We start from the raw sequence: 57,671 nt of genomic DNA on the forward strand, positions 1-57,671 counted from the left end.
GGTGCGGCGCTGGTCGGGCTCGCCGGCGCGATCATGGCGATTTTCTTCTACGTTTATCCTGACGTCGGCGCTTCGTTTGCGCTGATCGCCTATGTCACGGTGGCGCTCGGTGGTTTCGGCAGCGTATTCGGCGCCTTCGCCGGCGGTCTGGTGGTCGGCCTTGTCGAGGCGACTACCGCCTTGATCCTGCCGCCGTCGCTGAAATCGGTCGGGATTTACGCTGTCTACCTGCTCGTGGTCTTTATCCGGCCGCGCGGCCTGTTCGGATCGATGTGATGGATACGGCCTTCGCCAAGCGCCGCCGCCGCGATCTCATCGTCGCCGCGATCTTTGCCGCGATCGCGGCAATCGTTCCCCTGTTCGTGAAGGACGTCTACGTCCAGAACATCATGGTGCTGACCTTGATGTATGCGGCGCTGTCGCAGAGCTGGAACATCCTCTCCGGCTATTGCGGGCAGATTTCGCTGGGGCACGCGCTCTATTTCGGGCTCGGCGCCTATACCACCGCACTTCTCTTCACCAAATTCGGCGTTCTGCCGTGGTTCGGCATGCTCGGTGGCGGCCTGATCTCGGCGGCCATCGCGATGGCGCTGGGCTATCCCTGCTTCCGTTTGCGCGGGCATTATTTCGTCATCGCCACCATCGTGATCGCCGAGACCGCGCTCCTGTTGTTTCAGAACTGGGATTGGGCCGGTGCCGCGCTTGGTATCGACATTCCCGTGCGCGGCGACAGTTGGCTCAAGTTCCAATTTGTCCGCAGCAAGCTGCCTTACTTCTATTTCGCGCTCGCGCTTGCTTGTGTCGCTTGGCTCGTAACCTGGTGGCTGGAAGACTCGAAGTGGGGCTACTGGTGGCGCGCGGTGAAGGATAATCCGGATGCCGCCGAAAGCCTGGGCGTGGTGGTGTTCAATTCCAAGATGGGCGCGGCCGCGGTCTCGGCCTTTCTCACTGCGATCGGCGGCAGCTTTTACGCGCAATTCGTCTCCTATATCGACCCCGAAAGCGTCATGGGGTTTCAGTTCTCGCTTTTGATGGCGTTGCCGGCGGTGCTGGGCGGCATCGGCACCTTGTGGGGCCCGGTGCTGGGCGCCGTCATCCTGATTCCGCTCACCGAATTGACACGCTCTTATATCGGCGGCTCCGGCCGCGGCGTCGATCTGATCGTCTACGGCACGCTGATCGTTTTGATCTCGCTGGCGCGACCCGAGGGGCTGGTCGGATTGTTTTCGCCCCGGCGCAAGGAAGCCGCCCGATGACGGCGCTGCTCGAAATCCCGCTCCTTGAAACCCGAGGCATCTGGCAGCGCTTCGGTGGCCTCGTTGCCAACAGCGACGTCTCGATCTCGGTCGGGCGCGGCGAGATTGTCGGGCTGATCGGCCCCAACGGCGCCGGCAAGTCGACCTTGTTCAATCTGATCGCCGGTGTGTACACGCCCACCCAAGGCTCGATCATTTTTGACGGCGAGGATGTCACCCGCCTGTCGGCCGCCGAACGCTGCGAACGCGGTGTCGGACGCACCTTTCAAGTGGTCAAAAGCTTCGAGACCATGACGGTGATCGACAATGTCATTGTCGGTGCGCTGATCCGCACCACCGTGATGCGTGAGGCCCGCCGTAAAGCCCATGAGGTGCTGGAATTCTGCGGGCTGGCGGCACGGGCCGATACGCTGGCGAGCCAGTTGATCCCGTCGGAAAAACGTCGCCTCGAAGTCGCACGTGCGCTCGCGACCGAGCCGAAGCTGCTATTGCTCGACGAAGTCCTCACCGGGCTGACGCCGATCGAGGCCCAGACCGGCGTTGAGCTGGTTCGAAAGGTTCGCGCCACCGGCGTCACGGTGCTGATGGTCGAGCATGTCATGGAAATCGTGATGCCGCTGGTCGATCGCGCGATCGTGCTCGATCTCGGCAAGGTTCTGGTCGAGGGCAAACCCACCGACGTCGTTCGCGATCCGAAAGTGATCAGCGCCTACCTTGGGGATCGTCATGCTGTCGGTGCGTGAAATCACCACCGCCTATCAGGGGCTGGTCGCGATCTCACAGGTCTCGATCGAGGTCGAGAAGGGTGAAGTCGTCTGCGTGGCGGGCGCCAATGGCGCCGGCAAATCGACGTTGTTAAAGACCATTGCGGGCGCCGAGCGACCGCGTTCCGGCAGCGTCACCTTCGACGGCGACCGGATCGACGGCATGGCGCAGCACATGATCACCGCGCGCGGCATCGCCTATGTTCCGGAAAATCGCCGGCTGTTTCCGCGGCTTTCGGTGCGCGACAATTTGCGACTCGGCAGCTATCTCTACCGCGGCAAATCGGATCGCGAACAACCGCTTGAGCTGGTGTTCAAGCTGTTTCCACGGCTTTCCGAACGGCTCGATCAGCGCGCCGAGACTCTTTCCGGCGGCGAGCAGCAGATGCTCGCGATCGGACGGGCGCTAATGACCCGGCCGCGGCTTTTGATGCTGGACGAGCCCTCGCAAGGCATCATGCCGAAACTGGTCGATGAGATCTTTCAGGCCGTCAAACGCATCCGCGATATCGGCGTGACCGTGCTGATCGTCGAGCAGCGCATTGCCGAATGCCTTGAAATCGCCGACCGCGCCTACATCCTGCAAACCGGCCGCTTGCAGATGCAGGGGACCTCAAGCGAGATCAAAAGCAATCCGGATGTACGCAAGGCGTATCTGGGATTGTGATCCTCATCCCGAGGAGCCGCGAAGCGGCGTCTCGAGGGATGGTACTATGAAGGCGATCATCCTTCGAGACGCCATGCTGCGCACGGCTTCTCAGGATGAGGACGGTGTATGTGTCGAATGTTCGGGCAACGCCAATCCAAACACCTTCACCAAATCTTCCACCTGCGCCGGCGTGAGGTAACGCGGGTTCAGTCCGCGCAGCAGCAGATAGAGCTTTGCGGTTTCTTCCAGTTCCTCGACCGCAAACACCGCGGCCTCCAGTGTGTCGCCCGAAACCACCGGGCCGTGATTGGCGAGCAGCACGGAAGAGTATTTTCCGGCAAGCCCCTTGATGGCGTCCGCAACCGCCGGATCGCCCGGGCGGTAATAGGGCACAAGCGCGGTCGCGCCGCATTTCATCAGGTAATAGGCCGTCATCGGCGGCAGCGCCGCGCGCGGATCGATCTCGGGCAACATAGACAGCGCGACCGAATGGGTGGAATGCAGATGCACGATCGCGCGCGCCGGCGTGCGGGTCTCGTATAGTGCGCTGTGTAGTGGCACTTCCTTGGTCGGAGCGTCGCCGGAGAGAAGACGGCCGGCCGCATCGAGCCGGGACAGCCGCGCCGGGTCGAGGAAACCGAGCGAGGCGTTGGTCGGTGTCACCAGCCAGCCACCGTCGTCGAGCTTGGCTGAAATATTGCCCGAGGAACCCGGCGTCAGGCTGCGTTCGAACAGCGAGCGGCCGAGGCGGCAGATCTCCTCGCGGATTTTTGTTTCGCTCATGGTCCTGTCCTTGGGCGGTATCTTGTCTCACGCTTTGGCAGCGCGGCCAAGCCGTGATAGGCAGGGATAAATTTCAAGAAGCGCCATAAGGAAACGTCGCATGTCTTCATCCGCCAAACCTCGCATTGCCGTGATCGGGCTGGGCTCGATGGGCTACGGCATGGCCAGCGCGCTCAAGCGCGCCGGATTTGAGGTCACCGGCTGCGACGTGGCGCCGGAGACGGTTCAAAGATTCGCGTCCGAAGGCGGAAAGGGCGCCAGGACCCCGGCGGAGGCGGCCAGAGAGGCAGACATCGTCGTCAGCGTGGTCGTCAACGCTGCCCAGACCGAAACTATTCTGTTCGGCAAGGACGGCGTCGCTGAGACGCTCGCCAGGGACGCCGTATTTGTTTCCTCCGCGACCATGGATCCCGACGTCGCAAGACGGCTCGCCAAACAACTGGAAGCAACCGGACGGCACTATCTCGACGCGCCGATTTCCGGCGGCGCGCAGCGCGCAGCGCAGGGCGAGCTCACGATTCTCGCCTCGGGGAGCGCGGCTGCCTTTGCCAAGGCGCGGCCGGCGCTCGATGCGATGGCGGCCAAACTCTATGAACTTGGCGATGCCGCCGGCCAAGGCGCCGCGTTCAAGATGATCAACCAGTTGCTCGCCGGCGTTCATATCGCGGCGGCCTCGGAAGCGATTGCCTTTGCCGCCAAGCAGGGCCTCGATATCCGCAAGGTCTATGAGGTGATCACGGCCTCCGCCGGCAATTCCTGGATGTTTGAAAACCGCATTCCTCACGTGCTCGACGGTGATTATACGCCACGCAGCGCGGTCGAGATTTTCGTCAAGGATTTGGGGATCATCCAGGACATGGCGCGATCGGCGAAATTCCCGGTGCCGGTGTCGGCTGCCGCCCTGCAAATGTTCCTGATGACGGCGGCTTCCGGCATGGGCCGCGACGACGATGCGTCGGTGGCGCGAATGTATGCGCGCGTGACCGGCACGCATTTGCCCGGCGAGCCGAAGTAACCAGTCAATAACAAGAGGACGTCGGATGCCCCGTTTTGCCGCCAATCTCACCTTGATGTTCAACGAGGTGCCGTTCCTCGATCGTTTCGAAGCGGCGGCGAAGGCTGGCTTCACGGCGGTCGAGTTCCTGTTTCCTTATGCACACCCGGTCGAAGAGATCGGCAAGCGGCTGCATGGTAATGGCCTGACGCAGGCGCTCTTCAATTTGCCGCCCGGCAATTGGGACGCGGGCGAAAAGGGTTTTGCGGCGCTGCCTGAGCGGTTTTCCGATTTACAGGAAAGCCTGCGCACCGCGTTGCCTTATGCGCAAGCGACCGGCGTCAAGCGCCTGCATCTGATGGCGGGGCTGGCCGATCGCAAGGATCCAAAGGCGATAGCGGCGTTCCAGAAGTCGTTGAGATGGGCGACGGAATTCTTCGCGCCCCACGGCATCGACATCGTGCTCGAGCCGCTCAATGCGCGCAACACGCCGAATTATTTTCTCAACGACTTCGGGTTTGCGCGTGACCAGATCAACGAATTGAACATTCCGAACCTGAAGCTGCAATTCGATATCTATCACTGCCAGATCCTGCATGGGGACGTCACCATGCGGCTGCGTGAAATGATGCCTATCATCGGTCACATCCAGATCGCGAGCGTTCCTTCGCGCCACGAGCCGGACGACGAAGAGCTGAATTATCCGTTCCTGTTCACTGAACTCGATCGTCTCGGCTACAAGGGTTTTGTCGGCTGCGAATATAACCCGCGCGGCAAGACCACCGATGGGCTCGCCTGGTTCAAGCCGTACGCGGGGAAAAAATCGTGAAACTTGCACTCGGCTGCATCGCGGATGACTACACCGGCGCGTCCGATCTCGCCAACACGCTGACGCGCGCCGGCCTGCGCACGGTGCAGACGATCGGTGTTCCCTCCGAGGAACTCGATCTGCCTGACGTCGACGCCGTCGTCGTATCGCTGAAGAGCCGTTCGATCGAGGCTGGTCTCGCGGTGTCGCGTTCGCGGGCGGCCGACAAATGGCTGCGCGGCCGCGGCGCAGACCATGTCCTGTTCAAGATTTGCTCGACCTTCGATTCCACCGATGCCGGCAATATCGGTCCGGTAATGGATGCGTTGCGCGCCGATTCAGGCGACACCATCGTTCTGGTGACGCCCGCTTTTCCCGAGACTGGGCGTACCGTCTATCAAGGCAATCTGTTCGTCGGTTCCGTGCCGCTGAACGAAAGTCCGCTCAAGGATCATCCGCTCAACCCGATGCACGATTCAAACCTGGTGCGGGTGCTGGCGCGCCAGAGCAAGACCGAGGTCGGGCTTGTCGGCCTTGCCACGGTCGTTCGCGGACCGGAGGCGGTGCGGGCGCGCTTGGCCGATCTGTCGGACAAGGGCGTTGGCGCGGCCATCGTCGATGCGGTGTTCGACCGCGATCTGGAGACGATTGGTGAGGTTGCACTCGACCAACGCTTGTCGGTTGGCGCCTCCGGCATCGGGCTTGGCCTGGCGCGTGCTTTGGTAGCGGCGGGTAAAGCCAAAGCGGGCGCCTCGAGCGCCTTGTCCGAGTCGCCGGTGGGCGGACCGGCGGCCTGCCTTGCCGGCAGCTGCTCGCAGGCCACGCTGCAACAAATTGCCAATGCCGAAACCGACATGGCGGTCCTTCACCTCGATCCCGAGCAGATTGTTGCAGGCAAGGGCGAAGTCCGGCGCGCGCTCGGTTGGGCCGCGCAGAGAATCACGGAGGGGCCGATCCTCATCGCCTCCAGTTCGACGCCGGACCAAGTCGCAGCCCTGCAATCCCGTCATGGCCGCGATGCAGCCGGACATGCCATCGAGCAGGCCATGGCCGATGTCGCCGAAGGTCTGGTGCAATCGGGCGTGAGGCGTCTTGTGATTGCTGGTGGTGAAACTTCAGGCGCCGTAGTCGATCGTTTAGGCATTCCGGGTTTTCTTGTCGGCGCGGAAATTGCGGCCGGCGTGCCTGTGCTGCGGGCGGTCGGCGCGAAGGAAGGCGAAATGGTTCTTGCCCTCAAATCGGGCAATTTCGGCGGCCCCCGTTTTTTTTCCGACGCACTTGATCTGATGCGTTAACGGAAAACTTGCACTCTGACGCCGGCAGGTTTTGCAGGAAATCTTAACGTTCTCGCGGAAGTGAAGGGATTTGAGGGGGCTGACGTTAGCCATTTGGCGGTATTTCAGGTAAATGCCGCACTGCATCATGCTCATCGTATATTGCTCGACCCAGGAATGCCTGTGCCATGACTGAACTGGTCCGTATTGCCCTCAACCGGCCGTACACATTCGTCGTGCTTGCGCTGCTCCTGCTGATCATCGGGCCGTTGTCCGCGATGCGCACGCCGGTCGATATCTTTCCGGATATCCGCATTCCGGTGATCGGGGTCATCTGGCAGTATACCGGGCTACCGCCGGATCAGATGTCCGGGCGCATCGTAACCCCTTACGAGCGATCGCTGACGACAACCGTCAACGATATCGAGCACATCACAGCGAACTCCTATAACGGCGTCGGCATCGTCAAGATCTTCTTCCAGCCGAACGCGGACATCCGCACCGCCAACGCGCAGGTCACCGCGGTCTCGCAGACCATCATCAAGCAGATGCCGCCGGGCGCAACGCCGCCGCTCATCCTCAACTACAGCGCTTCGACGGTTCCGATCATCCAGCTTGCGCTGTCCGGCGAAGGCCTTACCGAGCAAAACCTCGCCGACATCGCCATCAATCAGCTGCGCACGCCCCTGGTCACGGTGCCCGGCGCGGCGATTCCTTATCCTTACGGAGGCAAGCAGCGACAGATCCAGATCGACGTCAATGCGACGGCGCTGCAGTCGCTTGGTCTATCCGGCCAGGACGTCGCCAATGCGCTCGCAGCGCAGAACCTGATTCAGCCGGCCGGCACATCGAAGATCGGCGGCTTTGAATACGTCATTCAGCTCAACAACTCTCCGCTGAAAATCGAGGAGCTCGGCGATCTGCCGATCAAGGCCGTCAATGGCGCCATGGTTTACGTGCGGGATGTCGCCACCGTGCGCGACGGCAACCCGCCGCAGACCAACATCGTGCATGTCAACGGCAACCGCTCCGTGCTGATGATGGTTTTGAAGTCGGGTTACATTTCGACGCTCGAAATCATTGATGGCATCAAGAACAAGGTCGTCGCATTCAAGGACTCGCTTCCGGATACGCTCAAGGTCGGCTTCGTCGGCGACCAGGGAGTGTTCGTCGCCGGCGCTATCGCAGGTGTGGTGCGCGAAGGCGTCATCGCGGCATTGCTCACCAGCATCATGATTCTGCTGTTTCTGGGAAGCTGGCGTTCAACCATCATCATTGCGACGTCGATTCCGCTCGCCGTGTTCGGCTCGATCGTGATGCTGTCGGCGATCGGCGAAACCCTCAACATCATGACGCTCGGCGGTCTTGCGCTCGCGGTCGGTATCCTGGTCGACGAAGCCACGGTGACGATCGAGAACATCAATTGGCATCTGGAGCATGGCAAGGACGTCCGCACCGCGATCATGGACGGCGCTCATCAGATCGTGGTGCCGGCCTTCGTCTCGCTGCTCTGCATCTGCATCGTGTTCGTGCCGATGTTCTTCCTGCAGGGCATTCCGCGCTTCCTGTTCGTCCCGATGGCGGAAGCCGTGATCTTCGCGATGATCTGGTCGTTCATCCTGTCGCGGACGCTCGTTCCAACTATGGCGATGTATCTGTTGCAGCCGCATCGACATCATGCCGATGGTGAAGAGCCCGTGCGCTCGCGCAATCCCCTGGTGCGCTTGCAGCGCGGTTTCGAGGCCGGCTTCGAGCGATTTCGCGCCGGCTATCGCGAGTTGCTGACCGTGGCGCTGAAGCACCGGCCGACCTTCGTGATCGGCTTCCTTGGGCTTGTCGGCGCCTCCTTCCTGCTCGTTCCCTATCTCGGGCAGAATTTCTTTCCCTCCGTCGATGCCGGCCAGATCCTGATGCATGTGCGCACGCAGGTGGGCACGCGGCTGGAGGAGAGCGCCAATCAATTCGCCGACGTGCAGAAGGCGATCCGCAAGATCATCCCGCCGGATCAGATCGAGACCATGGCCGACAACATCGGCATGCCCATTAGCGGCATCAACATGACCTACAACAATACCGGTGTGATCGGCCCGCAGGACGGCGATATCCAGATCAAGCTGAAGGAGGATCATCCTCCGACTGAAATCTTCGTGAAAGCTCTGCGCGAGCAGCTTCCGCGCCAGTTTCCCGGAATGACGTTTGCTTTCCTGCCAGCCGATATTGTCAACCAGATTCTCAATTTCGGCGCGCCGGCGCCGATCGACCTGCAGGTCCGGGGCGGCAATCTGAACGCCAATTTCGCCTACGCCAACAAGCTGATGGCCCGTATCCGCCGGATTCCCGGCATTGCGGATGCGCGCATCCAGCAGTCGCCGAGCAATCCCACCTTCAACATCGACGTGGATCGCACCCGCGCGCAATATGTCGGTTTGTCCGAGCGCGACGTCGTCAACAGCCTCACCGTCAATCTCTCGGGCAGCGGGCAGGTGGCGCCGACCTATTTCCTCAATCCCGATAACGGCGTGTCCTATTCGATCGTGATGCAGACCCCGCAATACCAGATCGACTCGCTGAGCGCGCTGGAGACGTTGCCGATCACGGCGGGCGGCCCCACCGCGCCGATTCTCGGCGGCATCGCCAACATCACCCGCTCGGTTTCGAGCGCGGTCGTCTCACAATACGACATCCAGCCGATGGTGCAGATCTTCGCCACGCCGCAGGGGCGTGACCTCGGTGGCGTTGCGGCCGATGTCCGGAGAGCGATCGCGGATACGGCGAAGGACGTGCCGAAGGGCTCCTCGGTTGCTCTCGTCGGCCAGGTGCAGACCATGAACAACTCGTTCGCCGGACTGCTGTTCGGGCTCGCCGCGGCCATCATCCTCGTCTATTTCCTGATCGTGGTAAATTTCCAATCCTGGTCCGACCCGTTCGTGATCATTACGGCGCTGCCGGCGGCACTGGCCGGGATCGTCTGGATGCTGTTTTCGACCAACACCACGATGTCGGTTCCGGCGCTGACCGGCGCCATCATGTGCATGGGCGTCGCGACCGCCAACAGCGTGCTGGTGATCAGCTTTGCCCGCGAGCGCTATGAGGAAACCGGCGATCCGATTCTGGCCGCCGTCGAGGCCGGTTTCGTGCGCTTGCGCCCCGTCCTGATGACGGCGCTCGCCATGGTGATCGGCATGCTGCCGATGGCGCTGGGGCTCGGGGAGGGCGGCGAAGCCAATGCGCCGCTCGGGCGGGCAGTGATCGGCGGCCTGACCTTCGCAACCATTGCCACGCTGATGTTCGTTCCGGTGGTTTTCAGCTTGGTGCACAGGAAACAGGACCCCAAAGGGGCCGTCGTAACGGAGAGCCAGAATGCCCACTGAACCTCGCTCGCCGGTCTCGCGCCGGAAGTTGGGCATGTTTGGCGGAATAGCCGTCATCGCCGCGCTGATGCTGGTGATCAGCGGCATCCGCGCGCGCGAGGATTCGAGCGCGAAGTTGCGCGAATGGACCGACAGCCAGGCGATTCCGCCGGTGGCGGTGATATTCGCCGAGGCCGGCGCGCTGACGGCAACGATCGATCTGCCGGGCCGGCTGGAGGCCTATTATCGCGCGCCGATCTTTGCGCGCGTCAACGGCTACCTGAGGAGCTGGAGCGCCGACATCGGCGCGCGGGTCAAGGCCGGCGAAGTCATCGCCGAAATCGATGCGCCCGATCTCGATCAACAACTGCTGCAGGCCCGTGCCGACCTGACCAATCAGCAGGCGAGCGCGAAGCTGTCCGAGGTCACGCTAGCGCGCCGCAAGACGCTGATCGCCTCGAATTTCGTCTCGATGCAGGAGATCGACGAGCGCACCGCCGATCTCTCCAACAAGATCGCCGCGGTCAACTCCAGCCAGGCCAATGTCGAGCGGCTCGAAGCGCTCGCCGGCTACAAGAAGATCACCGTGCCGTTCGACGGCATCGTCACCGCACGCGCGACCGACGTCGGCGCTCTGATCAATGCCGGCGGCGGCAGCGGTCCACCGATGTTCGTGATATCCGACATCAGGAAGCTGCGCGTCTATGTCAATGTACCGCAGACTTACGTGCCTTCGGTGCGGATCGGTGCGAAGTCGGTGATCTCCGTGCCCGAATATCCGGCACGGACGTTTGACGCTACCGTCGAAGCGTCCGCACAAGCCGTCGATGTCAGTTCCGGCACGACGCAGATGCAGCTTGGGCTCGAAAATGCCGCCGGTGAATTGATGCCGGGCGGCTTTGCCACGGTGCGGCTGACGTTGCAGCGGGATGGTGGTCCGCTGCACATCCCCTCGAGCGCGCTGGTCTTCAACCAGAACGGCCTGCGGGTTGCGACGGTGGGAGCGGACGATCGCGTCCTGTTCAAGGCGGTGACGATCGCGCGCGATCTCGGGCGCGACATCGAGCTCGCGTCAGGGATTACGCTGGACGACCGCATCATCAACGCGCCGCCGGACGGAATCGTCGACGGCGATCAGGTCCGCATTGTCAGCACCAAGCGTCGCCCGGCCACGGTTTCGGCCAAGCAGGGCGACAAGGGGTAGGGGTGCTAGCCGCGCTCGATTCACCTCTCCCACGCTGGGGAGAGGCCGGATCGCGAAGCGATCCGGGTGAGGGCGGTTGCCTGCACGATAGACCGTAAGCCCTCACCCAGCCCTCTCCCGGAGGGAGAGGGAGCGCACCTTTGTCGAGGCTATAGTTGACTTGGTCCCATCAGGTTCTAATCGACTCGCCACTCCAGAATGCCGTCTTGAGCCATTGCGATCTCGCCCGATGACCCAACCGGCGTCCGGTCGAGGTTCAATAAATGCGCGAGTGTGCTGCGGTCACCGGCCGGCACGCGCGCCAGCGCCCGCCGGTTCTCCGGCGTGCGCAGCATGACACGCCGTGCCCGACCTCGTTGTTGCGGCCATAGAGCACGGTAAAACTTTCGACTTTTCCCTTGCCGCTGGCCTCGGTCACGAATTCCGGCACCCCGCCGCGACGGCGCTCCGCCTCGGCTTGCACGCTCGTTTCCTGCGCGAGCGGTTCTTCCGGCGGCGTTCGCGACAGCACCAGCGCATGATGCTTGGTGACAAAACCGCCCTGGCCGTAGAGGAGACCGAGTGTGGCGCCGGCGCGAAGTTTCCGCGCCATCGCGCAGGCCGCATGCGTCATATAAGTGTTGAGCGGCGCGCCGAAGAAAGTCAGCCCGCCGGTCACGGTCGGCTGCACGTCGGCTCCCAATCCCAGCGTTCGCCGCGCCATTTTCGGCACGCAGGGAAAGCAGCTGTAGAGCTCGATCGCATCAAAAGCTCGGCCATCGCCGCCAGCGAGCTCCTTTGCCGCCTCAAGCACGGCGTTTTGTGCGTGGCTCTCGACGAACTGGTCGCGTTCAAGATAATCACGCGGCTCTTCCGCCGAAGCGCCGCCCCGGATATGGACGAGATGGTCGTCCCGCAAGCCCACCTCGCGCGCTTTCGCAAGGCTCGTCATCAGCACCGCGCCGCCCATGTTGACCATCGGGTTGGCGACCATGAGCTTGGTGTAAGGCCACGCGATCAGCCGGTTGTCTGACGTCGGCGTCGTGATTTCGTGCGGAGTGAAATTCCGCTTCAGCCACGAATTGGGATTCTGCGAGGCGACCAGGGAATAGGCCGACCACAGTGCGCCCGATTCCCCCATCGCCTCGCGCGGCGTCTGGCCCCAATGCGCCGAGGTGGCCGCTTCGTAAAACGGATAGACGCTCACCGGGCGAAACACGCCGAGTTTCACGGCCAGCGGCTTCTCGAACGCGGCATTGCGCTTGGGCTCCTCGACATCGTGGGCGAACGGCGTCCACGGCAAGGTGAGGCCGGCGCGTTCGGCCTTGGTCGCACTGCTCTGCGCTTCGGCGCCGCAGACCGCCGCGACGCTGCATTCGCCGCGCGCGATGCGCTTTGCTGCTTCATGAAGGTAGCGGACCGGACTTTCGCCGCCCACGGGGCCGTAATAATTGTGCTTCGGCTTGATGGAAAGACGCGCGGCGAGCTGCTTTTCCGGATCGCGGTAACGCCAGCTCAGGAAACTGACGATGTCGAGCGACTGGATCTCGCCGAGCAGCGTAGCGCCGCTGTCGGCTTCCGCGCGCCGCAGGGCTTCGACCAGGAGCGCGAGTGGTTCGAGGCCTTGCGCAATTTCCTTCGGGCGATCGACGATTTCACCGACGCCGACGATGACGGGAATGCGCTCGGCAGGGAGGATTGGCCATTGGACATTTTTCTTGGTCGTCTCCAAATGTTAAACCGGATGTCATTGCGAGCGGAGCGAAGCAATCCAGACCTTTAGCGTCGAAACATGGATTGCTTCGTCGCTGTCGCTCCTCGCAATGACGAATTTGGCTTGTTAATCCGAAACCAGCGCGTTCATCCGCTCCACGGCTTCCGCGAAATCTTGCTTGAATTCCTGCACCACCGTGCCGGCCGACTTGACGCTGTCGATCAGGCCAACGCCCTGTCCGACGAAATAGCTGACGAGTTCGCGCGCCTTCGTGTTGCCCGCAAGAGCGGACCGATCGATCGAATCGAATGCATCGCGGCTGATGATGCTTTGCAGCGGCATCGGCAGCGCGCCGGGGCTTGCCGGATCGCGGTCCCATGCATCGGTCCACACCGAGCGCAACTGCCGCGCCGGCTTGCCGGTGCGGCTCTTGGAGCGCACCGCCTCGCGCGAGGACGCAGCGATCATCTTTTCGCGGAAGATTTCGCTGGTCTCAGATTCAACCGTCGCAAGCCACACCGAACCGGTCCACACCCCGGCGGCGCCCATCGCCATGCACGCCGCCATTTGCCGCCCGGTCATGATGCCGCCCGCGGCCAGCACCGGCACGTCGCGGATCTCCCTGATCGCCTTGATCACCTCGGGCACCAGCACCATGGTCGAGACTTCGCCGCAATGGCCGCCGGCTTCGGTTCCCTGCACCACCAGTATGTCGACGCCGGCGGCGACCTGGCGCAACGCATGCTCTTTGGCGCCGACCAGCGCCGCGACGGGAACGTCGTGCTTTCTTCCCATCTCGATCATCGCTTTCGGTGGTACGCCGAGCGCGTTCGCAATCAGGCGGATCGGGTGACGGAACGAGGCTTCGAGAACTTCTAGCGCCAGACCGGCGTCAAATGGCTGCGGCTGGTTGTCGGGAACGCGCGTTGTCGTGAGTTCAATGCCATGCTTATTGAGAAGATTGCGGGTGAAAGCGCGGTGTTGGGCTGAAATCCGCGTCTCGAGGCCGTTCCAGGTGACATTCTTCTCGCCTGAGGTTGAAATGTTTTCCGGGATCAGCACGTCGAGCCCGTAAGGCTTGCCGTCGACATGATCGTCGATCCATTTCAGCTCCTGCTCGATGGTCTCAGGGGTATGGGTGGTGGCCCCCAACACCCCGAAACCGCCGGCGCGGCTCACGGCTGCGACCACGTCGCGGCAGTGGCTGAAGGCAAACAGCGGAAATTCGACGCCCAGCATGTCGCAAACCGGCGATTTCATCGTGTTTCCATTCCCTATGTCAGCCGCCGATCGCGGCTCGTTCGAATTTTCCTAACGAACGCTAGCGCATCGGCAATAGTGATGCCAAGCCACATCGTTTTGTCTCTTGCGCTTTGGTGCGGGAGAGGGAATGCTGGTGCGGAGCAAAACGAAGAAACTTGAGGGAGCGCGACCAGCATGTCGGCCTTGCCAACCATGTCAGGCAGCGATCACCTTGCCGGCGACACTACCTGCGACGTCGTCGTGGTCGGCGCGGGATTTGCCGGAATGTATTTGCTCCACCGGCTGCGTGGGCTTGGACTTAGGGTGCGCGTCTACGAGCAGGGCGGGGATGTCGGCGGCACCTGGTACTGGAACCGCTATCCCGGCGCGCGTTGCGACGTCGAGAGCATGCAGTACTCCTATTCCTTTTCCGACGAATTGCAGCAGGAATGGGACTGGAGCGAACGCTACGCGCCGCAGGCCGAAATTCTCAAATATGCCCGGCACGTCGCCGAGCGCTTCGATTTACGGCGCGATATTCAATTCAATACCAGCGTCGATCGCGTTGTGTTCGACGAGAGCGCGGGCGAATGGCAGGTCTCGACATCCGACGGCAAAACCGTCAGCGCAAGGTTCGTGGTGCTCGCCACCGGCTGCCTGTCGAATGCGCGCCTGCCCGATATCAAGGGCCTTTCGGATTTTGCCGGCAAGGTCTATCACACCGGCCATTGGCCGCATGAGGCGGTTAATTTCACGGACCAGCGCGTCGCCGTCGTCGGCACCGGTTCTTCGGCTATCCAGTCGATACCGGAGATCGCCAGGCAGGCGCGACACCTCTACGTGTTCCAGCGCACGCCGAATTTCTCGATTCCCGCCCACAACGCCGCGCTGACGGCGGAAGAGCGCGAGGCGTTTCGTAGAATTTATCCCGAAGTGAGGCGCTTTGCGCGCGAGGAGGCGCGCAATGGCCTCTATGCCGAGATGCCCGACCGTGGCGCGCTCGACGATGGGGACAATGCGCGGCGCGCCAGATATGAGCAGCGCTGGGTCAATGGCGGCCTGACGTTCATGCTCGCCTATAACAACCTGATTCTCGATCAGGCCGCCAACGATACGGCTGCGGATTTTGTCCGCGCCAAGATCGCGGAAATCGTCAAGGACCCGCAGACCGCAAAACTCCTGCAGCCGGTCAATCACCCGATCGGCTCCAAGCGCATCTGTGTGGACACCGATTATTACGCAACCTTCAATCGCCCCAACGTGACGCTGGTCGATATTCGCGACAGCGGCATCGAGGAGATCCTGCCGAATGCCGTGCGCGTGGGGGCCAAGGATTACGAGGTCGATGCGCTGGTGCTGGCGACCGGGTTCGATGCGATGACCGGTTCGGTGGCGAGGATCGACATTCGCGGCCGTGGCGGGCAGACGCTGAAGCAGAAATGGGCCGAGGGACCCAAAACCTATCTCGGGTTGATGTGTGCGGGCTTCCCCAATCTCTTCATCATCACGGGGCCGGGCAGCCCTTCGGTGCTCTCCAACATGATCGTCTCGATCGAGCAGCACGTCGACTGGATCGCCGACTGCATGGTCTGGATGCGCCAGCGCGGCCTCGACCTTGTGGAGGCGACGAAGGCTGCCGAAGAGGGTTGGGTCGCCCACGTCAATCAAGTCGCGCACATGACGCTCTATCCGCAGGCCAATTCCTGGTACATGGGCGCCAATATTCCGGGCAAGCCGCGGATCTTCATGCCCTATATCGGCGGCGTCGGCGTCTATCGCCGGATCTGCGACGACGTCGCCGCCAAGGGATATGAGGGATTTGCGATGACAACGGCAGAACGCCCGCAGAGGATGGCGGCGTCGTCATAAGCGTCGTCATTGCGAGCCAACGGGTCGCGCAAATGCGCGCCCGATGACAGGCTCCGCGAAGCAATCCAAAACATCTGAGCGACCGGGCACGACAGCAACCCGGCGTCATGGGTCAAAGATCGCTTTAATCTTCGGTTCCGAGTCGAGTCACCATCGCATCGACATCGAATCACGGGTATCCCGCCAAGCTTAATGCCCTCCCAACGGCCTCGGCACCGGCGCTATTGGGGCAAAGCGTACATCAGGAAGCTGAGAATCCCCGCTTAGTCGGTCAAAATGACCCCGAGCCGACATAGACGGGATTGGAATCCCGCGGCGCAGCAGTTTCCTCTCATCGGGGTGTGCTATAGTTTCGGTCGAAAACGCACGGAAGGCTGCCCAGGGGGTGGTGCCGTGACCAATCGTCTTCTTCATAAGCGACGGGACTTCATCACGCTGCTCGGCGGCGCGGCGGCGACGTGGCCGCTCGCGGCCCGCGCGCAGCAGGGCGAGCGGCTGCGGCGCATCGGCGTGCTGATGAACATCACCGCCGACGATCCGGAGGCACAGTCCCGCATGACGGCGTTCGTGCAGGAGCTGGCGCAGCTGGGCTGGATTGCCGACCGCAACGTACGGATCGATTATCGTTGGGCAGCGGGCGACCCCGGTCGCTTTCACCGATATGCCGAGGAGCTTCTAGCGCTCGCGCCGGACGTCATTTTGGCCTCGGCCACCCCAAGCGTCCAGGCACTGCAGCAGGCGACCCGCACGGTGCCCATCGTGTTCGCGAACGTCGGCGACCCGGTCGGCATGGGCTTGGTCGAGAGCCTGGCGCGCCCGGGCGGGAACATCACCGGTTTTACCCCTAACGAATTCGGCTTCGGCGCGAAATGGCTGGGGCTGCTCAAAGAGATCGCGCCTCGCGTGACGCGGGTGGCGGTGGTTCGGGATCTTACCATAGGGCCCGCCCAGCTGAGCGCGATCCAGGCCGTGGCGCCGTCATTCGGCGTGGAGTTGAGCGTGGTTGGCGCGCGCGACGCCGACGAGATTGAGCGCACCGTCGCCGCATTCGCTCGCGCCGCGAATGCAGGCCTGATCGTAACGGCCAGCACATGGGCGATGATTCATCGCGATTTGATCACTATGCTCGCGGCTCGGCACCGATTGCCGGCGATCTATCCTTTCCGCTACTTCGTCACCGCCGGCGGCCTGATGTCCTACGGGGCCAATACGATCGACATGCACCGGCGCGCGGCCGGTTATGTTGACCGCATCCTCAAGGGCGAGAAACCTGCCGACCTGCCGGTGCAGGCGCCCACGAAATACGAGTTGATGATCAACCTCAAGACGGCCAAGGCGCTTGGCCTCGAGGTGCCGGACACACTCCTCGCCCGCGCGGACGAGGTGATCGAGTAGCTTGGTATTCCTGGCTGGATCGGATCAAGGCCGTCATCTATCGTCGCTGAAGTCGGCTTCCCGCTTGGCCAGAGGGTTGACCGCCGCCGGCGTCGGCATAGTTCAGTCGGATTTCATCACGCCAGTCTAGTTCAGTATGCCCAAGCAAGTAGGAATTGTGCCATGCCGAAACGCTCTTCCATAGGCAAGCGTCGGAGCAAAGCCTTACCCGCCTTGGGGTTTGCCGGCATGTCTCTCTCGATGGCAAGCGGTGCGTGCGCCTCAACCAGCGAAGCGTCGGCGAATACATCACTGCCCTCGCAGAAGCAGGAAATCTTACTTGGTGAGGAGGAAATCTCCGACGTCAGTTTGGCGACGTTCTATGTCTTCGACAAGGAAAATGCTGGAGCACCACCGCTCTACCAAAAACCAGGGCTGGCCGCCGGAGGCGGTGCCGGCTGTGGCTGTAGCTTCGGCTGCGCCTACTGGCCGCAACCTCCGCAGCCTCCGAAGGCAACGCAGCCGACACAGCATCGAAAGAAGAAGCCGCCGCACCGCACGAACTAAGGGGCGTCGGGCAATAGCCGCCTTAGCGGCGCAGGCGCGGACGGTGAAGGTTCTTAAGAAGCTAATGACAAAAAAGCCCGATCGCCGGGAAGAGCACGAAGGAACCCGTTAAAACCATTCGCGTGCGGGAATGCCGGGTGATCCAGCGGTCCTCGCGTGACTACACTCGTGTGTTTTTTCATTTCACACACGAGGCCAGTGTGGCGGATTTGACATTCGCGTCAGTATCGCCGCGAGCCTTCCATGCGAATGTCAAATCCAAAACCACACTGGAATCAATATTTGCAGGTGTCCCTTTGGTTCTGACATTCGTAGAAGTGCCGGCCGAGATAACATACGAATGTCAGAACCGGGACACCTGCGGGTGCGGCTGGCACCCGGCATTCCCCACGCGCTTGGAGTCCGCCGAAGCGCCCTTGCTCGTGGGCGGAAGCAATCCAGCTTCTTCCATGCAAACGCTGTCATCACCTCCCGGTGTTCCAGGTCTTGCGGCAAGCCGAGGGCCGGTCAACGGGTTGCTTGAAAATACCCGACGCAGGCGCGGCCAAGCTGTCCATTTACTTCGTCACGGCGCGCCTCATAATGACGTCAGAACATGACAGCCTGCAAGGCGGACCGGTTTACCCGGTTCCGTCACCAGACAGCCGGCAAAGGCCGCGTGCAGAGTCCGAAAACCAGGGAGAATTTCCATGCAATTTCTAAAGACCGTGCTCGTGATCGGAGCCACGACGGCCATACTGGCGGGGCCCGCACATGCACAGGGCAAGCCGGGCGAAATCAAGATCGGGATCACCACCTTCCTGTCGGGACCGGCCTCTGTCTTTGGCGTGCCCGGAAAAGCCGCAGCCGAGATGATTGCGGAGGACATCAACAAGAAGGGTGGGATTGGCGGCGTGCCGGTAAAACTGTCCTTCGTGGACGAAGGTGCAGGCGGCGAGGCGCTCGTTTCGAACTACCGTCGCCTGGTGCAGGACGAAAAGGTCGACGTGACCTTTGCCTCCATCTCCTCGGGCAGCTGCAACCAGCTCGTGCCGGTCGCCGAAGACCTCAAGGTGATGAACTTCATGTGGGATTGCGGTGCCGCTTCGATCCTCGAAGCGAAGAAGTACCGTTACAATTTCCGCACCCAGGCCAACGCTACGCCCGAGATGCTCGCGGTTCTCATCTATCTCCTCAAGACAACACCGGATTTCAAGACCATTGCCGTCGTCAATCAGGACTATGCCTGGGGCCGCGAGAGCTGGGAGATCTTTTCAACCGCGCTGAAGGTGATGAAACCCGACGTGCAGGTGGTGGCCGAACTCTTCCCCAAATTCGGCTCTCCCGATTACTCGACCGAGATTTCGCGCCTGATGGCGCTTCGTCCCGATGTGGTGCTGACCACGAGCTGGGGCGGCGATCTCGACACGCTGGTCCGGCAGGCCGGCCAGCGCGGTCTTTTGCAACAATCCGCTTTCGTCCTCGCCATCGGAGAATCATCGATCCAGCGGCTGGGCAAGGATCTGCCGGAAGGCCTGATCATCGGCGCGCGCGGCGATCACTGGTTCCTGCATCCGGAGAAGAAGAACGATCCGGCCTTCAAGGCCTTCAACGAGGCGTTCAAGGCAAAGACCGGCTCATGGCCGATTTATCCGGTCTATCACATGGCCCAGGCATTCGCGGCGCTGCAGACGGCCTACGACAAGGCCATCAAGGCCAACGGCGGCAACTGGCCGACGCATGAGCAGGTGGTGGACGCGGCTGCCGGCGACGAGTTCGCAACCGGCTTTGGCAGGCCGGTTACGCTGCGGCGAGATGACAACCAGGGTCTGGAAGCCCAACTTGTCGGCGTGACCAAGTCGATGCCCGGTTATGACTTCAAGGTGCTCGACGACATGATGGTTTTCGATCCCAGGACCATCACGACCCCGCCGGGCATGCGCTCGGTCGAGTGGCTCAAGACGCTCAAGCCCGAATTCGTCAAGATGGACGTGCCGACGTACAAGCAGTGATCTAAAGCGCGATGAAGTTAGGTTCGAGCTCTGGCCGCAACAAAAGTGTGCTCCCTCTCCCAAGGGGAGAGGGGTGGGGTGAGGGGGTAAGATCTCGCGTGAGACCATGGCCCCTCACCCGGATTGCTCTGCAATCCGACCTCTCCCCGGCGGGGAGAGGTGAACCGAACCAGTTGACGAAGCGATTCAACCAAACTTCATCCGGCACGAGTGCTGCCGATTTGAAGGTTCCACCGCACTAGCTATCACCGTCCTCCGGATTCCTTTCCGGGGGACGGACAAGGCTTCCCGATGAATTCGACCCTGGCCATTTTGGCCGTCCTCGACGGGATCAGCTACGCCGCGCTGGTGTTTTTGGTCTCGGTCGGGCTCAGCCTGATTTTTGGCGTGCTGCGGATCGTGAACGTGGCGCATGGCTCCTTCTACGCCTTCGGAGCTTATCTTGCCGCCACCTTCAGCTTTGCCGTCGCGCCGCTGTCGCCATGGCTCACCTATCCCGCGCTGCTGGCGGCAGCGATCGTGATCGGCGTTGTGTGCGGCGGGCTGATCGAGCGCTTCCTGCTGCGCCCGGTGTATGGGCGTGACGATGTGCTGCAGCTTCTGATCACATTTGCGGTTTTCATGATCATGGACAATCTGCAGCGCCTGATCTGGGGCGTTCAGCCGATCTTCGCGGCCGAGCCATTGAAGCTTCTTCCCAATATCTCCGTATTCGGCGTCACCTACACCTCCTACCAGGTCGTGCTGCTGCCGTGCGTGGCCGTGCTGACCCTGATCGGCTTGCGCTATTTTCTCCGTCACAGCCTCGCCGGCGCCGTGATCCTGGCCGTCACGGAAGATCGTGAAGCTGCAACGGCAATCGGAATCGACGCCAGGCGCGTTTACCTCGTCACGTTCATGATCGGGGCCAGCCTGGCCGCGCTTGGCGGGGCCCTTGCGTTGCCGACCACCTCGCTTGTGCCCGGCATGGGAACGGACATGATCGTGCTTTCTTTCGCCGTCGCCGCCACAGCCGGCCTCGGCCAGATCGAGGGCGCGGCCGTCACCGCGCTCATGATCGGGCTGGCACGCGCCTTCATCATCTACATCCAGCCCGAGTTCGAGGTTCTGGTGCCTTATCTGATCATGGTGCTGGTGCTGCTGGTGCGGCCGTACGGTCTGTTCGGCGCCACCCAGTTGAGGAAAATCTGATGGGGCGCCGTCCCAAGCCGATTACGCTAGCCGCCGTCCTGTTCTTCCTGGCGGCCGCCATTGCGCCGCTGTTTATACCGAGCTGGGCCACGTTGGTCGCGCTGATCCTTGCCAAGAGTATCGTGGTGCTCGGAATCATCCTGCTGTTGCAGGCCGGACAGGTGTCGTTCGGACACGCGATGTTCTTTGCGTGTGGCGCCTACGCCGCGGCGTTTTGGGGCAAGTATGTCGGTGGCGGCGACATCCTGCTCTATCTTCTGCTTGGTGCCGTATCGTCGACCGTCTTCGGACTGATCGTCGGCCTCTTCGTGGTGCGCTGCCGCGAAATCTTCTTCGGCATGCTCAACCTCGCTTTCTCGATGGTGTTGTGGTCGCTCCTGGAAAAGATGTTCTCCTACACCAACGGCGCCGACGGCATTCGCGTGGCGCGTCCGCACCTTCTGGGAATGGCCTTCACGCCGGAGACCTTCCAGTATGTCGTCCTTTACGTGAGCTTGTTGATCGCGATCGTGGCATTCCTCGGCGTTCAGCGCCACCTCGACAGTCCGCTCGGGCACATGTTGCGGGCCATCAAGTCGAACGAGACGCGGCTGGAATATCTGGGAACTTCGGCGCGCCGCGTGCTCCTTGTCGGCTATGTCTTCTCTGCCTTTCTCGGCGGTATCGGCGGCGCGCTGGTGGCGATCATCCAGCAGATCGCGACCCCTGAATTCGGCTTCTGGACCAAGTCGGGCGAGTTCGTATTCATCGCCATCCTCGGTGGCGGCGCGCATGCCTTCGGCGCCTTCGCAGGAGCTGCGATGTTCGAGGCCGTTCGCTTCTATGCGGCCGCTCATCTGGCGAACGCCTGGCAGCTCATTCTCGGCGTGGTGCTGATCGTCATCATTCTCTACGCGCCAGGCGGCCTGATCGGGTTGAGGCAGCGCGGCAAACGCGCGAAGCAAGGGGCGCAATGATGGCGAAGGTTCTGCTCTCGGCGAAGGGGATCGAAATTCGCTTCGGCGGGGTGATCGCCGCAGACGGAATCGATCTTGATGTTTATGAGGGCGAAAATCTCGCCATCATCGGCCCCAACGGCGCCGGCAAAACCACGTTTCTCAACGTCTCGACCGGCTACCTCAGGCCGCAGGCGGGCAGCGTGAGTTTTCTTGGCCGCGATATTACCGCGCAACTGCCACGCACCGTCACCAGGCTCGGCATCGCGCGCGCCTTTCAAATCCCGCAACTCTTTCTCGATCAGACCGTGATGGAGAACATGCTGATCGCGGCCGCTTCGCTGAACGGACACCCCTCGGGCTTCAGGGCTCTCTCCGGCCTGCCGCAGGTGTCGGAGATGACGCGGCTGCTCGATCTCGTGGGGGTCGGGCAATTTGCCGGCCGTAAAGCGCGCGAATTGCCCGAAGGACAGCGCAAGCTCGTCGATATCGCGCTTGCGCTTGCGCTCAAACCCAGACTTTTGCTCATGGACGAGCCGACCTCGGGTGTCGCCTCGTCCGAGAAATTCGGCATCATGGACATCCTTACCAGGGCGCTTGCGCGGGAGAAGGTGACCTCGGTTTTTGTCGAGCACGACATGGACGTGGTGGAGCGCTATGCCAATCGGGTCGCTGTCTGGAGCATGGGAAAAATCCAAAAGATCGGTACGCCTGTGCAAGTTCTGGCCGACCCGAAAGTCCGCGAGCACGTGATCGGAATATGATGGATGCTGAGCCTGGAAAACATCAACGTTACGATCGAAGGTACACCGGTTTTGCGCAATGTCAGCTTCTCCCTGAAGGCGGGTGAAAGCGCGGCGCTGATCGGACGCAACGGCGCCGGCAAAACGACGACGGTGCGCACCATCATGGGCTTCACCGAAGCAACCGGTGCGATGCGTTTGGGTGGGGAGGACCTTGGGCGCGTTCCTCCTCATCGCCGCCCCTCGCTCGGGATCGGCTATGCGCCGGAAGATCGCCGCCTGTTTTCCGCTTTCACGGTGGAGGAAAACATCCTTCTCCCCGGACGCGTTGCCAGGCTCGATCCGCGGGAAAGCCGGCGCAGGCTCGATCGCGCCTATTCCGTGCTGCCCGAGCTGAAGGAACTCGCCGGACGATCGGCGGGATCGGTTTCGGGAGGGCAGGGCAAGATGGTGGCCCTGGGCCGCGCTCTGATGCTCGGAACGAGGATTGTCATTCTCGACGAGCCGTTCCAGGGGCTCGCGCCTGTGCTGGCGCAGCGCTATGCCGAAGCACTCCAGCGGCTCCGGTCACAGGACAAGGAGACCACGCTTCTGATCACGGAATCCAACGCGAAACTTCTCGACACCTTCGCCGGTGTGACAATGACGATCGAGCGCGGCGAAATCGACAAACTTGCCCGGTAGCTGAAACGAGAGGGGACGATGTGCGCGCTCGATCACTCCACCCTGCGGAATTTCTGCGCGCGGCGGCCAAAGCCGACTTCGGCCGTATAGATGTTTCCCTTCGAATCGATGGCGATGTTGTGCACCCATTTGAACTGGCCCACCTGACGGCCGTGGCGTCCCCATTGCGTGAGCACCTTGCCGTCCCCGCGGTTGATCGTGATGATCTGACCGTTCGCGCCGTCGGCAATGAAGATGTATTTTTGCGCCGGATCCTCCGAAAGCACGAGATCCCAGACCGAACCGTTCTGCATCGTCTCCGGCTCGATCCGGAACTCCTTCACGAAGTTGCCGTCTTTCCGAAAAACCTGGATGCGGTCGTTGGCGCGATCACAGACGTAGACGAGGCCGTCATTGGATATGCGGACGCAATGCACCGGGTTGGAGAACTGTTCCGAAGGCGGCGCGTCGGGCCGGTAGGCGGCCATCTTTTCATCGCTCGGTTTATGCCCGTAGGCGCCCCAAAGACGCTTGAAGGCACCGGATTGGGCGTCGAACACGATGACCCGGCGGTTCTTGTAGCCGTCGGCCACGTAGAGTTCGTTCGCCGGCTCGTCGAGCATCACATGCGCTGGCCGACCAAGCTTGTCCTGACTGTTGGAATCGCCGGTCGCATTGGCTTTGCCGATCTGCTGCAGGAATTTGCCGTCGCCGGTAAACTTGAGAATCTGGTGATCGGAATTGTCGTTGCCGGCAAGCCAGACATTGCCCTGGCTGTCGACGTGAATGCCGTGCTCCGACTTTGGCCAGTCATAACCCTCTCCGGGGCCGCCCCAATATCGCAGCAAATTGCCGTCGGAATCGAATTCCAGAACCGGCGGTGCCGCAGTACAGCACTTGGTCTCGGGCGGATTTTTGGTCGCGCCCTTTTCGTCGTCGGCGAGCGTTGCGGGCCGATGGACGATCCAGATGTGATCGTTGCGGTCGGCCGCGATGCCGGAGACCTGGCCCAGGATCCAATTGCCCGGCAACGGCTTCGGCCAGAACGGTTCAGGCTGGAATTTCGGGACCCCGGGTGCAATTGCCGGTTGTCCCATCGGCGGAGGGGGTTGCTGGGCAGCCGCAGGGCCGGCGAGACCTGCAACGACAAGCGCAAGCCGCAGCACCTTCAATGACCCGATCATTGGCTTCCTCCACGCGAACGTCTTTTTCTTTAGGAGCGATCGTACACCGGAAAGGCGTGTGGTCAAAAATGGAGGGAACAACACGTCGAATCGCGAAAGATAGTGGAGAAGTCCAGCGCCGTTGATCTGTAACTTGTCCCCAACTCGTTGCGCGGGCTAGCTCAGCATGGGGTGCTTTGGCGCGAGCTTTCAAGAGCTTGTTCCTGGCATGGAACTGGCATGGAAGCTCTTGATCGCGATCGGGGGACTTGGAGAATGTTGTTGTCACGTTGGGTGTGGGCCGCAGCCATTTGCGCAAGCATGGTTTCGCAGGCGGAAGCGAGCGGGCGCTCCGGCGTGATTCGCCGCGCGTCCTGTGCGGTCGTTCGATATTATGTCGCCAAATACTCGGCTTCCGCCGCCGAGATGTGGGCACGCGGCCATGGGGCGAGCGATGCCGAGATCGAGGCGGCGCGACGTTGCCTTAAGTCGCCCGGCACCGAAACTGCGCAGGCCGCCCGCTGGTACATGCAGTAACGGTCATGGCGCGAAGTCCCCCTGACCAGGCCTTGTGATCTGCAGGGCTTGGTGATTTGCAAGGCTTGCCTCGGGCTCTGCTTGCGACATGCACTGGCGGCTGGGGGCCGGACGCGTCCATGACGCCCCGATATTTACCGTTCCTCACCCGGCGCGCGCCCTGTGATAGGATGCCGTATGTCTTAGCCCCGCGCCCCGGCACACAATTCGCGAGGAACCAATGCAATTCACCACGCCACGCTCGATTTCGACGCAGCGGTCGCCATTCTCAGGCTCGACCACCAGGAGGTCATGAATGCGGTCTCCCTCGACATGCTGGCAGGCCTCGTCGAGGCGCTTGAGGCGGTCGAGGATAAAAAGGCGGAGGTGCGTTGCCTGGTGATGACCGGCGCCGGGCGGGCGTTTTGCACCGGCGCCAATTTGCAGGGCCGCAACGTCCAGAAGCCGGGCAAGAGCGGCGCGGGTGCGGCGCTTGAGACCGCGTTTCATCCGTTCCTGCGGCGCTTGCGCAACCTGCATTGCCCGCTTGTGACCTCGGTCAATGGGCCGGCGGCAGGTGCCGGCATGAGCTTTGCGTTGATGGGCGACATGATCCTTTGCGCGCGCTCGGCATATTTTCTCCAGGCCTTCCGCCGCATCGGCCTCGTGCCGGATTGCGGCTCGACCTGGCTGCTGCCGCGGCTGATCGGACGGGCGCGTGCGATCGAACTCTCGCTGATGGGCGAACGGTTGCCCGCGGAGAAGGCGCTGGAGTGGGGGCTGGTCAACCGGGTTTATGATGACGCGGTTCTTTGGCAAGAGACCATCAAGCTTGCCCGTGAACTCGCAAATGGTCCGACGCTGGCTGGCGCTGATCCGGAAGCTTTACTGGGAGAGCCCGGACAATTCGTTCGAAGACCAGCTCAACCTTGAATTCGAATCACAACGCGGTGCGGGCGCGACGGAAGATTTCCGGGAAGGCGTCACCGCGTTCTTCGAAAAGCGCCGGCAAAGTTCAGCGGGAAATGAGGTCAAGCCCGAGGGCCAAAACGCCCTCATTTCACCTGACGATCCTTGCCAGCCCAATGGGGATCGCGCAGATTTCGGCGGAGGATCTTGCCGGAAGCATTGCGCGGCAGGGCTTCAATGAAGTCGACCGATTTCGGGGTCTTGAAACCGGCGATGCGCTCGCGGGTGAAATTGATGATCTCCGAAGCCGTTGCCTGCTGGCCCTTCCTCAATACCACGATCGCCTTGACCGCTTCGCCCCATGTGTCGTCTGGCACGCCGATCGCGCTTTCGACCTCGGCCGGGTAGATGTTCTCGCCGCCCGAGATGATCATGTCCTTGATGCGATCGTGGATGTAGACATAGCCATCCTTGTCCATGTAGCCGGCATCTCCGGTGCGCAGCCAGCCGTCGCGGTCAATTGTCCTCGCGGTAGCTTCAGGTTGGTTCCAGTAACCCACCATGTTGGAGCCGGAATATGTTGCGATCTCGCCAACCTCTCCCGGCGGCAATCGTTTGCCGTCAGGATCGAGGATCGCAAGCTCGACACCCAGCAGTGCCTTGCCCGCCGAGCGCATCCGATCCGACCCCTCGACATGGTCTTCAGGCGGCAGCGCCACGATGGCGCCGGTGGTTTCCGTCAAGCCATAGAGCTGCACAAAGCCGCAGCCGAACACCTCGATGCATTCTTTCAGGAGTGCGGCGGGAATAGGCGAGGCGCCATAGAGCATGTATTTCAGGCGCGAGAAGTCGACCTGCCGCGCTCGCGGTTGCCGCACCACGAACTGCATCGCGGCCGGCACCATGAACAATTTCGTGATCCTGGAGTGCTCGATGAAGTCGAGCACCTTGGTGGGATCGAATTCCCGCGCGACCACGCCTTTGGCGCCGGAATAGAGGCCTAGCAATGCCCAACCAGTGCCGCCGATATGGAAGACCGGCATCGCCACTAGCGAGACGTCTTCCGCGGTCCACCTGTTTCCATTCCGGCTTTTCGCCCTCGCCGGTCTCCATGAGGTTGATAAGGTTGGCGCGACAGCATCGCGCCTTTCGGCCTGCCGGTCGTGCCGGAGGTGTAGAGCTGGATCGCGATGTCCTGCCGCCTGATCTCGGCCTTCGGGTCGTCGGCGCTTTGCGCGTCGCGCCAGGCGGCATAGTCCTGCCATTCCGGCGCGCCGCCTTCGGTGGCCATGACCGTGCGCAGTTCCGGCAGTTGCGGTCGGATCGCGCGCGCCTGCGCCACGCATTCCGGCCCGACGAACAGCACGGGCGCCTTGCAATCGGCAACGATGAAGGCGATTTCGGGCGCGGCAAGCCGCCAGTTCACGGGCGTCATCACCACATTGGCTTTCATCGCGCCCAGCAGCAATTCGAAATAGACGTCGCTGTTCTTGCCGAGATAGGCGATGCGTTCCTGTGGCTTGACGCCAAGCGCCTTCAATCCGTTGGCGACGCGATTGGTCAATTTGTCGAATTCGGCGAAGGTGGTCTGCCGTCCCTCGAATTCAAGGACGATTTCAGCGCCGCGCGACTTCGCAAGCGTGCGCACCATTTCGGCAAGGTTTGCCGGTGCCGACGAAACGGACATGTCCTCCTCCCGATGTCTTGCTCTTGTTTGGCGCAATATTGGCGTCGTTGCGCGGCAAAGACAATATGGAGAGATGCCAGGGATCCGATCATTCGCATCCCTTCCCGGCAGGCACTTTTGCGAATGTTGGAATCAAAGGACCACGGGTGTCCTGAATCCGAAGTTCGCACACGCGAGCGGCCCCAATCTTGCGAACTTCGGATTAAACAGGACACCAGAAACCATGAATCCAGTGTGGTGGTTCAGAAGTTCTCTTGACGAACTCGCGGCAGAACCGAAGAGAACTTCTGAACCCCACACTGGAAAATATAGGTTTCTGGTGGAGTTAGGGATTTGACATTCGCCAACGAACCCGTGGCCAGGTCGGGTGCGAATGTCAAATCCACTGTGCTAGCTTCTTGCGGCGCGATCCTTTTCATTCTGCGCCTGGATCTGCTCGCGGGCCTGCTTCCAATCGGCATCCGACCATTCGCGCAATTGATAGAAGTTGCCGCCCATCGCCAGCGCCTGGCCGCCGTCCATCGCGATGGTCTCGCCGTTGATCCAGTCGCAGCCGCCGGAAATCAAAAATACCGCGAGATTTTGCAGCTCCTCCATTTTGCCGACCCGGCCCATCGGATTCATCGCCCTGGTGCGCGCGCCGGCCTCATCGCCGGGCTTGATCCGCTTGCTCATGCCTTCGGTCGGAATCTCGCCGGGCGCGATGGTGTTGAGGCGGATGCCGTAGCGTCCCCATTCGGTTGCGAGCGACATTGTCATGGCGTGTACCGCGGATTTGCTCATCGCCGACGGCACGACATAAGGGCTGCCGTTGCGAACCCAGGTGACAGTGATCGACACCACATTGCCGGGGTGGTTGCCCGCGATCCAGCGGCGCCCCACGGCGTGGGTCACGTAGAATGTGCCGTGCATGACGATGTTGGCGACCGCGTCGAAGCCGCGAGGCGAGAGGTCTTCGCTGCGCGAGATGAAATTGCCGGCGGCGTTGTTGACAAGATCGGTGAGCGGCCCGTCCTTGAAGATCGTATCGACCATCTGGTCGACCGCGGGCGCATCGCGGATATCGAGGCCGTGGCTCGTCACGCGGCCGCCATGGAGGTCCATCAACTCGGTCGCGGTCTCATCGCAAACGCTCTTGCGACGGCCGCAGATATGGATCTCCGCCCCGAGCTCGAGAAAGCGCCCTGCCATCGATTTGCCGAGCCCGGTACCGCCACCGGTCACCAGGATACGCCGGCCTGCAAGAAGCTTTTCACGGAACATGGCGAGTCTCCCCTCTGCAAAATCTTTACGCTTCAACCGACTAAAACCGGACAATGCTTTCGTGTAAAGCGGTCATGGCGAACAGCCGCAAGGGAGGATTGCCATGGATGATCGCGTCTCCGTTTCGATCTCGGAAGGTGCTGCCGACGTTCGCCTTGTGCGCGCGGACAAGATGAATGCGCTCGATATCCCGATGTTCGAGGCGCTGGTTGCGACCACCGAGCGGCTCGCCGGACAGAAGGGCTTGCGGGCGGTAGTATTATCCGGCGAGGGCCCTGCGTTTTGTGCCGGCCTCGATATGGGTCGCTTCGCCGCCATGAAGGAAAGCGGCGGCAGCGGGATTGCGGGCGGCAAGGAGCGCGACCTTGCGGCACGCAGCCATGGGCTTGCCAACTTTCCGCAGGCCGCGGTCTGGGGATGGCGGCAGCTTCCGGTTCCGGTGATCGCGGCGGTTCACGGCGTCGCGTTCGGCGGCGGCTTTCAGCTCGCGCTTGGCGCCGACATGCGTTTCCTCAGCGTGGATGCACGAATGTCGATCATGGAGATCAAGTGGGGCCTGGTGCCCGACATGGCCGGAACGCCGATTCTGGCCAGTCTGGTGCGCGACGACATCCTGCGCGAGCTGACCTACACCGGGCGGATCTTTTCGGCGCAGGAGGCCGCAGGCTATGGCCTGGCGACCAGGGTCTGCGATGATCCACGCGCTGCCGCCTTCGAACTCGCAAGAGAGATCGCAGGCCGCAGTCCAGGCGCGATCCGCGCCGCCAAACGGCTTCTCAATAATCTCTCCGTCGATCCGGCCGCCGCGCTGCTCGCCGAATCCATGGAGCAGATGAAGCTGATGGGGAGCCCGAACCAGCTCGAGGCGGTGCGCGCCAATATCGAGAAGCGCCCCCCGCATTTCGCGGACGTTTGACCTCCTTCGCTGTCTCGCCGGGCGCATGTCGAGCGCACACTGACTATTATTGGTGTTCACCCGCCCGTTTCTTGGTCTTGCGCCAAAGCCAAAAAATTGCGACTCAAGGCTGCTGCAGGTGTACGCGGCAATGGGATGCGAATGTTAGAATCGGACTACTAGAGCTCCGATTCCGAAGTTCACAAGCTGTTGTGGCGACCTCTGATGCGAACTTCGGAATCAAAGGAGCTCTAGCAACTTGTTGATTCCAGTGCGGCTTTGAATTTGAAGCTCCTATGATGAAACTTGCCGCGATACCGATAGGAACTTCAAATTCGCCGCACTAGGGCGTTTCTGGAGCGTTTTTGGGATGTCACCCCAGGTCATGCCTTCCGAGACCGAGCTCAAATCCAGCCGAGCCGAGGAAGCCTCGGCGCTCGAAGAAGACAGAAGGCTGCGGAACGACATCCGGTTGCTCGGGCGCATCCTCGGCGATACCGTGCGCGACCAGGAAGGCGCCGACGTGTTCGATCTGGTCGAACGCATCCGCCAGACCTCGATCCGCTTTCACCGTGACAACGACAAGCCGGCGCGGCGGGAGCTTGAGCTCATTCTCGACGGTATGTCGATCAGCCAGACCGTGCGCATCGTGCGCGCCTTCAGCTATTTTTCGCATCTTGCCAACGTTGCCGAAGACCAGAACAACATTCGGCAGATGCGGATGCGCTCGAAGGCCGGGGGTGCGCCAATCCCCGGGACGCTGGCGCTGGCCTTGTCGCATGCCCGTGCGGCCGGCACCTCTGCCGTCGATTTGCGCAAGTTCTTTGCGACCGCCCAGGTCAGTCCGGTGCTGACGGCGCATCCGACGGAAGTCAGGCGCAAAAGCACGATCGACCGGGAGATGGAGATTGCCGCACTGCTCGACCGGCGCGAGCGGGTGCAGCTCACACCGGAGGAACTGGCGGCAAGCGACGAGCAGTTGCGCCGTGCCGTGCTGACCTTGTGGCAGACCAATATCCTGCGCCGCACCAAGCTCACGGTACTCGACGAGGTCGCCAACGGCCTGTCGTTCTACGATTACACCTTCCTGCACGAAGTACCCCGGCTGCATTGCGCGCTGGAAGACCGGCTCAACGAGGGCGAGGGCGCCGCGCAAGGCGAATTGGCATCATTCTTGAGAATGGGAAGCTGGATCGGCGGCGATCGTGACGGCAACCCGTTCGTGACTGCGGAGGTGATGCGCAACACGCTGAAAATGCAGTCGAGCCGCGTCCTGCGGTTTTATCTCGATGAACTGCACGTGCTCGGCTCCGAACTGTCGCTGGCCGCGCATCTTGCCGATGTCTCGAAGGATTTGCGGATGCTTGCCGAGCGGTCGCCCGACACCTCGCCGCATCGAAAGGGCGAGCCTTATCGGTTGGCCGTGTCCGGCATCTATGCGCGGCTTGCCGCGACCGCTGCCCGGCTCGATGTCGAAACCACGAGGGCGCCGGTCGGCGAAGCCGCGCCTTATGCGCATGCTAGCGAGTTCAAGGCCGATCTCGACGTCATCTATCGCTCGCTGATTTCGAACAATTCGCGCGTGATCGCGCGCGGGCGGCTGCGCCACCTGCGGCGCGCGGTGGATTGTTTCGGCTTTCATCTGGCTCGTCTGGATATCAGGCAGAATTCGGCGGTGCACGAGCGCACGGTGGCGGAGCTGATCGATGCGGCAACGCCCGGCATGTCGTACATGGCGCTCAACGAAGAAGCGAGAATATCGCTCTTGGCGAGCGAATTGCGCAACTCGCGGCCGCTGACCTCGTCATTCGTGAAATACAGCGAGGAAACGGTGGGTGAACTCGCCGTTTTCCATGCGGCTGCCGAAGCCCATGCCAAATTCGGCGCCGAGGCGATCCCCCAATGCATCATTTCCATGTGCAAGGGGGTGTCCGACATGCTCGAGGTCGCGCTGCTCCTGAAAGAGGCGGGCCTTGTCGATCCCTCCGGCCGCAGCGCGATCAATATCGTGCCGCTGTTCGAGACCATCGAGGATTTGCAGGCTTCCAGCCGCATCATGGATCGGCTGTTGTCGATGCATGATTACCGCAAGCTGGTGGACAGCCGCGGCTCGGTTCAGGAGGTGATGCTCGGCTATTCCGACAGCAACAAGGATGGCGGCTTCGTCACCTCCGGTTGGGAGCTGTACAAGGCCGAGATCGGCCTCGTCTCGGTGTTCGAGCATCACCACGTCCGCCTGCGGCTGTTTCACGGTCGCGGCGGCTCGGTCGGTCGCGGCGGCGGCCCGAGTTATGACGCGATCGTTGCGCAGCCCGGTGGCGCGGTGAACGGCCAGATCCGGATCACCGAACAGGGCGAGATCATCTCCAGCAAATATTCAAACAGCGAGGTGGGCCTCAATAATCTCGAGGTGCTTGCCGCGGCCACCCTTGAAGCAAGCCTGTTGCAGCCCAAGCACAGCGCTCCAAATCCGGAATATCTCAACGCGATGGGGGAATTGTCGGCGCTGGCCTTCAAGGCCTATCGCGGGCTGGTCTACGAAACCGAAGGTTTCGCCGATTATTTCTGGGCCTCAACCGTCATCAACGAGATCGCAAGCCTCAACATTGGCAGCCGGCCGGCGTCGCGCAAGAAGACAAAAGAGATCGAGGATCTTCGCGCGATCCCGTGGGTGTTCAGCTGGGCGCAATGCCGCCTGATGCTGCCGGGATGGTACGGCTTCGGCAGCGCGGTGGAGGCGTGGATCAAGGAGCATCCGGACAAGGGGATGCCGTTCCTTAGAGAGCTCTATCGCGAGTGGCCGTTTTTCCGGACGCTGTTATCGAACATGGACATGGTGCTGGCCAAGAGCTCGATCGCGATCGCCTCGCGCTATGCCGAACTCGTGCCGGACGTCGCCTTACGCGAGGGCATTTTTGGACGCATCCGGCGCGAATGGCAAAGCTCGATCCACATGCTTCTCGATATCACGGGGCAGCAGCGCTTGCTGCAAGGCAACCCGCTTCTCGAGCGCTCGATCCGCAATCGCTTTCCCTATCTCGACCCGCTCAATCATGTTCAGGTGGAACTGCTCAAGGAGCACCGCGCGCAGAACCCCGACGAACAGGTGCTGCGCGGAATCCAGATCACGATCAACGGCATTTCGGCGGGATTGAGAAATAGCGGATAGCTGTCACCGGCATTGCGAGGAGCAATGCGATGACCCAGGCCGTCATTCCGGGATGCGCCGTCAGGCGCAGGCCCGGAATCCATTTCTCCCAATATCCCTGCGGCACCATGGATTCTCTGATGTGCAATTGCACATCAAAGCTCGCTCGTTTCACTCGCGCCCCGGAATGACGAAATGCTAGATTGCTTCGCGGAGCCTGCCATCGGGCGCGCGTTCGCGCGACCCGTTGGCTCGCAACGACATGAAGCACTCACGGCTTCAGGGCGCCCTGCGCGCTGGTGTAGACCGCATAAAGCGATGTCGAGCCGCAGATATAGAGTCCACTACACTGTTAGTGTAATCAATAGCTTAGGCGCCTCATGTTGCTCTGGCGTTGCGCCTAGCAGCCGAGCAGCTGACGCTGGATTTCCTCAGCAGCGCGTTGATCGGCGCCAGCATCGGAAAACAGGTGGCCATAGCGATCGAAAGTCAGCGTGATCGAGGAATGACCCATCAGCTTTTGAATCCGCTTCGGGTTCATGCCCTGCTCAATCCACAAACTTGCGCAGGCATGGCGCAGCGCGTGTAGACCGAACTTCGCCTCTCCGGTTTCGGAGGCTACGCCTAGGGCCTTCTGAAGCGGTTTGAAGTCTCTCGTAACGATGTTGGCATAGGACTCAACGCGACCGATGGCATTTGGAAAGACAAGATCGAGTTCGCCCTTGGGGCAAGCGAGCTTCCACTCACGTAAGGCATTGAGCACGATCGGAGGCATCGGGATCGAGCGATAGGCGCTCTTTGATTTGAGGCGCCCGATTGTGTGTGCGGCATCGGCCCGCTGATTGATACTGACGACCCTCGCTTCGAAGTCAACATCGCTCCAGCGCAGACCGCGAAGCTCTGAGGCGCGCAGACCGCAGAACGTCCCGACTAGGACAAGCGGACGCAGGCGCCCGGATGCTCCAGCGACAAGTGCCTGAAGTTCTGCCTTGCTGGGAATGACGGCGCGGGGATCGTCCCGCTCCGGCAGGTCGAGCTTTAGTCCGGCAGTCGGGTCTGCATTGGAGTGACCTCGACGCTGGGCATCGCGGAAGATCGAGCCAAGCGATTTAACAACGCGCCTGACCATATCAGGTGAACAGCCCTTGGCGCGGAGTTGATCGGCGAATGCGTTCACGGCCGGAATATAAGTTCGCTAAGCTTCTTTGCGCCGATGAGCGGGAGAATGTGAAGGTCGCAGTGCTGGCGATAACCGCGCTGGGTCATTTGCTCCAACCCGTTGTCATGGCAGCGCCTAAGCCATAATTCGGCTGCTGCCTTCACCGTTGGCGAGACGCTATCGGGCGTGTGTAAACCACGCGCCAGGGCATATCCCGTTTCGACAAGCCACGCCTCGGCGTCGGCCTTCCGGTCAAACATCTTGAAACGCCGCTCCCCGGCGCCATCGACATAGCCCGCCTGCCAACGAATCAGACCGGACGGAAGCTTGCGTTTTCTGACTGTAGCCATCTTAAATCCCCTCTAAACGAGCGTAGAATTTGTGCAAATCGACAATGACGTGAATTTCACTTTCCGAATCGGCGATGTATCTGCCCAGGCCCGAAAACTTTGCCCTGCCGAACTTCCATTGATCGCTACCCGAAGAAGTCCCGATTACTATGACCGAGACTCCGGATTCGTGCTCTTCGGGGATGTATCTTCGGAGTCGCTCCAGTTCACGTGCCACCTTGAGCGCCGGCATTCCCGTTGCGTCAGTCAGAAGTTGGACAATAAGAGCGTCAACCAGGCTTCGGCGTGAATAGAGGCGGCGCTTGCCCGTACCCGGCCGAGTCTCATCGATCGGCTGAATGATCTTTTCCTTTGTCCAGTTTTGAAGGCGATAGATCGCGGCTTCCGTGGCCTCGCTAGGGCGTTTTATGCGCTCTGCCATTTCACCAACCGTGAATGTCTGCATTTCCCGCTAGCTCCCCTAATCCACAGGATTGTGTGTAAGCAGTAAGTACACACTTGTCAACGACTTCAAAGGGGAGGTACAAGGACTTACTACTTGGACGAATCGCTCCTAACGTAATTGGAGGTAAAAGAATGGAGTTTGAATTAGCCGACGATATTTTGCGCGGTGTGAAACGGATATCGGCATTTATCAACGAGGACACGCGCTCGACCTACAACAAGCTCTCAACTGGCAAGCTACCTGGCGGAAAAGAGGGCAACCAATGGATTGCTTCCAAGTCCGCACTGCGTGAGCACTACGCGCGGATCTGCCGCAAAACGGAAGCCCTGTGATGGGCGCATCGCAGCGCCGCCGAGGCGCGGACATCGAGCGCGAGATCAAGCGGTTGCACCTTGATCTGGGTGTCCATGCTGAGCGCGTGCCACTAAGCGGCGCCAGCCGCTACCAGAACAACGGCGCCGACGTGGACGTTTACGTTTTCGGCAAGGACGAAGCGCCACTGGTTTCCGAAGTCAAAGCGCGGCGCAACGGCGCCGGCTTTCTCACGCTAGAGAAATGGCTCGGCGAAAACGACGCGCTGTTCCTACGCAGAAATAACTCACCACCAATGGTCGTGTTGCCGTGGCGTATCTGGGCAGCGCTGCTTCAAAAATTTCCGCGACAGCGGGAATGCAGATGCCATGCGGCACCTGCTTAATCAGGCCCGCGACGCGGGTAAACATAGGAAATATGAAATGGCGAACGAACTAGCATTAATAAAAAACGAAACGGCACTGACACATCTGGCCGCCGTTGCCGCGCAAGCGCAGGAAATGCGTTTGCTGAAGTTTTCGAAAGGTAACTGGCTTATTGGCGACGATGAGCTGTCTGCTGATCGCTTGTTCATTGCCCACGTGCATCAACTTGCGCACGGCTGGGTGAAGTTCATCGACGGCAAGGTAGCCGATCAGCGCGTCGGCATCGTCGCAAACGGCTTCGTTGTCACCGACCGCAGCGAACTCGGCGACACCGATCGAGGCCAATGGGAGCGGGAGCCATCAGGTGCGCCGCGCGATCCTTGGAGCAAGCAGTACTACCTGCCCTTGGAGGATGCCCGGACAGGCGAACTGTTCACCTTTGTCACGGGTAGCCAGGGCGGCAATTCCGCGATCGGGAAGTTGACCAACCTGTTCCTGCGGAACGCGCGCCGGGGACTGCCCATCGTTACGCTGGCGACCGACTTCTACAAGCACAAACAGTACGGCCGCGTTGAGGTGCCGGAATTCTCGCTGAAGAGTTGGACGGGCATGTTCGAGGAAAGAGACCACATCTCGGACCACTTCGAGGATGTGTCGCCGCTCGAGGACGCGCCGTTCTGACAAAACAAATGGCGGCCGGCTGATCCCCGAGCCGCCATTCTTTTACATTTTTGCTTTTGGACTTGAGACATGAATACGCGATTTGACATCGCGCGTCTAGCCGCGGCGCTGGGCGGTGAGGTGGACGGCGACAAAGTTAAGGCGCCTGGTCCTGGGCATTCGGCAGCCGACAGAAGCATGATTGTCTGGCCTATGCCTGACGGCGACTTCAGGGTGCACAGTTTCGCGGGCGACGACCCGATTAAATGTCGGGACTATGTCCGACAAAAGACGGGACAGCCGGCATTCGAACCGAAGCAGAAAATTCCGCGCGGCGCGTTGGATATTCAAGCGAGCTTGATGGCCGCGCTGGCGTCGCAACGGCAAGACGCAGCAGCGCCTACCAGGACGCGCATCATTAACACATACGATTACTGTGATGCCGACGGCAAGCTCATGTACCAAGTCTGCCGGCTTGAACCGAAAAGTTTTCGCCAGCGCCGACCGAACGGCAGTGGCTGGATCTGGGACGTTGGCGACAAGCGGGTGCCATATCGGCTAGGCGAGCTACTCAAGTTTCCCGACGCGACTGTATTAATCTGCGAGGGTGAAAAGGACGCCGACCGTGTCGCGGAACTCGGCCATTGCGCGACAACAGCGGCCAGCGGCAAGTGGACGCCCGAAATCGTGCAGGCGCTCGCCGGCCGCGATGTCTTTATCATGGAAGACAACGACGCCGCCGGCCGCGAGAAAGCAGCATCGACAGCCCTGGCACTGCACGGCACGGCCAAGTCAATTCGGATAGTACGGCTACCCGACTTGCCGGATAAAGGTGACGTGTCCGATTGGCTCGATGCGGACGAGCGTAACGCAAAACGGCTCGCCGATGTTTGCCTCGACGCGCCAAATGTGGACGCCAAAGGGCGAGGATGAGAAGAAAACCGTGTGCCTTATCGTGAGTAGCGCGCAGTTTGCCGCCAACTTCACGCCGCCGGATTATGTGCTAGTCGGTGTTCTCATTCGCCGCTTCGTCTATTCGCTCACCGGCATGACGGGCAGCGGCAAGACTTGTGTCACGCTGCGCCTGGCCGCGAGCGTTGCGCTGGGCGTGCCGTTTGCTGGCAGGCTCACAAAGAAATGCCGCGTGCTGTACGCCGCTGCAGAAAATCCGGATGACGTGCGAATGCGCTGGATTGCACTCGCCGCGCAGATGGGTTTCGACACTGGCACGATTGAAGTCTATTTCACCGCCGGCACGTTCAAGATTTCGGAGACGGCGGCGAAGCTGCGCGAGGAAGCGATAGCGCTCGGCGGCGAATTCGGTTTTGCGATAATCGACACCGGGCCAACCTTCTTTGAAGGTGATGATGAGAGCAGCCGCACACAAATGCTGGCGCATGCCCGCATGATGCGCGGCCTGATTGACGTGATACCTGGCGGCCCCACGGTCATGGTCAACGTGCATCCGGTGAAGAACGCCACGGCTGACAACCTGTTGCCGGCCGGCGGCGGCACGTTCATCAATGAAGTAGACGGCAACCTGACGTGCGCCAAGAGGGAATCGCTTACCGAGCTTCATTGGCACGGCAAGTTTCGCGGCCCCGAATTCGGTCCCATGAACTTCCAAATCCAGACGGTGACAAACCTCGATTTGAAGGACAGCGATGGCCGCTTGTTGCCGACCGTGGTTTGCGAATATGTCCCGGAAGAGGCCGCCGCGGAAATGGCCGCAGTCACGCGCATGACTGAGGACGAGGTTCTAAAGCTGATTGACGCCAACCCAACCATTTCGCTCACCAAGATCGCGCGGGACATGGGCTGGAAGCTGCACGGCGGCGAACCGAACAAGCCTCGCGCGCAGCGGTTCGTGCAAAGCCTCAAGAAGGCCAAGCTCATTGAGAAGGGCGACGATGGCCGCGGGCTCAACCTGACAGCCGCCGGCAAGAAGGCAATCAAGGCCGCCGACGAAATAGAGGCTTTGCCATGAACCGTATCACCCCTGATACGTATCGCCCTACGGCATGGGAGTTCACTCCATGCCTGTAGGGGACCGTATCGCATCGGTCTGTTTCTTAGGGGATGGACCGATACGATAAGGCGCCATGGCGACAGACATTTTCGGTGCTTGCGCGCGACGCAATCCTGCACTCATTGCAAAGCCGCGTTTTCCCTGAGTAACGGATATCGTATCCGTGTGTCTCGAAATCGGTGAGTCATCTCAATGCTTTGCAAGGCGTGTTGCGTCCGTGTTGCGTCGTTGTAGCCGTTTGTAATCGCGGTGCTTGGAAACGCGATGCTTTATCGCGTAGAGATTATCATTGATGAGCCGAACCAAACTTTCATCTCGTTGCCAGGTCTGCCGCCATCCAGAGCGATGGCGCGTGGAGCTGTTGCGCGCCGGTGGCGCAAGCCTCGATAGCTTGGCCGAGAAGTTCAGCCTCGATCGTGATGCGATCTGGCGGCACTGGACCAACCACGTCTCTGACGAGCTCAAAGCCAACTATTTATGCGGCCCGGCGCAGCTTTCCGAGCTTGCCGAGAAAGCCGCTGTCGAAGGCGACTCCATTCTGGATTATCTGAAGATGATCCGTGCCGTTCTGACCGGACAGCTTGCGGCAATGACTGAAGCCGGCGACGGCCGTGGCACGGCATATGTTGCAGGCCGCTTGACGCAAGTGCTGGAAACCATCGCCCGCGTCACTGGCGAGCTGGGCGCGATGGCGCAGTCGGTCAACATCACGAACAACGTGGCGATCCTGTCCGAGAGTCCCGCCTTTCTGAAGGTTCAGGCAACCATGCTCAGGGCGCTTGCGGCGTTCCCTGATGCGCGAGCCTCGGTGGTGGCTGCATTGCGCGAGATGGACGAAGAAAACGCAGAGGCGAGTCTCCCTGCCAAGGTAATCGAACATGTCGGATAGACTTGCCTCGAAACTTGCCGACACGCTTGCCGACGGCGGCTGGCGATCGAAAGCGCGGCCCGAGCAGTTGGCGCCCCAAGGTGATCATTGGAACGGTTGGCTGTTCGTCGGAGGACGCGGTGCAGGCAAAACCCGAACCGGTTCTGAATTTGTCTGCGAAGAGGTTGAGAGCCGCAGAGCGAGGCGAATTGCGCTGGTAGCTCCGACAGCTCACGACGCTCGCCACGTCATGCTAGAAGGCGAGTCCGGGATTTTGACGATTGCTCCGCCGTGGAATCGTCCGGACTACGAACCGAGTCGGCGCCGGGTGTCATGGAAGAACGGCGCCGAGGCATTCACGTTTTCATCAGAAGAAGCTGATCGCCTTCGTGGGCCGCAGTTCGATCTGGCGTGGGGCGACGAACTGGCAGCATGGAACGATCCGCAAGCGTGCTGGGACATGCTGATGTTTGGCTTGCGTCTCGGCCGGCATCCGCGCTGGCTGGCCACGACTACACCGAGGCCCATCCCGCTTTTGAAGAAGTTGATGGCTCGCGACGACGTGGTGATCTCACGGGCTACGACCTTCGACAACGCCGGCAACCTGGCGCCGTCATTTTTGGAAAGCGTCCGGACTCGGTACGAAGGCACCCGGCTCGGAAGGCAGGAGTTAAATGCTGAAATTCTGGAAAATCTCGAAGGCGCCCTTTGGAGTCGCGACATGCTGGACTGCGCTCGCTTCACTGGAACGGTTCCTGATTGCAAACGCATCGTTGTTGCCATCGATCCATCCGGCACAAGCGGAAACGATGGCGGCGACTCTATTGGTATTGTCGTGGCTGGCCTTGGGATGGACGGCTTAGGTTACGTACTGGCTGACCGGACCATTAAAGCCTCTCCTGGTGAGTGGGGCGCACGAGCGGTGGCGGCGTATCGAGAATTCCGGGCTGACCGCATCATTGCCGAACGTAACTTCGGCGGCGCCATGGTGCAGCATGTTATCCGCACGGTGGACGATGGCGTTCCTTACCGCGACGTGACGGCATCTCGAGGCAAGATCGCCAGGGCAGAGCCGATCGCGGCCTTATACGAGCAGAATAAGGTTCGCCACGCCGGCAACTTCTCGGAACTTGAGGATCAGCTCTGCGCGATGACGCGCGACGGCTATTCCGGCGAGGGCTCTCCCGATCGCGCTGACGCGCTGGTGTGGGCACTGACCGAGTTGATGACCATGCCGGTGACGCCCACGGCGGCCTTTGGCCGGTACGGCTCGCCCGATCCAGTGACAACGCGAAATTCCAGGTTTGACGGACCGATAACCTCCGGAACGTTGTCCGGCGGTCACGCAAGGTCGAGATAAGAGGAGCAAGAAGTTGTCACTGAGAATTGAGGATCCGACCCATTTCGCCTTGCAGGCTCTTTTTCAAAGTCAGCGCCGTGATCAAGAGCGATCGAAGCAATTGAACTGAGGGGCAACAATGGGTATGGACGTTTACGGCAAGAAGCCGACCACGGAAGAAGGCAAATATTTTCACAACAGTGCGTCGTCCTGGCACCCACTAGCCAGCTATGTCTGTGAGGTCGCGCCACAGATCGCCGACAGGTGCGCCTATTGGCATTCGAACGATGGCAAGGGGCTCAACAACAGCGACGCCGTCCGTCTCGCCGATATCTTGCAGCAGGAGATCAATCACGGGCGCACCGCGACCTATGCCCGCCTGCGGCAGTCCAAAATCGACATGATGCCGAATGAGCGCTGCTTCCTGTGCGAAGGCACCGGCACGCGCAAACCGGCCCCGCATGTCGGCGCCGGCGATCTGAAGACCGATGGCATCAAGTGCAACTATTGCCGCGGTGAGGGGCATGTGGAGCCCTCCGAAACCAAATGTCCGTTCAATGTCGAGAACGTGCAGAGCTTTGTCACATTCCTGCGCGGCTGCGGCGGCTTCGAAATATGCTGAGGGGTTATTCCAACCACGCCGGATGCCGGCATTCACTGGAGAGGGAAGATGGGACGGGTTCACTACACCAATGAAACTATCCAGCAGATCATGACCCCCAAAAATCCGCTATGGGATCTGTTCATGGATGAATTGATGGAGTCGATGGACGAGTGGGGCTGCGACGGCGACATAAACGCCACTGACCTGCCACACCGTCACGCAAGAACAATCCTGTTAGCAATGGGCAACATCGATATCGATGCAACCATTGCCTTCTTCGAAGAGCACGGCGGCTACTGCGACTGCGAAATCCTGCTCAACGTCGACAGATGAGGCGCGTATCTTACTCGCTTCTACCCGCACCCGATGCTGCCGGTGGTGCCAGGTTTTGCAACACAATCGGATAGGAGCGGACATTAAATGGCAGGCGGGGCCGGCTGACAAAGTCGCGAATGACCCAACTGAGACATCGAGCCCGAATAACTCCCGCTAGCGAGGTGCCTGCTCTTCGGAAATAGCGTTATTGGCCAATGGCGCAAAATGCCATAACCTGCTGGAATTGGCGGCGCAGGCCGGCGCCGGAGCATCCAACTGGCAACACGCCTCAAGGAGGAAACGATGATATTCACGGGCAGGACCGTTGCCGGCGAGACGATCGTCTATCGGGACGGCAAGCGCTATTTGTGGATGCTCTCCTTCATTCCGGGGCTGATCCCGTTGTTGTCCTATTGGCTCTATTTGCGGACGGAAAACGCGGCTGCGACCCTCATCCCGTTCGTCTTCATTTTCGGCCTGATTCCGCTTCTCGACGCCGTGATCGGCGAGGACACGCACAACCCCCCGGCCGAGGTGGTCGCCGCGATGGAGGCCGATCCCTACTACCTGCGGCTGGCGCGGATCTCCGTTGTGCTGCCGTGGCTGAACTACATTGCCCTGATCGCCTTCATCGGCACCCAGGACCTGCCGTGGTGGTCCTACGTCATGCTGCTGCTCGGCGTCGGCACCATCGACGGCGGCGCCCTTCTGATCGGCCATGAACTCGGCCATAAGGCGGACCGGCTCAACCGCATCTTCGGCATGCTCGCCAACAACGCGGTGGGCTACGCCCATTTTCGCATCGAGCACAACCGCGGCCATCACACCTGGGTGGCGACGCCGGAGGATCCGGCCAGCGCGCGCTTCGGCGAATCGATCTATGCCTTCGCCGGGCGTGAACTACCCGGCGCGTTCAAGCGTGGCTGGCGCAACGAGGCCGAGCGGCTGGAAAAGCGCGGCAAGAGCGTGTGGTCGATCGACAACGAGATCCTGCAGGGCTTCTCGCTGACGATCGTTGTGGCGGCGGGGTTGATCGCGCTGTTCGGTTGGAAGGTGGCGCCCTTCATCGTTGCCCATCATTTCCTCGGCTGGTACGCGCTGACCCAAGCCAACTATGTCGAGCATTACGGACTGCTGCGTGAGAAGTCGCCGAACGGGCGCTATCAGTCGGTCGAGCCGCGCCACTCCTGGAATACCAACCACATCGTGTCGAACCTGATGACGTTCCACCTGCAGCGGCATTCCGACCACCACGCCAATCCGATGCGGCCCTACCAGTCGCTGCGCGATTTCAACGACCTCCCGCGGCTGCCGAACGGCTATACTGGCATGTTTGCACTGGCGGCCATTCCGCCGCTCTGGTTCCGCGTGATGGACCCGAAGGCGCTGGCCTGGGCCGGTGGCGACATCACTAAGCTCAATCTCGGCGAACGTGCGCCGATCAGATGAGTTCCGGCGCAATACGCGCAGCGCGCGGGCGAGATACTGAATCACGACGAAATTGGAGCGCCTCAAAGAGGAATGAGAACGCCGTCAGGCACGGTTGGTGCCCGACCTAGGAAATTGCCGCGGCATAAGTCGAGCGCACCTGAAACGCCATGACCCGTTCAGCAAATGTGATCGCCGTGCTAAGAAGCGCCTATCTCGTTAGCCGATGCCAAGACTCGGGGGTCGCAGTGCGGACGGAGAAATTAATGACTAAAGTAAAAGCTAAAGTAAAAGTTGCCGGGTTCAGTGTCTCGCTTGATGGCTTCGCTGCTGGAACCGCTCAGAGTTTAGATCACCCGCTTGGTTTGCGTGGCGAGGAGGTCTTTCAGTGGTTTTTCCCAACGCGGACTTTTCGCCAGATGCTGGGGAAAGAGGGTGGTGAAACTGGCCTTGATGACAGGTTCGCCCGACGCGCAATGGAAGGTTTCGGTGCCTTCATCCTGGGTCGCAACATGTTCGGACCTGTTCGTGGGGAATGGCCAGACGATCAATGGAAAGGCTGGTGGGGTAACAATCCGCCTTATCATGCGCCAACTTTCGTACTGGCACATTATCCACGACCGCCAATCGAGATGCTGGGCGGAACGACATTTTATTTTGTCTCTGACAGTATTGAAGATGCGCTGCAAAAGGCGCGCGAAGCGGCAGGCGCAAAGGACGTTAAGATTGGCGGCGGTGTCGAGACTGTGAGGCAATACGTTCAGGCCGGCTACGTGGATGAAATTCACCTCGCTTTTGCTCCAATTGCGCTTGGCCAGGGGGAATCGCTCTTTAGCGGCTTGGATCTTCGCGCTCTGGGATATCGGACAGTCGAGCATGTTCCGACGGACCGAGCCACGCACATTGTCCTCGCGAAGTAGAGTTGGCGATTAATTGCCGAGGCGCTCTCGTAGCCCCGGTCGCGAATGACCCAAAGGCGACATTGATCGCTTTTTGATGCGACGCCCAATATGGACACATCCCAAATGTGATACACTCTGCTTAGTCGAGGGTCTTCGTGGAAACGAATAAGGACGGCGCAAAATGGCGAATCTTGCCTACTTTAGGTAGACTCAATGCGCTGCGCGAATTGCGGAACGGAAAGCCAAGAGGGTAAACGCTTTTGCGCAGATTGCGGCGCAGCGCTCGCCCCCGCTGCTTCCGGTGGCATTCCCCTAGGCAAAACGTTCGTCTCGGAGTCGACAAGACTCCTCAAGGGCGAACGGCGCCATTTGACCATCCTCTTCTGTGACCTTGTCAATTCGACCGGCCTTGCGGCTGAGCGGGATCCGGAAGAATGGCAAGAGATAGTCGCAGAGTATCGGCGGGCGGCTGGGCGGGCCATTTTGCGTTTGGGGGGGTATGTCGCGAGATATTTAGGCGATGGCCTTCTCGTCTACTTTGGTTGGCCGACTGCGAATGAGGATGATGCAGAGCGCGCGGTACTTGCCGGGCTCGCGATAGTCGAAGCTATGGAGGCGTTGAACCCACGCCTCGTTGGCGAGAAGGGCGTCGAGTTACTCGTTCGCGTCGGAATCGACAGCGGTTCAGTGGTCATCGGCGAATGCGGCACCGGTGAAGTCGATGTCTTTGGCGATGCGCCCAATATTGCCTCACGCGTTCAATCCGTGAGCCCGCCCAACGCCGTTTTGATGACCAGCGCCGCACATGATCTCGTCGCGGGTCGGTTCAAAGTTGAGGATTGTGGGCTGCATCGGTTCGCGGGTATCGAGCGTCCAGTCCAGCTCTATCGTGCCGTCCGACCTAGTGGCATCCGTCGCAGCTGGCGCCACGGCGCAGGTCAGCGGCCAACGCCTTTCATCGGGCGCGAGGCCGAACTCAATTTATTAAGCAGCAGCTGGATCAACGTATGCAAGGGCGCAGGGCAATTTGTGCTCGTGACGGGTGAGCCTGGAATCGGCAAGTCGCGTTTGGTCGAGGAATTTCGCTTCCGGATCAAGGACGAAAACCACCTCTGGATTGATTGCGCGGGCAAGCGTTTCTTCGAAAGTACGCCTTTCCATGTGGTCACTGACATGCTGGAACGAGGCTTTGGCTGGCGCGGCGACGAAAGCAAGGAAGAACGCGTCACTCAACTGGAGCGGGTGCTGCAGCTCGTAGGACTGAAACTTGAGGAAGCACTTCCACTTATCGCCGGGATGTTCGATCTCCCGGTACCGCAGAAATATCCGCCGCTGATATTCTCGGCCGATCAGCGGCGAGCGCGGTTGCTTACCGTCCTTGGTAATTGGGCGTTAAGTGCCGCCCGATTGCAGCCGCTGGTGATTGCGATCGAGGACCTACATTGGGTCGATCCGTCGACAATCGAGTTGATGCAGTTGCTTGTCGAGCAAGCAGCAACCGCGCCGCTAATGCTGATAGGGACATCGCGGCCGGAGTTTAACGCGCCATGGCCGATGCGGGCTCATCATGCGAGGATTACGCTAAACCGCTTCAATGACCACCAAACTCGCGAGATGGTCGCCGGCGTCGCTACGCGCGGACGACTGCTGGGAGCACCGGCGGCAATCTTGGTCAGTTTGATCATGGTGCCGGCGACAAGCGAGACGCTTACCGGCGGCGCGCTACTAAGTCACGTTGTCGATGCCGTCGTAAAAAGGGCGGACGGAGTGCCGTTGTTTGCTGAGGAATTGGCCAGACTGCTTCTGGAGACGGAGGGCCGATCGCAGACGCGGGAGATACCTGCAACGCTGCAGGACTCGTTGAGGGCGCGGCTCGATCAGCTCGGCCGCGCAAAGGAAATAGCCCAGCTCGCCTCAGTCATCGGACGCGAATTCTCCTACGAATTGCTTCGGGCCGTGTCGGCCCTGTCCGACGAGGAGTTGCGATCAGGTCTCGCCAGGCTAGCCGACGCCGAGTTGATCTATGCCCGCGGTCTTCCGCCGCAGGCGAATTACCGTTTCAAACACGCCTTGATCCAAGATGCGGCATACGAAGCACTTTTGAAGAGCAAGCGACGCGAACTTCACGCAGCCGTGGCACGCACTATCACCGAGAAAGTTTTTGCTCTCGCCGAGGCGCAGCCAGAAGTCATTGCGCTACATTGGACGCAGGCAGGTGAGGCAGAGCTCGCCGCTGCAGCGTGGAAGAATGCCGCGAACATTGCCTATGCGCGCAGCGCGTTCAAAGAGGCGGAGACGGCTTACAGGCAGGCCTTGGGAATGCTCAGGACTCTACCGGTTTCGCCGAAGAGGGATACTAAGGAACTTGATCTCTGCAGTGGTCTCAATCGCGTGCTGCAGCTGACCCAAGGCTACGCCGCACCGGAGACGGTCGAAGCCGCGGCGCGGGCGCGATCTCTCGCCGAGAAATCTGGAAACCTTTCTCAGCTCATTCGCGAAGAAGCTAAGATCTGGAGAGGTGTCATCACTGCAGGCGACTACGCCGGCGCAATCGCGCTAGCCGACCGCATCCTCGACCTTAGTCATGGCGATGGCGACCATCCAGCGCGCCTCGTGTTTGCACTGAACGCCCAGATGCAAACTCGATTCTACACAGGCGACTTGCAGGCAGTCGAGGAGCATTACGAACGCCTGAGCCCCTTGATCGACAACCTCGGGGAAAAGCAGGCGCCAGGTAACAACATCGTGGCCATTGGCGTCGCGTCTTTCACGGCGTGGGTCCTCGGTCGGTCCGACAGGGCGCGCCAGCGCATAGCGCGCGCTCTCGCCTTCGCGCAGGAGAGTAAGAACCCGTATGACCTGGCGATGGCGCTCCATTTTCTGGCAAACCTCCACGCCAGCGCCGAAAGAGACCCGGATCGAACAGAGGAGACGGCGGCGCAAATGCTGGATCTATCCAAAAAAAATGGCTTCTCCTATGCCGCTAGTCTGGCGCTTGGGCCGCTGGGTTGGGCACGGGCGCAAAAGGGCGCCGGCCGCGAAAGTGCCGAAATGATGCGCCAAGCACTCGCGGACCAGGTCGCTTCAGGGGCGCGCGTTAGTATCTGCCTCTCGCTCAACAGGCTCGCGGAAGTGGAGGCGCTAAGCGAAACATCTAAAGCGCTTACAACGATCGAAGAAGCGCTTACCGCCAACCCCCAGGAACGCATCTATCGACCCCAAAGCCTCACGATTCGTGGGACACTGAAAGATCAGTTGGGTGAAGGCGCTGCGGCCGAAGCGGATTTTAGAGAGGCAATGAGGCTGGCGCAGGCGATGGGTGCGAAGGCATTTGAGTTGCGTGCGGCAACAGCCCTGGCTCGATTGCTGCAAACGCGGTGCGACCCAGTCGCCGCACGTGGCGTTCTTGCACCGGTCTACGCCTGGTTCACCGAGGGCCACGACTTGTCAGACCTGAAAGACGCCAGGGCATTGCTGGACCAACTGGGCGAGTGAGTCGACATTCCTCGGACAGGGGCTTGCAGCGGTGCTACCGTCGCGAGAGTTCTCTGGTGTGATCGACAAGAACGAGCAACGTGCCAGGGTTCGCGGAGTGTAAAACTGGCTTCCCATTTCGCACTCGTCGCCAGCTGAACCAAATGCAGCATTCGTGTCCGAGCTCCTCTCCTTCGTTTGCGATCCGTCTTAAACGCGATAGCATCAGCAGAAGCATCGGAACGCGCTACATGGTGCGCAATGGGAGGAAAGAGATGCTGGAAATCGTCCACCACGGACCGACCGTTGGAGCTCAGGCACTTCGGGCGCTCGCGCGGTATCCGGAGCGCATTGCCTTCGTCAGCGATGGAAAGCATGTCAGCTACCGCGCCACGCTCGACCTGATCGGGCGCATGCAGGGCGTCTTTGCCGCACAGGGGCTGGGTCGGGGTGATCGGTTCGCGATCATTACGGCCAACCGCGCGGAATCCTGGTGCGCTAGTGTCGCCGCGCAATCCTTGGCCATCAGCACAACGTGGTTGCATCCGCTGGGCTCGCTCGATGACCAGGTCGACCAAGTGATCGACGGTGAATGCACGGTGCTGCTTGTTGATTCCGGCAATTTCCTCATTCGTGGCGGCGAGATCGCGGCGCAGACCAAGGATCGGCTCCGAGCCGTTTTTGCGCTGAGCCCAACGGACTATGGGCTTGACCTGTTAGCACTCGCCAACTGCGTGGGCGCAGTTAGCGCGCGTGACCTCGCGCGGCCTGAGGACGTTGCAATTCTGAGTTACACTGGCGGCACGACCGGGAAGTCGAAGGGTGCGTTGCGCAATCATGCGCAGATTGCCAGTTATGCTACAGCAATTCTGGCTGATTTCGAAATTCCATCGGCGCCACGCTATCTCTTGATAGCACCGATGAGCCATGTCGGCGGCACGAAAATCCTGCCTACCCTAATGCTTGGCGGGACCGTTCATATGATGAAGGGTTTCGATCCGAAAACCGTCCTCGACGTTATCGCGCGCGAAAAAATCAATTTTACGCTGCTCGTACCGACGATGATCTATATGTTGCTCGACCATCCTGATCTCGACCGTACGGACTTGTCCTCGCTCGAATTGCTGCTCTACGGCGCCTCGCCAATGTCGCCGACGAGGCTGCAGGAGGCGCTGAAGCGTGTCGGCCCAGTGTTTTCGCAGCTTTACGGCCAGACTGAATGCTATCCGATCTCCCTGCTGCGCAAGGCGGATCACGACCTCGCTCGGCCCGAGCTATTCGCTTCGTGCGGTTTCCCGATCTCCAGCGTCGCCGTTTCGATGCTAGATGACAAAGACCAACCAGTTCCTACTGGGGAGCCGGGGGAGATCTGTGTGCGGGCAGCACATGCGGTGGGCACTTACTGGAAACGGCCGGAGCAGACAGCGGAGCTATTCCGGAGCGGCTGGCTGCACACCGGCGATATCGCGCGCATGGATGAGCGCGGCTACATGTTCATCCTCGACCGCAAGAAAGATATGATCGTGTCCGGCGGGTTCAACATCTATCCGCGTGACGTCGAGGATGCCCTTTCCAGCCATGCCGGAGTGGCGATTGCTAGTGTGATCGGCGCACCCGACCCGAAATGGGGTGAGGCCGTGGTCGCGTTGATCGTCCGCAGGCCGGGCTGTAATCCGAGCCCGGAGGAGTTGATTCAGCTGGTAAAGGCGAAGAAGGGCTCGGCCCACGCACCAAAGCGTATCGAGTTTGTCAACTCACTGCCCATGACCCCCGTCGGCAAAGTCGACAAAAAGGTACTGCGGGCAAGGTTCTGGCAAGGCCAGGAACGCAAGGTAGGCTGATCGCCGAAAAGTACTGACCAGAACAGAGTGACGTCATTTTGCAAGTCTGCTGTTGACCGGAAACCCGAAATGGGCGACGGCACTGCAAATCGGTGCTTATGACCCAAACCGGAAGTTCAGACTGGCTCGTTTGTATGAAAAGGCTTAAACTTCGACAAGCTGCCCTTTGACCGGGAACGTGCCGACGTTTCCCCTTGCATGGAATGGGCCGCGATCAGGCCATCGGCAGGCATCGCAGTCTGATAGCAGCGCCGACCTTTTGGGGCGTTCTCGAGAACTCCAACACATGCCAAATCAACTTGCTGCGCGAGCGGCGAGCCTTGCTTCTGTTCATCCAAGGAGAAAGACATGGCGACATTCGTATTGACGATCGACTGGACCGACCAGGGCATTCGCAATGTCAAAGAGGCGCCCAAGCGCAGCGAAGCGGCGAAAGCCCTCGCCAAGAAAGTCGGGGTCGAAATCAAGGAGATCTATCTCACCAGCGGCGCGCATGACATTCTTGTCCTCGCCGAAGCGCCGCTCGGCGATCACATCACCAAATTCGCGCTTGCGGTCGCCTCGCTGGGAAACGTGCGCACCAGCACCTCCCGCGCCTGGCCAGAGGCTGAATGGACCAAGCTGATATCCGAACTTCCGTAGTCGTCGGATTTGTGGTGGGCCGCGTGTGCCGCCGGCTCGTGGCCGTCATTTCGCGCGCGCGCAACAATCAGGTCGCTCTTGGATAGAAGCGGACATTAACGGGCAGGCAGAGCCAGTTGGTTTGGTCGCGAATGACCCATTTCAGACCTGTCGGCCAGTTCGAAGACCAGTTACCATTTGACGCGTCTCCGTGCGTGTGGGTCTTTGGATCACTTCCCATCCGGCTTACCGTTTGGAGGGAACAAGACATGAGTGGTGGACTAACATTCACGGATGAAGCTGCGCGGCATCTCGAAAAGACATATCGCACCAAGGACATTGTTGCGCAGCGGCTCGAGACAATTCGGCACCTCAACTTATCTGCCGGTGAAAAAGTCCTGGATATCGGATGTGGTCCGGGTTTTCTTTGCGAAGGAATGAGCGAAATTGTTGGCCGCGACGGGGCCGTGGTCGGCATCGATATCTCGCGTGACCTCGTAGGGCTTTGCGATCGACGGAAGCATCCTACATGGCTGTCATACGAAGTCGGCGATGCCACCAAACTCAATCAACCCGATGCGTCTTTTGACGTCGTGGTGTGCACACAAGTTGCTGAGTATATCCCCGATGTTGACGCGGTCTTGTCGGAGGCTTTTCGCGTTCTAAAGCCGGGCGGACGAACAATCTTCATCGCGACCGATTGGGACGCCCTCGTGTGGTTTTCCGACGACGCGAAACGGATGGCGGCTGTTTTGAAATCGTGGGAGGCGCATTGCGCCCACCCGCGTCTGCCGAGAGCGATGCCACACAGGCTCAAAAACGCTGGCTTTCGGCTTGATCACGCTTTCGTATACCCGCTCCTCAACCTGAGTTACGACGACGATAGTTACAGCAAAGGACTATCAACAATCATAGAAAAGTTTGTCGGGGGACGTGGAGACCTTTCGGCCGGCGAACTCAACGGATGGCTTAACGAGTTCGAGCGTTTGAACGAAGCCGGCCGATATTTTTTCAGCAGCAATAGGTACGGCTTCAAGGCGTCAAGACCGGCCCTGTAACCCTCCTGAATGTCGGCTATTGGCCCTTCGCGACAGTTTGTTGCCGCGCAGCAATTCGACCGCTTTCGGAGCAGACGGGATTTCAAATGGCGGGCGAGATTGCCGGGACCAGTCGCGTTTGACCCGAAGCTGACTTTGTGTTCGATAGTCGTGATGTCCGCCTCCTGGGGAGTCCAGGCAGAGGCTCGGCGGCGCGCCTGGGTCTGCAAATGAGAGGCCATTTGTGACACAGTTCACACCGTTCATCCGTGAACTCGGGCATAAAGGAGGGGCCCTTTCTGGCGAAATGGGACCAAGCACCGCGCTGACGCAAGGAACGGTGGGGGATGAATGCACAAGGCAGCAGCATCCGTTACATCACCACGATGGTGATAGTCGGGCTTGCCGTACTAACGGCGGCGACTTTCCACAGTGCTCGGAAAGGGATCGTCCAAGTCTTGCCCGACGCAAGGGCAGCAGCCTACTTCGAACGGCATTCCGAACCTGACTGTAGATTTGCAGGGGCCTGGCATGACTGGGAACGCGACGAATGGATGACGCTTGGCTGCCTCAAAGTCAAAGTCCAACATCGCGAGGGCAGCTACAGCTCTGCAACAGGACCCCGGGCGACTTTGCAGGTCTCAATGCAAGGCACCTACTGGATTGACGGAGAAGGCATTCTCCACGTTGCTCGCCAGGACAGTGAAGGGAAAAATCACGATTTCAGCGTGCCGATCTCGGTCGAAAATGCCGAGCTCCCTACGCAGATATGTTTCGCGGAGACCTCCGAAGGGATTGCATGCACTGCGTTCTTCATTTGGAAGAACGATCACTAAGTTCTTCACAACGGCTCTCAACACGGTCTCTCCATCGTCCCAGACGTCTCAGACGAAATGAGTGAAGACAGGTTTCCGGCAGTTCCAGAAGTTGACGCCTAAGCCGCCACGCCCTAGCGGCACTTTGCCAAAGCTGATGCGTTGCCTTCTGGCCCATCGCGACATTTCCCTGCGCTGCGAAATTCGGTCGCTATCGGGGCACTGCGGACATGGTCGCGCCTGTGGCTGGCTCGACCTTTGTCGCGAATGACCCAATGCGGGCATGACGACTGTCAGTGCGGCCGTGAGCCTTTTCATTTGCATTTCCTGCTCCGCACGAGCAGATTTTGCTCTCAGATCATCCCCACGACGGCAGGGAGGGAGCATGCTAGCAGACCGCAAGTCGATGTTCTGCCGGCGCCGTTTTCTGCAGTTCGTCGCCGCGAGTCCATTGTTTGCGTACACCGACTTGCCGGGCCCCCTAAGTCGCATGCGTAATGCGACCGCCTGGGCGGCAGATGTGACCACGATGGCCGATATCACAAGTGCATCGCAAGCCCTCGATGTCTTCGACTTTGAGCGCGCGGCGATGAAGGACCTCCCAATTGCTCACGCTGCATATCTCAATACCGGGGTTGAGGGGGACGCCACGGTGCAGGCGAACCGCAACGGGTTTACCCGTTTCCAGATACGCGCGCGCCGCCTGGTCGACACAACGAAGATCGACATGAGCACGCGTCTCTTCGAGACGACGTGGCCGGTCCCCATCTTTAAATTGACGTCTGCGTCGACAACGTGGGTGGCGGGCTGTTCGGGACTCTGGCTCGACTCATGCGGTGGAATGGAAGGCTATTGCCGGTCGGCTTTGCCGGTGGAGAGGTGCCGTCTCTCCCCATGAATCTTCCCCTGCTGAAGAACTATTCCATCGTTGGCGTCTTCACCGGCGCCTGGGCGGACCGCTTTCCGGATCAGAATTCACGCGCTGCAGACAAGGTCTTGCAATGGGTCAGTGAAGGAAGGCTGCGTCCCCACGTTGATCGCGTGTTGCCCTTGGAGCGGGCGGCCGAGGCGATGAGTGCGATCGAAAATCGATCGGTCGCAGGCCGAATTGTACTTAAGGTGAGGTGATCCCATGGCGACGTCATCGGAGCCGATCAAGCCGATCGAGGACGTGCGCGATATTTCCGCCATCACCTATGGCTTCATGGCGTCGAAGGCGCTCTTTGCTGCGCTCGATTTCGATCTGTTCACGCGCATCGAGGGCGGGATCGCGCAGGTGCCGGCGCTGGCGAGGGCGACCGGGATTTCCGAGAACCGGCTTGTCACGCTGCTTGCAGCCCTCAAGTCGGTAGGCCTGATCGCTGAACGCGGAGGTCGATTGATCAATGCGCCGGCCACGTCCAAATTCCTGGTGGCTGGAGCGCCGGGGGACTTCCGGGACTACGTTCGGCTGGTCAACGGAGCGCTCGGCTACGAGACCTTCCGGCACCTTTCCGGCGCACTTCGAGGCGAACGTGTCTTCCCTGACAAGGGTTTCTATGAGGGCCTGTTCTATTCGGCGGGAATTGGTGGGCAGCAGTTCAGCTCGGCCCAGCATTCCGGATCGCTCGGCCCTGCGCATCTGATGGCAAAACGCGTCGATCTGGGAGGTCGGAAGCGATTGCTCGACGTGGGCGGAGGCAGCGGGGCTTACACTCTGGCCTTCTGCACAGCAAACCCGCAGCTCAAGGCGACCATTCTCGATTTCCCGCAGACGGAAGAGACGGCGAGGAAGTATGTTCAGCAATCGGGATTGACCGACCGTGTTGCGCATCTAGCTGGAAACGCCATCACAACGGATTGGCCAAAAAATCACGATGTTGTCCTCATGTCCTATGTATGGAGCGCGGTTGGGGAAGACGATATCGCTGTCCTTGCGCGCCGAGCCTTTGATGCGCTTCCTCCAGGCGGTCTGGTCCTTGTGCACGATTTCATGGTCGACAACACGCGCGAGCAGCCGCCGTTTGCCGCTTGGTATCTCCTCGGAAGCGTGTTGGACAACCCGAACGCCGTGTGTCTGACGCCGGAATACACCGAGGGCGCCCTGAAAAGGGTGGGCTTCAAGGTGGAAGGAACCGAAGTCATGCTTCCCGGCATCACAATGCTGACCAGAGCCCCTAAGCCCGCGTAGCGTTGCGCGGGGCGAAGCCCGCTGATCTTCCTGTCGATCAACCGACCAAGTTTGAGCTCGTCATAAATCTGATAGCAGCGAAGGCACTGGGTCTCACCATCCCGTCCTTGCTGCTCGCACGTGCCGACGAGGTGCTCGAATAAGGATATTGTTGGTTGCAGTGCATGAGTCTGCAAATGGCCCATCGCGTCATTTCGCTGCAAGGCAGCGCTTCGGTCGCTTTCGGAGGGAAGCGGACATCAACTGGTAGGCAAAGCCGGCCATCGCGAATGACCCCGAGCGGACGGCTGTTTTGATTTCAGGGGCGCACGAAATGGACAGCAGCAATGACAATGCCCTTCAGTCTTGAGAGTAAGGCCGGTGTAAACATTGCGGCGAACTCTTCGCGCCCGGAGAGTTGTCGCTAATCCTCTGCTAAGGCGAGCGTGCGTTCCAATAGGTGGAACAATCCGACATCCTCAAAAGAACGCAGACAACGTTCAAGGATGCGAAACATTTTCCCGCGTTGTTGCTTAACGTTAATCGTCGGTCCCACTCGAGATATCGTCGAAATGGAACGCCCTGACCGAATATCCGAACACATCGATCATAAGACCGCCCGACCGATCTGTGACGAGGTGGGTGACCGCCGCTTATCAAAAGCAAATCTAAAAGGGAGGGTTTCATGCGTTTGATCCACGCAGCGGCATTCGCTCTTTGTGTGCTCACAGTTGCTCCAGTGGCGTCCTTCGCCGGTGACCCCAAAAGCGACGTCTCGGCGGCTTACGCCGCATTTGATGGAGCGTTCAACAAGGGCGACTCGAAGGCCGTTGCCGCCTTATATCTGCCGAACGCGAAGGTGCTACCGCCAACCCACGAGGTGGCGTCGGGTCCGGCTGCGATCGAGAAGTTTTTTGCCGGACTGCACACCAACGGCGTAGCGGACCACAAGCTTGAGGTGATCGACGCGGGGGGCGATGACAAGGTCGTCTATGGCACGGCAAACTGGAGCGCCAAGGGCAAGGACAAGGATGGCAAGCCTGCGAATTTCTCTGGCATTGCCACCCACGTGTTCGAGCGTCAGGCGGATGGTTCGCTGAAGCTAAGGTTACATACCTTCAACTAGGCTGGCCGTACGTTCGCCTGACGCCGCCCGAGGAGAATTGCGTGGATATCGCGGAATGGCTTCGTGGTCTTGGGCTGGAGCGCTACACACAGGCCTTCCAGGATGCCGAAGTCACGACTGAGGTCCTGGCAGAGCTGACCGAAGCTGACCTGCGGGAGCTGGGACTCCCGCTCGGGCCACGCAAGATCGTGCTCAAGGCGATCGAGGCCCTGGCCGACCCGCCGACGACAGACCTGCTGCCGGAGGAGGCGCGAGAGGAAGTTGGGTCGAAGACGGTTGCGATCTCGGTTGAGGCGGGGCGGCGGCAACTGACAGTGATGTTCGTCGACTTGGTGGGCTCGACGGCGCTCTCGACCCGGCTCGATCCCGAAGAGATGGGCGACCTGATCCGGAATTACCAGAACACGGTGGCCGGCGAGATCACGCGCTTCGAGGGACACATCGCCAAGTTTCTCGGCGATGGCGTGCTCGCCTACTTCGGCTGGCCCCGGGCGCACGAGGATGAGGCCGAGCGCGCGGCCCGGGCGGGCCTTAGCCTCACCGCGGCAGTCGCCGCGCTCGCCGCACCTGGGGACGGTGCGCTCGCGGCGCGGGTAGGCATCGCTACGGGGCTGGTCGTCGTCGGTCACCTAGTCGGCGAGGAAGAGGCGCGCGAGCGGGCGGTGGTCGGTGAGACCCCGAACCTGGCGGCGCGGCTGCAGGAGGTGGCGGAGCCGGGGCGTGTGGTCGTTGCCGAGGCGACACGCCGCCTACTCGGTGATCTGTTCGCCTACCGCGATCTGGGCGCGCTGCGCCTGAAAGGCTTCGCCGAGCCGGTTCGGGTTTGGAGCATCCTCGGCGAGGGGGCTGCCGAGAGCCGGTTCGACGCCCGACACGCGTCCACCACCGCGTTAGTGGGGCGCGACCAGGAACTAGCGCTGCTGCTGGACCGGTGGGAGCGGGCTAAGGACAGCGAAGGGCAAGTGGTCCTGCTCGCCGGCGAGCCGGGCATTGGCAAGTCCCGGCTCGTCCACGCCCTGCGGGAGCGGCTTGGCAGCGAACCGCGTACGCCACTGAGGCACTATTGCTCGCCTTATCACACCAACAGCGCATTCTACCCGGTTATCGGCCTTCTCGAGCGAGCGGCGGGGCTACAGCGAGGGGAGCCACCGGAGCGTCAGCTCGACACGCTCGAGGCGATGCTGGCCCTCGCGGTGGAGAACGTCCAAGAGAGCGCTCCGCTCTTCGCGGATTTGCTCGCAATCCCAACCGGTGGGCGCTATCGGCCATTGGACCTGAGCCCGCAGCACAGGAAGGAGAGGATATTCCAAGCGCTCCTCGATCAGGTGGCGGGCTTGGCATCGCGCCAACCTGTGCTAGCGCTCTACGAGGACGTACACTGGATCGACCCAACCACGCTCGAGCTGCTGGGCCGGGTTGTCGATCGGGTACAGCGCCTGCGGGTGCTGGCCGTGATTACTTTCCGGCCAGAGTTCGCCCCGCCGTGGACCGGGCACGGGCACGTCACCACGCTCTCGCTGAGCCGGCTGGCGCGGCGGCAAGGCGCTGCCGTCGTCGGGCGGGTGACCGGGGGCAAGCGGCTTCCAGATGAGGTGCTCGAGCAGATCCTGGCTAAGACCGACGGCGTACCCTTGTTCGTGGAGGAGCTGACTAAGACAGTACTTGAGTCCGGCCTCCTCGAGGACACGGGCGACTGCTACGAGCTGACTGGCCCGCTACCGCCGTTGGCAATCCCGGCGACGCTGCAGGACTCGTTAATGGCCCGGCTCGATCGACTGGCGTCGGTCAAGGAGGTGGCTCAGATGGCCGCTTGTATCGGACGCGAGTTCTCCCACGAGCTTCTGGCCGCGGTGGCATCGCTCGGTGAGAATGCGCTCGGGGATGCGCTCGCCCAGCTGCTCACCGCGGAGCTGATCTTCCGGCGCGGCGCGCCACCCAAGGTCGGCTACAGCTTCAAGCACGCCCTGGTTCAAGATGTTGCCCATGAGAGCCTGCTCAAAAGTCGGCGGCAGCAGATCCACGCGCGGATCGCCGCCGTTCTCGAGGAGCGCTTTCCGACGGTCGCCGAGACCGAGCCCGAGATGCTGGCGCAGCATCTCACCGAGGCCGGGCTGGCCGGCCGGGCCGTCGGCTATTGGCTGCGGGCTGGCAGAAGCGCCGCCGAGCGCTCCGCCAATCTCGAAGCGATCAGCCACCTGTCGAAAGGGCTGGAGGCGCTGAACAGGCTGCCGGCTTGTCCGGAGCGGGACCGGCAGGAACTCACATTGCAGACAGCGATCGGCACGCCGCTGATCGCTGTCCACGGCTACGCCGCACCGCAAACCGGTGCGGCCTACAGTCGGGCGCGCCTTCTGTGCGAGCGGCTCGGAGACACGGGCGCCCTGTTCGCCACGCTCAGCGGTGAGTTCACGTATCATTTCGTGCGCGGTGACTATGGCATGATGCGGCAGCTGACCGAAGAAGCGCGGCGCACGTCGGAGCGCACCGCGGATGCGGCTCTTCGGCTGGCGGCGCACCGCCTGTCCGGGCTCACAGCCCTGCAGGTCGGAGCGTTTGTCGAAGCGCGCTCCGAATTCGAGACGATCTTGCGCCTCTATGACCCGAGCCGACATCGCCCGCCACCGGTCCATTTCGTCCACGATCCGAAGATTTCGGCGCTCCCGTATCTCGCGGTCATCCTCTGGATCCTGGGCTATCCGGAGCAGGCGCGATGCTGGAGCGTGGCGGCGTTGCAGTACGCCGAGGTATTGAACCAGGCGAACCTCACCGCTCATGTGCGAGTCTACGGTGGCGCAGGGCTTGCCGAGCTTCTTCGCGATACGGCGGCGGTGCGGGGGCATGCCGATGCGATCATCAGTCTCGCCGATCAGCACCGCTTGCATTACTTCCGGCTGAGCGGCC

49 protein-coding genes and 3 pseudogenes (1 of these 52 running past the window's edge) are annotated in these 57,671 nt (G+C 60.9%); 43 read left to right on the forward strand and 9 right to left on the reverse strand.

The annotated features are described in order from the left end of the window. The 4 genes from VNX23_RS06755 to VNX23_RS06770 all read left to right on the forward strand — a co-directional run. On the forward strand, positions 1 to 276 hold a 276-nt coding region (locus VNX23_RS06755; RefSeq protein ID WP_414642955.1), incomplete at its 5' end, for an ABC transporter permease subunit. After that, a complete protein-coding gene (locus VNX23_RS06760) occupies positions 276 to 1,256 on the forward strand; it encodes a branched-chain amino acid ABC transporter permease (protein WP_325628405.1) in 981 nt (326 codons plus the stop codon). The genes VNX23_RS06755 and VNX23_RS06760, both read left to right, overlap by 1 nt. Next, the gene (locus VNX23_RS06765; RefSeq protein ID WP_325628406.1) at positions 1,253 to 1,999 is read left to right on the forward strand and encodes an ABC transporter ATP-binding protein; all 747 of its coding nucleotides are present in this window, start codon (positions 1,253 to 1,255) and stop codon (positions 1,997 to 1,999) included. Before VNX23_RS06760 ends, VNX23_RS06765 begins: the two co-directional genes overlap by 4 nt. Next, a complete protein-coding gene (locus VNX23_RS06770; protein ID WP_325628407.1) occupies positions 1,983 to 2,687 on the forward strand; it encodes an ABC transporter ATP-binding protein in 705 nt (234 codons plus the stop codon). The genes VNX23_RS06765 and VNX23_RS06770 overlap by 17 nt, the downstream gene beginning before the upstream one ends. A gap of 90 nt (positions 2,688 to 2,777) precedes the next feature. Here the strand turns inward: VNX23_RS06770 and VNX23_RS06775 are convergent, their stop codons facing one another. Next, positions 2,778 to 3,452, reverse strand: a complete 675-nt coding sequence (locus VNX23_RS06775; protein WP_325628408.1) for an aldolase — start codon at positions 3,450 to 3,452, stop codon at positions 2,778 to 2,780. Positions 3,453 to 3,552: 100 nt separating this feature from the next. On the opposite strand from VNX23_RS06775, the gene ltnD reads away from it, so the two are divergent. The 5 genes from ltnD (at position 3,553) to VNX23_RS06800 (ending at position 11,082) form a co-directional block, all read left to right on the forward strand. Next, complete coding sequence (gene ltnD / locus VNX23_RS06780) at positions 3,553 to 4,467, forward strand: L-threonate dehydrogenase (protein ID WP_325628409.1); 915 nt, start codon at positions 3,553 to 3,555, stop codon at positions 4,465 to 4,467. Between the two features lie 25 nt (positions 4,468 to 4,492). Next, positions 4,493 to 5,275, forward strand: a complete 783-nt coding sequence (gene otnI, locus VNX23_RS06785) for a 2-oxo-tetronate isomerase (RefSeq protein WP_325628410.1) — start codon at positions 4,493 to 4,495, stop codon at positions 5,273 to 5,275. Next, the gene (otnK, locus tag VNX23_RS06790; RefSeq protein WP_325628411.1) at positions 5,272 to 6,549 is read left to right on the forward strand and encodes a 3-oxo-tetronate kinase; all 1,278 of its coding nucleotides are present in this window, start codon (positions 5,272 to 5,274) and stop codon (positions 6,547 to 6,549) included. The genes otnI and otnK overlap by 4 nt, the downstream gene beginning before the upstream one ends. A 167-nt stretch (positions 6,550 to 6,716) precedes the next feature. Beyond that, entirely contained in the window at positions 6,717 to 9,899 is a 3,183-nt protein-coding gene (locus tag VNX23_RS06795; protein ID WP_325628412.1) for an efflux RND transporter permease subunit, read from the forward strand. Beyond that, the gene (locus VNX23_RS06800) at positions 9,889 to 11,082 is read left to right on the forward strand and encodes an efflux RND transporter periplasmic adaptor subunit (RefSeq protein WP_325628413.1); all 1,194 of its coding nucleotides are present in this window, start codon (positions 9,889 to 9,891) and stop codon (positions 11,080 to 11,082) included. The genes VNX23_RS06795 and VNX23_RS06800 overlap by 11 nt, the downstream gene beginning before the upstream one ends. Positions 11,083 to 11,258: 176 nt before the next feature. Here VNX23_RS06800 and VNX23_RS06805 read toward each other — a convergent pair. After that, positions 11,259 to 12,793 (reverse strand): annotated as a pseudogene (locus tag VNX23_RS06805) (acetyl-CoA acetyltransferase). Between the two features lie 108 nt (positions 12,794 to 12,901). Then, the gene (locus VNX23_RS06810) at positions 12,902 to 14,035 is read right to left on the reverse strand and encodes a nitronate monooxygenase family protein (RefSeq protein WP_325628414.1); all 1,134 of its coding nucleotides are present in this window, start codon (positions 14,033 to 14,035) and stop codon (positions 12,902 to 12,904) included. A 177-nt stretch (positions 14,036 to 14,212) separates the two neighbouring features. Here VNX23_RS06810 and VNX23_RS06815 point away from each other — a divergent pair, with 177 nt between their 5' ends. From VNX23_RS06815 to VNX23_RS06850, 8 genes are all read left to right on the forward strand, one after another. Beyond that, positions 14,213 to 15,886 (forward strand): NAD(P)/FAD-dependent oxidoreductase, encoded by a 1,674-nt coding sequence (locus VNX23_RS06815; protein ID WP_325628415.1) that lies wholly within the window; start codon positions 14,213 to 14,215, stop codon positions 15,884 to 15,886. A gap of 393 nt (positions 15,887 to 16,279) precedes the next feature. Further along, on the forward strand, positions 16,280 to 17,281 hold the full coding sequence (locus tag VNX23_RS06820; protein WP_325628416.1) for an ABC transporter substrate-binding protein: 1,002 nt from the start codon (positions 16,280 to 16,282) through the stop codon (positions 17,279 to 17,281). 162 nt (positions 17,282 to 17,443) lie between these two features. Further along, complete coding sequence (locus VNX23_RS06825; RefSeq protein WP_325628417.1) at positions 17,444 to 17,827, forward strand: hypothetical protein; 384 nt, start codon at positions 17,444 to 17,446, stop codon at positions 17,825 to 17,827. 689 nt (positions 17,828 to 18,516) lie between these two features. Then, positions 18,517 to 19,818: an ABC transporter substrate-binding protein gene (locus VNX23_RS06830; RefSeq protein ID WP_325628418.1), complete on the forward strand. Its 1,302-nt coding sequence runs from the start codon at positions 18,517 to 18,519 to the stop codon at positions 19,816 to 19,818. Positions 19,819 to 20,109: 291 nt separating this feature from the next. After that, positions 20,110 to 21,009 (forward strand): branched-chain amino acid ABC transporter permease, encoded by a 900-nt coding sequence (locus VNX23_RS06835; protein WP_325628419.1) that lies wholly within the window; start codon positions 20,110 to 20,112, stop codon positions 21,007 to 21,009. Then, complete coding sequence (locus VNX23_RS06840; protein WP_325628421.1) at positions 21,009 to 21,965, forward strand: branched-chain amino acid ABC transporter permease; 957 nt, start codon at positions 21,009 to 21,011, stop codon at positions 21,963 to 21,965. Before VNX23_RS06835 ends, VNX23_RS06840 begins: the two co-directional genes overlap by 1 nt. Continuing rightward, positions 21,965 to 22,708, forward strand: coding sequence for an ABC transporter ATP-binding protein (locus tag VNX23_RS06845; RefSeq protein ID WP_325628422.1), 744 nt, complete (start codon positions 21,965 to 21,967; stop codon positions 22,706 to 22,708). Before VNX23_RS06840 ends, VNX23_RS06845 begins: the two co-directional genes overlap by 1 nt. 3 nt (positions 22,709 to 22,711) lie before the next feature. After that, on the forward strand, positions 22,712 to 23,371 hold the full coding sequence (locus VNX23_RS06850; protein ID WP_325628423.1) for an ABC transporter ATP-binding protein: 660 nt from the start codon (positions 22,712 to 22,714) through the stop codon (positions 23,369 to 23,371). A 32-nt stretch (positions 23,372 to 23,403) separates the two neighbouring features. On the opposite strand, the gene VNX23_RS06855 is transcribed toward VNX23_RS06850, so the two are convergent. After that, entirely contained in the window at positions 23,404 to 24,534 is a 1,131-nt protein-coding gene (locus VNX23_RS06855) for a hypothetical protein (RefSeq protein WP_325628424.1), read from the reverse strand. 255 nt (positions 24,535 to 24,789) lie between these two features. On the opposite strand from VNX23_RS06855, the gene VNX23_RS06860 reads away from it, so the two are divergent. Further along, positions 24,790 to 25,050, forward strand: coding sequence for a hypothetical protein (locus VNX23_RS06860; protein WP_325628426.1), 261 nt, complete (start codon positions 24,790 to 24,792; stop codon positions 25,048 to 25,050). A gap of 225 nt (positions 25,051 to 25,275) precedes the next feature. Further along, positions 25,276 to 26,058 (forward strand): annotated as a pseudogene (locus tag VNX23_RS06865) (enoyl-CoA hydratase/isomerase). 26 nt (positions 26,059 to 26,084) lie between these two features. Here VNX23_RS06865 and VNX23_RS06870 read toward each other — a convergent pair. Further along, positions 26,085 to 27,625: pseudogene (locus VNX23_RS06870) on the reverse strand (fatty acid--CoA ligase). Between the two features lie 390 nt (positions 27,626 to 28,015). Continuing rightward, positions 28,016 to 28,888, reverse strand: coding sequence for an SDR family oxidoreductase (locus tag VNX23_RS06875; RefSeq protein ID WP_325628428.1), 873 nt, complete (start codon positions 28,886 to 28,888; stop codon positions 28,016 to 28,018). 103 nt (positions 28,889 to 28,991) lie between these two features. Between VNX23_RS06875 and VNX23_RS06880 the strand changes: the two genes are divergently transcribed. Together VNX23_RS06880 and ppc are read left to right on the forward strand one after the other, a co-directional pair. After that, positions 28,992 to 29,804: a crotonase/enoyl-CoA hydratase family protein gene (locus tag VNX23_RS06880; protein ID WP_325628430.1), complete on the forward strand. Its 813-nt coding sequence runs from the start codon at positions 28,992 to 28,994 to the stop codon at positions 29,802 to 29,804. Positions 29,805 to 30,153: 349 nt separating this feature from the next. Beyond that, the gene (ppc, locus tag VNX23_RS06885) at positions 30,154 to 32,952 is read left to right on the forward strand and encodes a phosphoenolpyruvate carboxylase (RefSeq protein ID WP_325628432.1); all 2,799 of its coding nucleotides are present in this window, start codon (positions 30,154 to 30,156) and stop codon (positions 32,950 to 32,952) included. 379 nt (positions 32,953 to 33,331) lie between these two features. On the opposite strand, the gene VNX23_RS06890 is transcribed toward ppc, so the two are convergent. Genes VNX23_RS06890 through VNX23_RS06900 form a run of 3 tightly spaced genes read right to left on the reverse strand, consistent with a single transcriptional unit; the run spans position 33,332 to position 34,885 of the window. Then, complete coding sequence (locus VNX23_RS06890) at positions 33,332 to 34,108, reverse strand: site-specific integrase (protein ID WP_325628434.1); 777 nt, start codon at positions 34,106 to 34,108, stop codon at positions 33,332 to 33,334. Continuing rightward, a complete protein-coding gene (locus VNX23_RS06895) occupies positions 34,105 to 34,440 on the reverse strand; it encodes a hypothetical protein (protein WP_325628436.1) in 336 nt (111 codons plus the stop codon). Before VNX23_RS06895 ends, VNX23_RS06890 begins: the two co-directional genes overlap by 4 nt. A 1-nt stretch (position 34,441) precedes the next feature. Beyond that, positions 34,442 to 34,885 (reverse strand): hypothetical protein, encoded by a 444-nt coding sequence (locus tag VNX23_RS06900; protein WP_325628438.1) that lies wholly within the window; start codon positions 34,883 to 34,885, stop codon positions 34,442 to 34,444. A 131-nt stretch (positions 34,886 to 35,016) separates the two neighbouring features. Here VNX23_RS06900 and VNX23_RS06905 point away from each other — a divergent pair, with 131 nt between their 5' ends. The 22 genes from VNX23_RS06905 to VNX23_RS07010 all read left to right on the forward strand — a co-directional run. Then, complete coding sequence (locus VNX23_RS06905) at positions 35,017 to 35,217, forward strand: hypothetical protein (protein ID WP_325628440.1); 201 nt, start codon at positions 35,017 to 35,019, stop codon at positions 35,215 to 35,217. Beyond that, positions 35,217 to 35,582 carry a hypothetical protein gene (locus VNX23_RS06910; protein WP_325628442.1) on the forward strand — a complete coding sequence of 122 codons (366 nt, stop codon included), beginning with the start codon at positions 35,217 to 35,219 and terminating at the stop codon, positions 35,580 to 35,582. The genes VNX23_RS06905 and VNX23_RS06910 overlap by 1 nt, the downstream gene beginning before the upstream one ends. Positions 35,583 to 35,619: 37 nt before the next feature. Continuing rightward, positions 35,620 to 36,243 (forward strand): hypothetical protein, encoded by a 624-nt coding sequence (locus VNX23_RS06915; protein ID WP_325628444.1) that lies wholly within the window; start codon positions 35,620 to 35,622, stop codon positions 36,241 to 36,243. Positions 36,244 to 36,312: 69 nt separating this feature from the next. Further along, positions 36,313 to 37,155: a hypothetical protein gene (locus VNX23_RS06920; protein ID WP_325628446.1), complete on the forward strand. Its 843-nt coding sequence runs from the start codon at positions 36,313 to 36,315 to the stop codon at positions 37,153 to 37,155. Between the two features lie 22 nt (positions 37,156 to 37,177). Next, positions 37,178 to 38,209 carry an AAA family ATPase gene (locus tag VNX23_RS06925; RefSeq protein ID WP_325628448.1) on the forward strand — a complete coding sequence of 344 codons (1,032 nt, stop codon included), beginning with the start codon at positions 37,178 to 37,180 and terminating at the stop codon, positions 38,207 to 38,209. 394 nt (positions 38,210 to 38,603) lie between these two features. Beyond that, positions 38,604 to 39,140, forward strand: coding sequence for a hypothetical protein (locus VNX23_RS06930; protein WP_325628450.1), 537 nt, complete (start codon positions 38,604 to 38,606; stop codon positions 39,138 to 39,140). After that, positions 39,130 to 40,479: a DNA-packaging protein gene (locus tag VNX23_RS06935; RefSeq protein WP_325628452.1), complete on the forward strand. Its 1,350-nt coding sequence runs from the start codon at positions 39,130 to 39,132 to the stop codon at positions 40,477 to 40,479. The genes VNX23_RS06930 and VNX23_RS06935 overlap by 11 nt, the downstream gene beginning before the upstream one ends. 118 nt (positions 40,480 to 40,597) lie before the next feature. Beyond that, positions 40,598 to 41,080, forward strand: coding sequence for a hypothetical protein (locus VNX23_RS06940; RefSeq protein WP_325628453.1), 483 nt, complete (start codon positions 40,598 to 40,600; stop codon positions 41,078 to 41,080). 48 nt (positions 41,081 to 41,128) lie between these two features. Then, on the forward strand, positions 41,129 to 41,395 hold the full coding sequence (locus VNX23_RS06945) for a DUF2695 domain-containing protein (RefSeq protein WP_325628455.1): 267 nt from the start codon (positions 41,129 to 41,131) through the stop codon (positions 41,393 to 41,395). A 285-nt stretch (positions 41,396 to 41,680) separates the two neighbouring features. Beyond that, a complete protein-coding gene (locus tag VNX23_RS06950) occupies positions 41,681 to 42,826 on the forward strand; it encodes an alkane 1-monooxygenase (protein ID WP_325628457.1) in 1,146 nt (381 codons plus the stop codon). Positions 42,827 to 43,071: 245 nt separating this feature from the next. After that, positions 43,072 to 43,725 carry a dihydrofolate reductase family protein gene (locus tag VNX23_RS06955; RefSeq protein WP_325628459.1) on the forward strand — a complete coding sequence of 218 codons (654 nt, stop codon included), beginning with the start codon at positions 43,072 to 43,074 and terminating at the stop codon, positions 43,723 to 43,725. A gap of 195 nt (positions 43,726 to 43,920) precedes the next feature. Next, complete coding sequence (locus VNX23_RS06960; RefSeq protein WP_325628461.1) at positions 43,921 to 47,202, forward strand: AAA family ATPase; 3,282 nt, start codon at positions 43,921 to 43,923, stop codon at positions 47,200 to 47,202. Positions 47,203 to 47,456: 254 nt separating this feature from the next. Continuing rightward, positions 47,457 to 49,022, forward strand: a complete 1,566-nt coding sequence (locus VNX23_RS06965; protein ID WP_325628463.1) for an AMP-binding protein — start codon at positions 47,457 to 47,459, stop codon at positions 49,020 to 49,022. Positions 49,023 to 49,370: 348 nt separating this feature from the next. Continuing rightward, on the forward strand, positions 49,371 to 49,664 hold the full coding sequence (locus tag VNX23_RS06970; protein ID WP_325628465.1) for a GYD domain-containing protein: 294 nt from the start codon (positions 49,371 to 49,373) through the stop codon (positions 49,662 to 49,664). A gap of 248 nt (positions 49,665 to 49,912) precedes the next feature. Beyond that, a complete protein-coding gene (locus VNX23_RS06975) occupies positions 49,913 to 50,701 on the forward strand; it encodes a methyltransferase domain-containing protein (protein WP_325628467.1) in 789 nt (262 codons plus the stop codon). Between the two features lie 326 nt (positions 50,702 to 51,027). Then, positions 51,028 to 51,516: a hypothetical protein gene (locus VNX23_RS06980; protein WP_325628470.1), complete on the forward strand. Its 489-nt coding sequence runs from the start codon at positions 51,028 to 51,030 to the stop codon at positions 51,514 to 51,516. Between the two features lie 364 nt (positions 51,517 to 51,880). Further along, complete coding sequence (locus VNX23_RS06985) at positions 51,881 to 52,393, forward strand: alpha-hydroxy-acid oxidizing protein (protein WP_325628472.1); 513 nt, start codon at positions 51,881 to 51,883, stop codon at positions 52,391 to 52,393. Next, positions 52,327 to 52,623, forward strand: coding sequence for a zinc-binding dehydrogenase (locus tag VNX23_RS06990; protein ID WP_325628473.1), 297 nt, complete (start codon positions 52,327 to 52,329; stop codon positions 52,621 to 52,623). The genes VNX23_RS06985 and VNX23_RS06990 overlap by 67 nt, the downstream gene beginning before the upstream one ends. A 4-nt stretch (positions 52,624 to 52,627) precedes the next feature. Continuing rightward, the gene (locus tag VNX23_RS06995) at positions 52,628 to 53,665 is read left to right on the forward strand and encodes a methyltransferase (RefSeq protein ID WP_325628475.1); all 1,038 of its coding nucleotides are present in this window, start codon (positions 52,628 to 52,630) and stop codon (positions 53,663 to 53,665) included. Between the two features lie 2 nt (positions 53,666 to 53,667). Further along, on the forward strand, positions 53,668 to 53,808 hold the full coding sequence (locus tag VNX23_RS07000) for an ABC transporter substrate binding protein (RefSeq protein ID WP_414642956.1): 141 nt from the start codon (positions 53,668 to 53,670) through the stop codon (positions 53,806 to 53,808). A gap of 521 nt (positions 53,809 to 54,329) precedes the next feature. Continuing rightward, on the forward strand, positions 54,330 to 54,770 hold the full coding sequence (locus tag VNX23_RS07005) for a YybH family protein (protein WP_325628477.1): 441 nt from the start codon (positions 54,330 to 54,332) through the stop codon (positions 54,768 to 54,770). 41 nt (positions 54,771 to 54,811) lie between these two features. After that, on the forward strand, positions 54,812 to 57,671 hold the 5' portion of the coding sequence (locus VNX23_RS07010) for an AAA family ATPase (RefSeq protein ID WP_325628479.1). It continues 509 nt past the right edge of the window; only the first 2,860 of its 3,369 coding nucleotides appear in the window; it begins with the start codon at positions 54,812 to 54,814; its stop codon lies off the right edge, out of view.

The sequence above is a fragment of the Bradyrhizobium sp. genome, assembly GCF_035570375.1.
Classification (GTDB): Bacteria; Pseudomonadota; Alphaproteobacteria; order Rhizobiales; family Xanthobacteraceae; genus Bradyrhizobium.

Coding starts and splice junctions, on each gene's coding strand:
- VNX23_RS06760 (WP_325628405.1), top strand. CDS start 276: ATGGATACGGCCTTCGCCAAGCGCCGCCGCCGCGATCTCATCGTCGCC.
- VNX23_RS06765 (WP_325628406.1), top strand. CDS start 1,253: ATGACGGCGCTGCTCGAAATCCCGCTCCTTGAAACCCGAGGCATCTGG.
- VNX23_RS06770 (WP_325628407.1), top strand. CDS start 1,983: ATGCTGTCGGTGCGTGAAATCACCACCGCCTATCAGGGGCTGGTCGCG.
- VNX23_RS06775 (WP_325628408.1), bottom strand. CDS start 3,452: ATGAGCGAAACAAAAATCCGCGAGGAGATCTGCCGCCTCGGCCGCTCG.
- ltnD (WP_325628409.1), top strand. CDS start 3,553: ATGTCTTCATCCGCCAAACCTCGCATTGCCGTGATCGGGCTGGGCTCG.
- otnI (WP_325628410.1), top strand. CDS start 4,493: ATGCCCCGTTTTGCCGCCAATCTCACCTTGATGTTCAACGAGGTGCCG.
- VNX23_RS06795 (WP_325628412.1), top strand. CDS start 6,717: ATGACTGAACTGGTCCGTATTGCCCTCAACCGGCCGTACACATTCGTC.
- VNX23_RS06800 (WP_325628413.1), top strand. CDS start 9,889: ATGCCCACTGAACCTCGCTCGCCGGTCTCGCGCCGGAAGTTGGGCATG.
- VNX23_RS06810 (WP_325628414.1), bottom strand. CDS start 14,035: ATGAAATCGCCGGTTTGCGACATGCTGGGCGTCGAATTTCCGCTGTTT.
- VNX23_RS06815 (WP_325628415.1), top strand. CDS start 14,213: ATGTCGGCCTTGCCAACCATGTCAGGCAGCGATCACCTTGCCGGCGAC.
- VNX23_RS06825 (WP_325628417.1), top strand. CDS start 17,444: ATGCCGAAACGCTCTTCCATAGGCAAGCGTCGGAGCAAAGCCTTACCC.
- VNX23_RS06830 (WP_325628418.1), top strand. CDS start 18,517: ATGCAATTTCTAAAGACCGTGCTCGTGATCGGAGCCACGACGGCCATA.
- VNX23_RS06835 (WP_325628419.1), top strand. CDS start 20,110: ATGAATTCGACCCTGGCCATTTTGGCCGTCCTCGACGGGATCAGCTAC.
- VNX23_RS06840 (WP_325628421.1), top strand. CDS start 21,009: ATGGGGCGCCGTCCCAAGCCGATTACGCTAGCCGCCGTCCTGTTCTTC.
- VNX23_RS06845 (WP_325628422.1), top strand. CDS start 21,965: ATGGCGAAGGTTCTGCTCTCGGCGAAGGGGATCGAAATTCGCTTCGGC.
- VNX23_RS06850 (WP_325628423.1), top strand. CDS start 22,712: ATGCTGAGCCTGGAAAACATCAACGTTACGATCGAAGGTACACCGGTT.
- VNX23_RS06855 (WP_325628424.1), bottom strand. CDS start 24,534: ATGATCGGGTCATTGAAGGTGCTGCGGCTTGCGCTTGTCGTTGCAGGT.
- VNX23_RS06860 (WP_325628426.1), top strand. CDS start 24,790: ATGTTGTTGTCACGTTGGGTGTGGGCCGCAGCCATTTGCGCAAGCATG.
- VNX23_RS06875 (WP_325628428.1), bottom strand. CDS start 28,888: ATGTTCCGTGAAAAGCTTCTTGCAGGCCGGCGTATCCTGGTGACCGGT.
- VNX23_RS06880 (WP_325628430.1), top strand. CDS start 28,992: ATGGATGATCGCGTCTCCGTTTCGATCTCGGAAGGTGCTGCCGACGTT.
- ppc (WP_325628432.1), top strand. CDS start 30,154: ATGTCACCCCAGGTCATGCCTTCCGAGACCGAGCTCAAATCCAGCCGA.
- VNX23_RS06895 (WP_325628436.1), bottom strand. CDS start 34,440: ATGGCTACAGTCAGAAAACGCAAGCTTCCGTCCGGTCTGATTCGTTGG.
- VNX23_RS06900 (WP_325628438.1), bottom strand. CDS start 34,885: ATGCAGACATTCACGGTTGGTGAAATGGCAGAGCGCATAAAACGCCCT.
- VNX23_RS06905 (WP_325628440.1), top strand. CDS start 35,017: ATGGAGTTTGAATTAGCCGACGATATTTTGCGCGGTGTGAAACGGATA.
- VNX23_RS06910 (WP_325628442.1), top strand. CDS start 35,217: ATGGGCGCATCGCAGCGCCGCCGAGGCGCGGACATCGAGCGCGAGATC.
- VNX23_RS06915 (WP_325628444.1), top strand. CDS start 35,620: ATGGCGAACGAACTAGCATTAATAAAAAACGAAACGGCACTGACACAT.
- VNX23_RS06920 (WP_325628446.1), top strand. CDS start 36,313: ATGAATACGCGATTTGACATCGCGCGTCTAGCCGCGGCGCTGGGCGGT.
- VNX23_RS06935 (WP_325628452.1), top strand. CDS start 39,130: ATGTCGGATAGACTTGCCTCGAAACTTGCCGACACGCTTGCCGACGGC.
- VNX23_RS06940 (WP_325628453.1), top strand. CDS start 40,598: ATGGGTATGGACGTTTACGGCAAGAAGCCGACCACGGAAGAAGGCAAA.
- VNX23_RS06945 (WP_325628455.1), top strand. CDS start 41,129: ATGGGACGGGTTCACTACACCAATGAAACTATCCAGCAGATCATGACC.
- VNX23_RS06950 (WP_325628457.1), top strand. CDS start 41,681: ATGATATTCACGGGCAGGACCGTTGCCGGCGAGACGATCGTCTATCGG.
- VNX23_RS06955 (WP_325628459.1), top strand. CDS start 43,072: ATGACTAAAGTAAAAGCTAAAGTAAAAGTTGCCGGGTTCAGTGTCTCG.
- VNX23_RS06960 (WP_325628461.1), top strand. CDS start 43,921: ATGCGCTGCGCGAATTGCGGAACGGAAAGCCAAGAGGGTAAACGCTTT.
- VNX23_RS06965 (WP_325628463.1), top strand. CDS start 47,457: ATGCTGGAAATCGTCCACCACGGACCGACCGTTGGAGCTCAGGCACTT.
- VNX23_RS06970 (WP_325628465.1), top strand. CDS start 49,371: ATGGCGACATTCGTATTGACGATCGACTGGACCGACCAGGGCATTCGC.
- VNX23_RS06975 (WP_325628467.1), top strand. CDS start 49,913: ATGAGTGGTGGACTAACATTCACGGATGAAGCTGCGCGGCATCTCGAA.
- VNX23_RS06980 (WP_325628470.1), top strand. CDS start 51,028: ATGAATGCACAAGGCAGCAGCATCCGTTACATCACCACGATGGTGATA.
- VNX23_RS06985 (WP_325628472.1), top strand. CDS start 51,881: ATGCTAGCAGACCGCAAGTCGATGTTCTGCCGGCGCCGTTTTCTGCAG.
- VNX23_RS06990 (WP_325628473.1), top strand. CDS start 52,327: ATGCGGTGGAATGGAAGGCTATTGCCGGTCGGCTTTGCCGGTGGAGAG.
- VNX23_RS06995 (WP_325628475.1), top strand. CDS start 52,628: ATGGCGACGTCATCGGAGCCGATCAAGCCGATCGAGGACGTGCGCGAT.
- VNX23_RS07005 (WP_325628477.1), top strand. CDS start 54,330: ATGCGTTTGATCCACGCAGCGGCATTCGCTCTTTGTGTGCTCACAGTT.